Raw genomic sequence first — 57,671 nt, forward strand, 5'->3', positions numbered from 1 at the left:
TTGAACATCCACATATCGTGATTGCCCTTAAAAAAGTAAATTTTGATGCCCGAATCGCTTAACTCTGCTAACTTGCCCAGCAACCGGATATATCCCCTGGGTACCACAGTTTTATACTCGAACCAAAAGTCAAACAGATCGCCCATTAAAAAAACTTCCGCGGCATCGGTTTTTATCATATTCAGCCAACGCACTAAACGGTCTTCGCGTTCGCGGCTGCTTTCATAATTGCCCGACCCGAGGTGAACATCGGAAGCGAAATATAATTTAGTGCGATCTGGCATTTTTTAACAATGACGACTAATGAAAAAAGCCTGTTAATAATATTAACACAACCAATACAATTATTGGATTAGTAATGCTTTTAGGATAATAGTCATCCTCCGGGAAATATTTTTTAAAGAAGTAAAAGGTTAATACCAAGCCGCCTATCAAATTCGCAACGAGCGATAAACCGGCCAATAAAAATAGCTGAGGATCTAAATGCGTTGGGTCTATCACCTTAGGCATAGGAAAGAAATGATTGAGCACCAGATTTTCGGCTACAACAAATAGTATCGTAAATATTACTACGCCTAAAACTGCTTTTTTATAACCTGCAGCTATTAAATTTAATATTAACAGTATGCTGCCAAATATTGGTGTAGGGAATATTGAAAAACTCAGTATCGCATTTCTTGAGTATATCTCAACATAATCATCGTCCTGTACTTCAGGTACGTTGTTTTCATCCAATTCCATTGGGCAAATATAATATTAAAAACAGCATACGTATAAACGCTTTACATACAAAAAAGGCTCCCTTTTTTTAGGAAGCCCTTTGTACAATCAAATTGCATTAATATATTAATGGTCGTGGCCGTGGTCGCCATCATGGCCGTGGTCACCTCCATTTCCATGATCGCCATAACCACCGTGGCCCCAATCCCTGCGGCCATCATCGCCATGCCAGTGATTTGCATAGTGGTTATCGTGTGCGTCGCGAATAACGCCCTGGTCGTGACGACCCCTGAATCCTGCATAATGGTTACGGTAATATCCATCGCGTAACCATGGGTTACGGTTGTTATTAATTACCACTTTGTAACCGTGGTACATATCATAATTGTGATATCTGTCAGGCAAATAACCACGGTGTACCCATACATTATTTTCTAAATAAATATATTGGTGGGCGTTAATATCATAATATGCGCCAATATCAGGCATATAATAATAATCTGCATGGTCATAGCCAACAGGGCCCCATTCAGGTTGTGCGCCAATATTCACGCCTACACTAAAATGGAGCTGTGCACTGGCATTTTTAAAGGTAAAGCAGCTTAAAATAATTACTGCTGCAAGGATTAGCTTTTTCATAATTTTTGTTATTTGCAAGGTATGACAGTTACCGGCTCAAAAGGTTTAGAATATTTATAATGATATTATTAAATGCTTATTAAACGAATTATTATTTCTTGACAAATTAAAAAATATATTATTACAACATGTAAGGTTTGTTTCATCATAAAGCATGTACCTCGCTCTCGCTCTTTCCACTTTACCACAAATGCTTATCTTTATCCTCCTATAAATTAAATAAAATGACAAAAACTGCCCTTTTATTTGCATCAGCATTTTTAATTTGCAGCCAACTGCACGCGCAACAAATGACTACTATAAAAACATTACCCTATCCGAAAACTAAGAAAGTTGATACTATAAATACCTACTTCGGTACACAGGTGCCCGACCCATATCACTGGCTGGAAGACGACCTTGCCGATGATACAAAGGGATGGGTAAAGGAAGAAAATAAAGTAACTGAGAATTACCTGTCGCAAATCCCATACCGCGAAACTATTCGTAAGCGCCTGGAAACTTTGTGGAACTATGAGAAATATAGTGCCCCTTTTAAAGAAGGTAAATACACTTACTTTTATAAGAACGATGGCTTGCAAAGCCAGGCAGTTTTGTACCGCCAGTTAGGCGATGGCGCACCTGAAGTGTTTTTAGATCCGAATACTTTTTCAAAGGACGGAACCACATCCATGCAGGGCATCGATTTTACTAAGGATGGCAGCATGGCGGTTTACCAACTATCCGAGGGCGGCTCTGACTGGCGCAAGGTAATCATTATTAATACTGCGGATAAAAGCACAGTTGGCGATACGCTGATCGATGTAAAATTCAGCGGGATTGCCTGGCATGGCAACGATGGTTTTTATTACAGTAGCTATGAAAAACCAAAAGAAGGGAGCCAGCTTGCTGGAGTAACTGATCATCATAAACTGTTCTACCATAAACTGGGTACACCGCAAAGTACAGATAAGCTGATTTTTGGAGGTGAGGTTACACCTCGCCGTTACATTGGCGCTTACCTAACCGAAGATGAACGATTTTTAGTGATCACCACCGCCAATACCACTACCGGTAACGAGCTTTACATCCAGGATTTAAGCAAACCGGGCAGCCCGATTGTAAATGTGGTTGATAATTTTGATAATGAACATCATGTGCTTTGTAACGAGGGCAGCAAGCTGTATATCCTGACTAATTTATATTCGCCATATTTTAAACTGGTAACGGTTGATGCTTCATCGCCCAAACCTATTTACTGGAAGGATTTTATCCCGCAAACTAAAAATGTGCTGACTGCCTCAACAGGTGGTGGTAAAATATTCGCACAGTATTTAAAGGATGCGACTTCATTGGTCGAACAATACAGCATGGATGGTAAGCTGGAGCGTAATATTGCGCTGCCATCGGTTGGTACGGCAAGCGGTTTCAGTGCTAAGATTGAGGAGAAAGACATCTATTACACATTCACCAATTACGTTTATCCGTCTACTATTTTTAAGTATGATATAGCGAGCGGAAAATCGACCCTGTATAAAAAATCGGGTGTAAAGTTCGATCCGGAATTGTATCGATCAGAGCAGGTTTTCTACCCATCAAAAGATGGCACTAAGATCCCGATGATCATCACCTATAAAAAAGGAACGGTGATGAATGGCAAAAATCCGCTATTGCTGTACGCCTATGGTGGTTTCGGTGTAAGCTTAACCCCGGCGTTCAGTACATCAAACATTATCTTGCTGGAACATGGCGGTATCTACGCGGTAGCCAACCTGCGAGGCGGCGGCGAGTATGGTGAAAAATGGCATAAGCAAGGCATCAAGCTAAAAAAGCAAAATGTGTTTGACGATTTTATCGCCGCTGCCGAATACCTGATCAAGCATAAATATACCGCTAAGGAGTACCTGGCAATTTCAGGCGGATCAAACGGCGGTTTGCTGATCGGAGCGATGATTACCCAAAGGCCTGATCTGTTTAAAGTAGCGTTCCCCGCAGTAGGCGTACTGGATATATTGCGCTACAATAAATTTACTGCCGGGGCAGGGTGGAGCTATGATTACGGTACAGCCGAAGATTCACAGGAGATGTTTGAATACCTGTATAAATATTCGCCTTACCATGCGCTGAAACAGGAAGTTTATCCTGCCGTGATGATCACTACCGGCGACCACGACGATAGGGTAGTACCTGCGCACTCTTTCAAATTCGCGGCGAGATTGCAGGAATACCAGCAAGGCCCGGCGCCGGTACTGATCCGGATTGAAACTAAAGCAGGCCATGGTGCAGGTAAATCAACCGCACAGGTGATTAACGAGCAGGCTGATAAATGGGCATTTATGTTTGAGAATTTGGGGATCAATCCGCAGTAATTCTCCATCATGTCATTGCTTCTTCCCCGTAATGACATAGAGCACAAATCCCAATTTATTTTTAACTTTAAGCCAATGTTAACTAACCCATATATTACTCCTACTAATGAAAAACAAGATTTCTGTTTTGCTGCTTATTTTGCTTTCGGCTATGACTGCTAAGGCACAAAATTTACTTACTCCCGAACTGCTTTGGAAACTCGGCAGGGTAAGCGGCAAGGGAATTTCTAAAGACGGCAAATATGTGATCTATACCGTTGGTGTGCCTGATATTGCTGCAAATAAGGTTATTACCAAAACATATAGCCTGCCTATTGCAGGCGGTACGCCATTCCAGGTTACCGATTTGAGCGAGTGGATGGCTGATGACAAAATATCTCCGGACGGAAAATACAAGATCAGCAGCCTGGATATCAAAGTGAAAAAGGTTTCGGGGATTGATTATTATCCCGACCTGAAAAGAAGCAATGTTTTGATATATGATAGCCTTAATTATCGCCACTGGGATACCTGGTCGGATGGTAAGTTTGGACACGTTATGCTTGCACCGATGGTTAACGGCAAACCGGGTAAGGCCAAAGACCTGATGCCGGGTGAGCCGTATGATTGTCCGCTAAAACCGGATGGCGGCGAAGAAGACTACATTTGGAATGCCGATGGCACAAAGGTAGTTTATGTTTGTAAAAAGAAATTCGGTACGGCTTATGCCATCAGCACAAATACGGATATTTATGCCTATGATATCGCTACCGGTATAACTACCAACTTAACGGCTGATAACCCGGGTTACGACCTGCAGCCTACTTTCAACAAAAAGAACCAGATGGCCTGGCTGCAAATGAAACGCGATGGTTATGAAAGCGATAAGCAGGATTTGGTGGTTACCAATGGCACTACTAAAATTAATTTAACCGCCCAGCGTGACGATATTCATGTGGAAGGCTACAAGTGGGCCGAGGACGGCAAAAGCCTTTTCTTTACAGCGCCGATAAATGGTACTTCGCAGTTGTTTAATGTGGTTTACCCAACATCGGCCAAAGCAAAACCTGTAATTACCCAGGTGACAGCAGGGGATTTTGATGTGAATGAAATTGTTGGCCAGTCTGGTAAAACTTTGGTAGTTACCCGTGGCGATTTTAACCATGCCAACGAGCTTTACACAGTTGACGTTACCAGTGGCTTTATGAAGCAGCTGAGCCATGTAAATGATGATATTTACGGTGGCCTGGCGATGTGCAAAACTGAGAGGCGCTCTGTTAAAACTGTCGATGGTAAGGATATGCTGGTTTGGGTGATCTATCCGCCAAATTTTGATAAAAACAAAAAATATCCTGCTTTACTATATTGCGAAGGCGGACCGCAAAGTCCCTTAACGCAGTTTTATTCTTTCAGGTGGAATTTGCAGTTGATGGCCTCAAACGGATATATTATTGTAGCGCCAAACCGTCGCGGTATGCCGGGGCATGGTACCGAATGGAATGAGGAAATCAGCAAGGATCATGGTGGTTTAGCCATCAAAGATTACCTGAGCGCCATTGATAATATGAGTGCAGAGCCTTTTGTAGATAAAGACCGTTTGGGTTGCGTTGGCGCAAGTTATGGCGGTTATTCGGTTTATATGCTGGCGGGGGTACACAAAAAACGTTTTAAAACCTTTATCGCGCACGATGGAATCTTCGATTTCCGGAGTATGTATGGCACGACCGAAGAAATGTGGTTCCCGAACTGGGATTACGGAGGCCCGTACTGGGATAAAAATAATGCCGCTGCTCAAAAATCATATAAGGAATTCTCGCCAAGCAACTATGTAGCCAACTGGGATACCCCAATCCTGATCTTTCACGGTGAAAAGGATTTTCGTGTACCTTTGGAGCAAGGTTTACAGGCATTCCAGGCAGCGCAGTTACAAGGTATTAAGAGTCGCCTGATAGTAATGCAGGATGAGAACCACTGGGTGCTGCATCCGCAGAACGCGCTGGTATGGCAGCATGAGTTTTATAAGTGGTTGAAGGAGACATTGTAATGTTCAACCTTAAACAGACTCACGAAGTTTTTAAACTTCGTGATTCTAAAAAGGTCGCCATTATTTCTCACTCAACTGCCTGTTAACTGCCTCCAACTTCGCTATCACATCATTAAAGTGTTTTTGCCTTCTTTTTATGCTTATTGGCTTTAGGTACAACCAGGCAAAAGCCATGCATAAAAAGGTTATAGCATAAAAAGCTATCCCGCTTATGCGTGTCATGTGCGTAAAGGGCTGTACTAAAAATAGAAATAGCCCTGCGGACAATAGCACGAAATAAATATTAGTCATTACCGTATCTAAAAAGGCGCTTTTTCTGTTAATAGTGATTAGTTGGTTTAAATATTCCTGGTTGCTGATCTCGGGCTTAACCTTAAACAATAGTGGGATCATTTGATTATAGGCTATTAAGTATGATATATAGGCTAGTATCATCAATACTGCACCAATCTTGCTGATAAGCCACTCATTTGTAATTGTACTATTTGCATAAATTGTGATTGCAATAGTTAACAGCAATACCACGTTCAGAAATATCAGTTTAGTCCTGAACAGGTACTTTAATCTTTCAGCTTTAATAATTAGTTGTTTAATATCGGGTTGGGCATCAACAGGTTGTTTGTTCCACAATGCCTTAAGGTCTAATTCACTACTCATAATTTTCAAATTTTTTAGCTAAGCGTTCTTTGATTCGATAAATTTTTACCCGGGTGTTTGTTTCGCTTAAACCCACAATTTTGGCAATTTCAGCTTGTTTCAAATCTTCCAGCTCTAACGATATGATTAGCCTGTCAATCTCGGGTAATTCAGCAATGCACTTATATAGAAACTTTACCGCCGGCTCTGTGTCATGCGGAATGATTTCTTCTATCTGTTCAGGGAATTCAGTTTTTGGCATCCTGTTGCTTCGTTCTATCTGCCGCAGGCAATGGTTGGAAGCAATACGAAAGATCCAGGTACCGATGGCCGACTCATGCCTGAATTTGGGTAACTGCTGCCAAACGGTAATGAAGGTTTCCTGTGCTATATCTTTTGCCCAGTCATGGTCGTTCACATAACCCATGCAAATACGGAACACCTTGCTCCAATAGATTTTATAGATCTCCTCAAATTTCATCGAACTTTTTAATTGCCATATCGTTTGTTTTCTGTTAGATACGGGAAAATTTAAAATGCTACATAGCCAAGCTAATTATAATTATTATGTTTAGGAGTTAAATATCGCCATTGAAAAAAATACGCCCGATACAGCTTATCGCTGTTATTTTCTTTACAGTTTCAGGCGGCCCTTATGGGTTGGAGCTTTTATTAACCTATGCCGGGCAGCATGGCGCTATCCTTTTATTATTACTTACACCATTGCTGTGGGATGTCCCCGCGATATATACCGTACTTGAGCTTAACAGCATGATGCCCGTTACCGGCGGCTATTACAAATGGGTAAAATATGCATTAGGCACACGCCTGGGATTTTACGAAGGCTGGTGGACCTGGCTTTATACTTTTGTAGACCTGGCGATTTACCCGGTGCTGTTTGTGACTTATGCAGGTTACTTCTTCCCGGATACCGTAGCTTATAAAATCCCGATCTGCCTGATGTTTATCTGGGTTTCTGCCGGGTTAAATATATTGGGGATAGTCCCGGTAGGGAAAGTGTCGTTATTTTTAGGGGCTGTGGTTTTAACACCGTTTATCATTTTATTTGTGATGGCATTTACACACCATACCGGGAGCATTGCCTTGCCTGCACCATCCTTAAAAGGATTACCATTTCCATCATTAGGTATGGCATTGTATACCATTATGTGGAACTGTTTAGGCTGGGATAATACCACAACCTATGCCGAGGAAGTTGATAACCCGGTCCGTTCATATTTCACTTCAACTATTATTGCCTTTGCAATGGTTATCGTGGTTTATTTTTTGGTGATCTGGGTATCGCAATTCTCGGGCATCAGTCCGGCTGTTTTGGGCAATAGGGGTTTTCCTGCAGTTGGCGAAATTTTTGGCGGGCATTGGCTCGGTACCTTAATAGCCATCGGTGGTATGGCAAGTTGCCTGGGTATTTATGCCTCGGTTTTGTTATCAGTTTCCCGCGTGCCGATGGTTATGGCAGAGGATAAACTTTTGCCATTAATTCTCAATAAACAGCATAAACGGTTTAATACACCCTATATTTCCATTATCGTTTGTTCCATCGTAGTAAGCGCCATGATCAATTGGAATCTGGAGGCGCTGTTTATTATTGATGTAACTATTTATGGCGCTGGCTTATCATTGGAGTATATTTCGCTCATCAAGCTCCGTATAAAAGAGCCCGCTACCTATCGTCCATTCAAAATACCATTAGGTGTCCGCGGATTGTGTATTGCCGTCGCGTTCCCGGTGATCGTTTATTTTGTGGCATTTACAGGCGCATTGTCATCAACCAAGAATGGTGTTGCCGCTGCGCTGTTCGCCGCTATCCTGTTATGTAGCGCCGAGGGCTTATGGCAAATCGTAAAAAGGCGTGAGGCTTTTAAATTGAGTGATAATTAATTTCTGTGGATTTTGTTTTTGCTTCAGCCATAGCAATGCTTATTATTAAATTAATTTACTGAAGGGGATCAAATCAAATTGTAAAATATTCGATGTATTTCTAAATAAATGTCATTAATACAATTTAAGTTTATTAGTTTTATGTCACCAATTACAAAACCATGTTAAAAAACAAAATTTTAGGGATGCTTATCTTGTTGATAAGCATCGCGACAGCAGCTAACGCGCAAGGCAGGCGGATGCGGAAAATGCCGCCCCCGGGCCAGCCCACAGAAATTCAATTAACTCCTTACAAAACAACGATGTACGGCAACGGGAAAGATACCGCTGCTATCAGTATTAAAATAATCGACCGCGATGGCAAGGAAGTTGCTGATGCCCAAAAGCTCATCATTTTTACAATTAAGGGGGATGCTAAAATCATCAGCATCAGAAAATCTACCTTAAACATGCCGACAGACAGTACCTATACTGCTAACATCACAGGCGATTGCTGGATTACTTTACAAGCTGGCCCGTCACGTGGCATTATAAAAATCGAAGCCAAGGCGGATACGCTTTATGCGGGTTCAACCGAGATCCATACTGTGCAACCAGGCATGCCGCACAAGGTTACCGAGGCGGTTTACAAACCGCATGTGGTGAAGGATAAAATTTTAGGAGCAGATATTTCCTTCTTGCCTGAACTGGAAGCCCGTGGTATGAAATTTTCTGATAACGGTACACCCGGAGATGCTATTAAGATCATGAAGGCGCATGGGTTTAACTATATCCGCTTACGTTTGTTTGTGAACCCGGCTAATCCTAAAGGTTACTCGCCGGGCAAAGGTTTTTGCGATCTGGACCATACGCTTGCTATGGCAAAACGCATCAAGGCTGCCGGGATGAAGTTTTTGCTTGATTTTCATTACAGCGACTACTGGGCCGATCCGCAACAGCAAAACAAACCTGCTGCCTGGGTGGGTGAGGACTTCGCCGGTGTGAAAAAGTCGTTATATGATTTTACCGTTAAAGCAATGACCGCCCTGAAAGACCAGGGAACCACGCCCGACATGGTACAGGTGGGCAACGAGATAAACCACGGCATGGTTTGGCCCGATGGCGAGATCAATAACCTGGACACGCTGGCACAATTTATTTATGCAGGTGTGCAGGGTGTGCGGTCGGTTAGTCCGTCGACAATTATTATGCTGCACATTGCCCTGGGCGGACAAAATGCCGAGGCGCGTTTTTTTGTAGATAATATGCTGGCACGGAACGTTCCTTTTGATGTGATCGGTTTATCCTATTACCCAAAATGGCACGGAACACCTGAAGATTTAAAAAATAACATGGCTGATCTTTCATCCCGCTACAAACAACAAGTAATGGTGGCGGAATATTCTCAATTAAAGAAAGAAGTGAACGATATCGCCTTCACCGCGCCGGGTAAAAAAGCTATCGGCTCTTTTATCTGGGAGCCGCTCAGCACCTGGGAAGGTATTTTTGATAGGGATGGTAAGTCCAATTCCTACATGAATATTTATCCTGGGATTGCTAAGGAGTATGTGAAGTAAATCAATATTGTCTGAACTCGTATTTATAGAATTAATGAATTTTTAGAATTCTGATCATTCCTTAATTCTATAAATTCTAATTCGGGCAGTAATTTGCAATTGCTAATAAATTTAGCTACATTTGTATGTTTCTGATGATCATCAGACACCTGCTTGCCTATCCATTGTGATAGAATTATTCTAGCAAGCAAATCCTCCAAAAAACAAAAAGCGCCGTAAGATCCAGCGCTAAACCCGTTCTTTGAAATATTATTTATGCGCCTTTTTTAAGGCTTTGCATTAGTTTATCATAAAGGTCATCGCTGGTGGTTTTGGCTTGTGGTTTAAGCTTTTTAACCGAGGCGCGCTTACCTTTTGATTTATCCTTAATGATCTGCAACAACTGGCTGGTATACTCATCCTTAAATTTCGAGACGTCGAATTTTTCAGCATATTGGTTGATCAGCGTCATGCCCATATCCAGCTCTTTTTTGCTTACCTCAACTTTGTCAGGCACATTCAGGTCTTCGGTACTGCGGATCTCCTGCGCAAAACGAATGGTGGTAACCACCAAAACGTTTTTAACCGGGTGTACTATACAAAGGCTTTCTGTACTGCGCAAAACAAAACGTGCCAATCCCGCTTTTTTTGATTTGGTAAGCGCCTCTATCAAAAGCGCGTAGGCTTTGTTGGTTTTGGTATCCGGTTCGGTATAGTAGGATGTTTCGAAAAACATGGGGTCTACCTCGTCCATATCAACGAAGCTTTCTATTTCAATCACTTTGCTTTTCTCCGGCGCGGCATCAGCAAAGTCCTGGTCATCCATAATTACATAGTCGTCATCAAGCTTATACCCTTTTACAATCTTATCGTAAGGCACTTCCTTATGCGTTTGCTCGTTCACGCGCTGAAAGCGGATGCGATTATGGTCGCGGCCATCCAGCATATCAAAATCAAGTGAGCTTTTTTGCACTGCCGAGTATAGCTTTACGGGTATGCTTACCAGCCCAAACCCTAACGAACCTTTCCAGATAGATCTCATAACCAATTTATTATTGTGATTAATATAACCTGTTTAGTATGCAAACGGTTTTAACAGAATGTATGAAAAAACGAAAGGCGTTTCAAATGAATGAAACGCCTTATCCTGAATATGGTCAGCGATATTAAACCGCGGTTGGCCTGCGGATGATGCCTAAAATTAACGCAATAACCGCAATAATCAATAAGATGTGTATAATGCCCGTGGCAGAATATAAAAACACGCCTAATGCCCATCCAATGAGCAATATTACGGCAATGATATACAATAGTGAGTTCATAGTGATTTTATTAAATGATTTTCATAAGATATAATTACAACACTACCCTTTACAGGAATGTTTTAATTTTTATGAAACGAAAATTATATTAATTAATTACCATTATAATTAAGCCATTTGGTCCTCACTTTTAGCTGTTGTGCCGATGGATCATCCAGCGTTTCAATTTTATATTTAACTAAATCATTTCTAAGCAGTGTTATAGGCAATACCAACGGTAAACCATCTCTGTTTACGGTTATAGATAATTTATCGCCAACTTTTTTATCAGCCAAAATACTGTTTACATCGGTTACAGGTTTACCATCAACAGATACGATCTCGTCGTTCACGTTAATACCGTCAACCCAGGCGGTACCATCACGTAGCACACTCATCACTATAATTTTCCCATTGGTGGTTGCGGTCATCATTCCTAATGATGGATCGTCTGTTGCTGCTGCCGCATCGGTAATTTTATAACCTGCGTAGCCCAGGTATTTGTTGTAATCTACATCGTTAACACCATAAACATATTTCTTATAAAATTCATCCAGGTTCTTACCGGCGAATTTCTCAAGGCCCTGTTTAAATTCTTCGTCGGTATAACCGCGTTTTTTCAGTTTGTAATAAGTATTGTACATATACTTCATCACATCATCCAGCGAGTATTTGGTTTGGCTATCGTTAATGATCTCCAGATCAAGGAGCATAGCTATTGCAGAACCTTTGCTGTAGTAGGATATAGTGCTATTGTTTGAATTTTCATTCGGGCGATAAGCCTTTATCCAGGCATCAAAGCTGGCATCGGCAACACTTTGTATCTTTTTGCCGGGCGTGTTCTCTACCTGGTTTATATCGTTCGCCATTACGTTTAAATAATTATCAGCAGGTATTAAACCGGCATGCCTTAAAATTATATCCTGATAGTAAGCGGTAAAGCCTTCGGCTATCCACAGGTCGGTGGTGTAATTTTCGTTATCATAATCAAACGGACCTAAAACTATCGGGCGCAAGCGTTTTACATTCCACAGATGGAAATGCTCGTGTGCTACTAAACTTAAAAAATTCTGATAGCCACGTTCGGAGCCATACGCATCGCGCGAAGCGCCCAAAACACATGAGCTTAAATGCTCTAAACCACCGCCACCGCGAAAGTTATTATGCACAATGAATACGTAATGCTTGTTGGGGTTTTCGCCATAAACAGCGGTTTCCTGCTCAACAATTTTGGCCATATCTTTTTTCAGGCGCTCCTTATCATAATTTCCGCCGCCATACATGGCTACCTGGTATTTAACACCTGCGGCATCAAAACCGAATACATCCTGGTTGCCAACCTCGATAGGCGAATCAAACAGGATGTCGTAATTTGGGGCCTGTACGGTAAACGGATCATTGTTCACCATCTCTAAACTGGTTGATACTTTATCCCAGCCGCCAAAAGGCGCTATGTGTATGGTTGATGGGTTTTGCAACATCCCTTCAGGGTAAATAAATATTCCGGAGGTTGATAAAAACGCGTGCGAAAGATCAACCATTGCGGTACGCACCGAATTCTCAAAGCAATAAACTTTATATTTAATAGTGATGTGACTTAAACCTTGTGTATTAATGCTCCACCAGTTTTTGCGTGTTTTTTTAAAAGGAATTTCTTTGCCGTTGGCGCTAATAGTAAAACCCTCTATGTTTTTGGCGAATTCCCTAACCAGGTATGAGCCGGGCGTCCAAACCGGCATTTTTAGCACTAAGGTATTTTGAGTTAAGTGCTCAATATTCATTTCAATATCAGTGTAATGGGCCTGCACTTCAGGAAAAGTTACATTGTATGAAATTTTTACAGCAGTTGCAGCGTTACTGGTATTCACATTCATAAAAAGGAGTATTAAAAAAAATAGTATAGCTATAAGGGGTTTTCTCATCGGGAGCAGTTGTTAAATATTTGTAATTGTACTTAAAGTAATTTTATTAACAGTAATATTATCAAAACACAGGGGTGTAAAAATACTTAGTAGCTGCATCATTTAATAATTAATATCCATTAAATACACGCTATATTTACACATATCAAAAAAATTACATAAATTACCACGCTAAACTATATCTTTTAATAACAACCTTACGTATAAAGCCTAATATCAATTAAGAAAATACTTTTTTAAAATTAGTTTTAAGGAGAGAATGACCCAACACCGCTACAAAACTTGTTTACTCATTGACGATAATTACATCGATAATTTCGTTACGAGAAAAATTTTGCAAAGCGGCAACTTTGTTGAGGACATTATTGTGAGACAATCGCCTGATGAGGCTATCGAATCATTACTTACAGGTACTATTCAACCCGATGTGATCTTCCTGGACATCAGGATGCCATTAATGAGTGGTTTTGAATTTCTGGAAGAATATGATAAACTTGTATTCCCAAATAAGGAGAATATTAAGATATTTATGCTGTCATCGTCACTCGATCCTACCGACATTAAAAGGTCGGAGCTTAGTAAACATGTAACTAATTTTATTCATAAGCCTGTTACCCAAAAGGCGCTCGAAGAAGTATTTGCAAATGATTTTAGTTGCTGATAGCGGTTCCTCAAAAACAGACTGGCTGCTCGCCATCCCCGAACAGGAAACAAAACAATATAGAACATCCGGTTTAAATCCTTACTTTTTAACCGAGAAGGAAATTACAAAAGTTTTGCAGGAGCAAATTGCTGAGTTGATTGCCTATGGCAGCGAGATCAGCGAGATCTATTTTTTTGGTGCTGGCTGTTCAAGCCCCGACAGGCACGAGATCGTTTCAAATGCCTTAAGCCAATTTTTCCCCAAAGCGTTTATTAGTGTTGATAGCGACCTGTATGGATCTGCCTACGCAACATGTGGCCACGAAAAGGGCATATGCTGTGTTTTAGGCACCGGATCAAATATTTCTTTTTTTGATGGCGAGGAAATTCATGCGGGCAAGCACGGCTTAGGTTATGTTTTGGGCGATGAAGGTTCAGGAACCTGGTTCGGTAAGCAGCTGGTTACAGGGTTTTTGTACGGTGTTATGCCTGACGAGATCAGCGACAAATTTAACACTAATTTTCACCTTACCCGCGAAGATGTAATAAAAAATGTTTATCAAAAACCGGGTGGTAATTCATACCTGGCATCGTTCTCTAAGTTTCTATCCGAAATAAGAACAACCGATTATGCGCAAAAAATATTAAGCGATGGTTTTGAGGAATTTATTGAAACCAATATTAAATCATTCCCGGAGTATCATCAATATAAATCCCACTTTGTAGGTTCAATAGCCCACGTATTTGCTGATGAATTAACCGCGGTGTGCAAAGCCAATGGCGTTCACATTGGCAAGATAATACGCCAACCCATATATGATTTGATGGATTTCATATTGACCAGGGCGGAGGCGTAGGTCACTTTGCTTTTTTTAAAAGCTCATCTATTCTTGGGTCGGGCATTAACGGAGTTATCTTCAATAGTTTTACTTCTGAAAAATCAGGATGCAAAGTATTTATCACATAATTACTGCATATGCTTAATGCTGCTGATGGTACTTTTAAGGCTAAACTTTTGCCTGCTTCATACCACGGATTAGCCAATCGCTGGCATTTAGAATAATCATAAGAATTATCCCATCCTTTGTCTAAATCTTTAACCTGAATTTCGGTTATTGGAATGCTATCGGGTATTTCGATATGCGCAATTTGGAAGTCACTATTAAAGCCAACCCCCTGCCGCCTGATCATACTCTCCATAAAAGCTAAAGGAATTGATTCGCTGCAATACAATACTTTTTTACCATAGCTGTTCCAACGGCCTTCGATGCCGGGAGCAAAAAGAGGGTCGCCGTATTTTTTATGAAGTATCCTGAAGACGATCATTATACAGGATAGCCGTAAGCCATACGATCAAGTTCCTGCATTACCAGGTCAATCCCGCCGGGCGTAACCAACCAGTCAACAGGTTTTTCTTCAGTATTCCAAAAGGGTTTGTTTAACCAATAATTTAGTTCATCTATCGAACCAAATACTTCAATGCCCTTGTCATACAAAGCAATCAGTTTTAATAAATGTTCACCCTGAACAGGGTCAAGTGTTTGTTTATTTTGATGGTAATTGCTTATGGTTCGTGATGACAGGTGAAGTATACCGGCAAGTGCTTTGTTACCCATTTTAATTACTTCGGCAAAAGAGTAAAACAGGTCAGTATTCACGCCAATCATGGCATGCTTAAATATCTGCACATCGCTTTCTATCCAGTCATTATTAAAATGAGGCATTGAAATGCGTGAATGGGTTGCTGTTAGAAATGTCATTACGGTTTTTGTTTAAACAAAACTAGTGAAAAAATTCTACTTTTAAAGTGAAATATTTCAATAGTTTAAACAGTTTATATACCAGAATGTTTAAACTGCTTTCTTCTTGTGATACGCGTACCGACCATCACCCAAGCCATTCCCAAAACAGCCAATACACATCCTGTTTTAGCAATATAATCGCCGTGCAGAACATAAAAGGTAAGATCGGAGTTTAGGTTGATGTCCTGCTTTATGGCAGTGCGAGTCCACCAGTGGGTTTGCTGCACAATATCGCCTCGCTGATTAATGAATGCTGAAATGCCGGTATTTGCCGACCGGCATACCCAACGGCGTGTTTCAATAGCTCTTAGCTTGGCGTAATCCAAGTGCTGGTCCTTGCCTGATGTGTTTTCCCACCAGCCATCGTTCGTAATAACGGCGATGAATTGCGCGCCCATGTGTACCGACGTCGCCACATATTCTCCCCAAATAGATTCATAACAAATAACAGGGTCTGCACCGATTCCACTTTGTGAATAAAACACCCCTGGTTCAGGCTGGCTACCATAGCTACCTGTTGCCCCACCTAATTGCGCAAAGGCGGGTTTCATAAAAGCTAATGCGCTGCCAAAAGGAAGCGATTCAGCGCCCGGGACCAGCTTTGATTTGTGGTAGAATTGCACCTCGGCCGAGTTTTCAATATTCAGCGCGGCATTAAAATTATCAACGTATTCGTTCGGGTTTTGAGTAGGGGTCGCCGTACCCGTCGCCGGTGAATTATACAACTTATAAGTTTCGGCACCTGTTATAACATTGCCATTTTTGTATTTGCTTAAAAAATGCTGGATCTGTAAAAAGTATGGGTTGTTGCGGATGTGGTTCTCGTCAATATAATCGGCAATCGCGGTTTCGGGCCATATGAAAAATTCGGTATTTGCCTGTCCTAAAGAATCTGAAATGTGCGTTAAAATGTCTATCTGCTCATGTGCAGGGATGTCAGTTTCCTTGGCATAAGGATCAATATTAGGTTGGGCTACTACAATGTTTGACGGGTCAAGTTGTTCTTTGTAAGTAGAATATCGGTATAGTGAAAATCCAAAAGGTATAATCAATGCAAATACAAGTCCGGTAAGTAAACGTAAGCGAATATTTTTTGCCTGTTGCTCACCTAAACCAATGTAGATTAAAAATATGAGGATGTTCACCAGCCAGATCCAAAATGTACCGCCGTAAACACCGGTGTATTCGTACCACTGTATCCAGCTATGGCTTACTGCAAAGCCGTTGCCCAAAGTCATCCACGGGAATGCGAGATCCCAGCTTTGATGCAGGTATTCGTAGGCAATCCAAAAACAAACCAGGCCAACCAAACTTAAGGCGCGACTTGTCGACAACCGCATGCGGTAATACAACCAGCACGCAAATGACATCAGTAATGGCCCCAGCGAATAAGGTATCAAGCTAATTGGCACAGCCACTAACGGACCAATAGTTTTAAGTGAATTATAAACCCAATAAATGCAAAGCGTGTTCCAGATAAAAAAGCCGAGGAATGTAATATTGAATATCTTCTTCCCTTTTTTTGAGGTGCTTGACTGGATGATGTTTTCTATAGCAAGCAGCATCGGTACAAAACCAACAAACAACAACCATGTAGTATAGGGGGTAGGTGGCCAGGCTATCCAAAGTAATAAGCCTGAAAATATGGAAAGTAAAATGCTTTTTTTCATTAGTGTGTAAATGCGTCATTGCGGGGAACGAAGCAATCTTTCTGCTTTATATAGCAGCCTTGCTTAATCTAGATATTGCTTCGTTCCTTGCAATGACGTGGGTGTTTTTTATTTTTTACTCATCGTCCTCATCGTGAGAACCTTTTTTATTTGATACCACTTGTTTAGGTGCAACGCATAGTACGAATTCGCCTTTTACCGGGTGGGTTTCATAATAAGTTTTAACGTCGGCAACTGTTCCTCGGACGGTTTCCTCAAATAATTTTGTCAGCTCGCGCGATACAGAGATCAGGCGGTCTTCACCAAAATAGGTGATCATTTCATCCAGTGTTTTTAACAAACGATGCGGAGATTCGTAAAGTATAATGGTGCGCTCTTCCAGCGCTAAAAACTTGTAGCGTGTTTGGCGGCCTTTCTTCAGCGGCAAAAATCCTTCAAAGCAAAACTTATCCGTCGGGAAACCGGAGTTCACTAATGCCGGCACAAAAGCCGTAGCGCCCGGCAAGCATTCCACAGGCAAATCGTTTTTTAAGGCTTCGCGCACCAGGAAAAATCCCGGATCGGATATGGCGGGTGTACCGGCATCCGATATCAATGCCACATTTTTCCCTTCTTTTAGAAACTTGATCACCTCCAAAGAAGATTGATGCTCATTATGCTGATGGTGCGAAAATACTTTTTGATGGATATCGAAATGTTTAAGCAATGGGGCAGAAGTACGCGTATCCTCAGCCAGGATCAGATCGGCTTCCTTTAAAATACGGATGGCTCGGAAGGTCATGTCCTCCAGGTTGCCTATGGGTGTGGGTACTAAATAAAGTTTACCGCTCATTTTTAATTTTTATCATTGCGAGGTACGAAGCAATCTCTTAGCTGTGTATTTCGCTAAATATATCTACGAGATTGCCTCAAACGTTCGCAATGACAATCAAGTTTATATCTTTGCCTAAAAAAATAAAATAATGCTGCAAGTTAGTTATATCCGCGATAACAGGGAACAGGTTTTAGAACGTTTAGCTGTAAAAAATTTTAAACAGCCCCAATTGGTTGATGAGATCATCGAATTGGATGAAAAACGCCGTCAAACTCAAAACCAGATGGATAGTGTTTCGGCACAAGCTAACGCTGCTGCTAAACAAATAGGCGAGTTGATGCGCAACGGTAAAAAGCATGAAGCCGAAGCTGTAAAAGCAAACACGGGTGCCTGGAAGGAAGAGATAAAAACTTTAGGCGAATCCCTTGCTGCTACCGAAGATGAATTGCAGCAAAAAATAGTTTTACTACCTAACTTGCCCCATAGCTCAGTACCCAAAGGTACCACGCCTGAGGAAAATGTAATTGTTTTGGAGCATGGTGAAAAACCTAATCTATATGAAGGTGCATTGCCGCACTGGGAGCTTGCCACTAAATATAATTTGATAGATTTTGAGTTGGGTGTTAAAATAACGGGTGCCGGTTTCCCGGTATATAAAGGCAAGGGTGCTAAATTGCAACGGGCCTTGATTGCTTATTTTTTGGATGAAGCTGAAAAAGCAGGTTACAGCGAAGTGATGCTGCCTTTGCTGGTTAACGAAGCATCGGGTTTTGGAACAGGACAGTTGCCGGATAAAGAGGGCCAGATGTATTTTGTGGGATTGGATAACTTATTCCTGATCCCGACTGCCGAAGTGCCAATCACTAATCTTTACCGAGATGTGATCTTAAAGGCGGATGAACTGCCGGTTAAAAATTGTGGCTACACACCGTGTTTTCGCCGAGAGGCTGGTTCGTACGGCGCGCATGTGCGTGGACTGAACCGTTTGCATCAGTTTGATAAAGTGGAAATAGTGCAGGTGGTGCATCCGGATACTTCATACGATGTTTTAGAAGGCATGAGCACGCATGTACAAAGCTTGTTAAAAGGTTTAGGATTACCTTATCGTGTATTGCGCCTTTGCGGTGGTGATATGGGTTTCACCGCAGCCTTAACCTATGATATGGAAACCTGGAGCGCGGCGCAACAACGCTGGTTAGAAGTATCATCTGTGTCAAATTTTGAAACCTTCCAGGCTAATCGCTTAAAGTTGCGTTTCCGTAATGCCGAGGGTAAAACGCAGTTAGCACATACCTTAAATGGAAGTGCTTTAGCCTTACCTCGTATTGTAGCTACTTTGCTGGAGAATAATCAGACTGAAAATGGAATTAAAATACCTGAGGTATTAGTGCCTTACACGAAGTTTGAGTGGATAGATTAAGATGGCAGGCTTTTGAAAAAAAAGAAATGCTTTTGGGTGATAAACCCGGAAGCATTTTTTAGTTTGATACGTTACTTAACATACCAATAACGGTTCTGTCAAGCATCTCGGTAAATACGGAGCTGATAGTTTTGCTTTTCTGGATAGCCCTTAACTCTTCTTCATAAACAAAAAAATCAACGCCAATGGCTTTTAACAAGCTGTCTGCCTTAGGCTCAACCTTTAATTTGTAGCAGCAGATCTTGATCTTACTATAAAAATTGTTGGTGCGGATCCTGCGTACAATTTTTTCCATGTCCTTACTGATGAAACTGTAATCAAGCACAATAAGGTTGGGGTTTAACTCATAAATAGACGGGAATATATTGTTTAACGCATGTATATGCCTCACGTTCTCAGAATCAGCAGATAGCTGGTAAGAAGAGGTCTCAGGCGCAACTACAAGCACCTTTTTAAAACGGGTACGGATCATGCTTTAAACAATTAGGGTGCTTAAATATATAACGTAAAAGTCACATTGTCAAATACTTGTTGGCTATATTGTAAAAAATAAAATTTTATTAATAATTTTTTAACAAACAGGCAAAAAATGGCATCAGAACAAAATGAAAAACATGTTTAATAATCCGTGTACGAATAATGTTATTCAGAAGTTACTCAAATTCAAATATTTATCTATTTAACTATTTCAAACACTGCATTTATCTGAAAACTGAGTTTAATAGTTTTAAAATCGATGTCAGATTGAGGTACGGAATCAGTATTAACCGACATTGTTTTTGCCATAAATACCCTTGGCTGCGGGAAACTACTATTATCAACCTCCGTAATATCTATAGCGTCGCCTAACTTGTCACCTATCCCGTTTAGTAAGTAAGTGGCTTTATCCTTTGCGGTAATTAAAGCCTTTAGTTTTAGCTGGTTCTTTAACTCGGCCATTTTTGAGTAGTCGTAACTCTCTATATTAGTTGATTGTATGCCTTTAGGATCAACAGCACTTAGTATTTGATCAAATTTATTTAAATCGCTAAGCTTTAAATTATATTGTTTACTTGCTAAAAAATCAGGAGATTTTTTCTTTTGATAGTTATTATTCCAGGCTGATACGTTGTTGATGGTGAAATTTTCTTTTGGGATACCGGCGTTTTTAACAGCATCCTCCAGTTGTTTTTCCAACCGGTCAATAGTGATCCGGTTTTTACCATCCATGTATTCCTGTAAGGATATGTTCACATAAATAATATCGGGAGTAACTTCCTGCTCTGCTGTTCCGCTTACTTCAATTTTACGGCGTAAATCAACACTTTGGGCAAACGAGGTGTATGTAAGGATGATAAATGCGATCAGGCTGATTATTTTTCTCATAGTGATTATTTTTAAGGTAGACAATATAAAGCGAACTAAGGTTTAATGCGTGTTAGTTTGTTGTTATAAATAATCAACCAGGACGGATTTTAAAATATTGATCAGTTCAGGATTATTGAAATGGTAGTTGTCTTCAATGTATAATAAAATAAGTGATTTATGAACAAGTTCAACAGGGAAGAGCATTTTTAATCGCTGCTGATGTTTTCGTTCCATCACAAAACAACGTCAGCCCAATTAATCATTTTTGCATTAACCTTTATACGGGCTTTATTACTTATACCGGCTGACCTTGCAGCGTGCTGAAGATGATTTTTAAACAATAGTTCGGCTGTTGGGCTTCGCTATTGGTTTTTACTGCAAATAAAAAGTAGATGAGGCAAGAAAGACTAATAAAAACCTTCTACGTCAATAGTAAAGTCTAATACCGAATTAGCGGGAATAGAAGATTGCTCAGCACTGCCATAAGCCAGCGCCGACGGTATGATCATACGGATACGGCCATATGGAGTACTGCCATTAACGCCAACAAATGGCAACGCTATTTGCCAGCCTTTGATTGCATCAGGCAAACCTACAATTGTAGCACTTTCTGTATCAAACACGGTGCCGTTCAATAGTCTGCCGGTATAAGATACCTGAACAGTATCTGTAGCTGTAGGATGGGGTCCCGGGTTTGAAGTTTCAATTTTATAATATATTCCTGAAGGATCTTTAGTTAAACCTGTAATATTATTAGCAGTTATAAACTTTTGGATCTTTTCATCGTCAATAGTAGCTTGTAATGAATTATTAAAACTTTGCTTTTTACAAGCCGAGAACAGAACAGTAAGGAAACCAAAAAGTAAAAATATTTTCTTCATATTGTTGTTTAACGCTATAACTGATTTTTTAATTGAAAATTATATAATACCTTAATTTTAACATTTATAATGAGCGGGCAAGTTAATAAAAAACATTTTATACCTCGCTACTCAATTTTGCCCTATACTGTAAATTTATTGTGAAAGAACCTAAATTAATTTATAAAGCTAATAAAGTGGTAGTATGGTTCTGTCTATGCAAACCCAATTGTCAATGCCTCAAATAAATTAAAAGGTATTTTTTACTATTAAGGTGTTACTGTAGTTTTTATTTTCAATTCATTTAATTGCAGGTCGGATATGGTTGATGGCGTATCGATCATCACATCGCGGCCTGAGTTGTTTTTTGGGAAGGCGATCACATCACGTATCGAATCCAATCCGGCAAATATCGCACATAACCTATCGAAACCGAAGGCCAAACCACCATGCGGCGGCGCGCCATATTCAAAGGCATCCATTAAAAAGCCAAATTGTTTTTGTGCTTCTTCCGGCGAAAAGCCTAAATGCTTAAACATTAAAGCTTGCAAGGTTCTGTCGTGGATACGGATAGAACCACCGCCAATTTCAGTCCCATTGATCACCAAATCATAAGCATTGGCACGTACTTCACCGGGTTCGGTGTCCAGCATAGCTATATCTTCCGGTTTTGGTGAGGTGAATGGGTGGTGCATGGCGTGGTAACGTTCGCTTTCTTCGTCCCACTCCAACAGCGGGAAATCTAAAACCCATAAGGGGGCGAAATCATTTTTATTACGCAAACCTAAACGCGAGCCCATCTCTAAACGAAGTTCATTCATTTGCTTGCGTACTTTTTGGCTGTGCCCGGCTAATATCAGGATCAAATCGCCCGGTTCAGAATTTAATGCCGCGGCAAGATTGGTCAGGTCATCTTCACCATAAAATTTATCTACAGATGATTTCAAGGTGCCGTCAGCACCATAACGGCAATAGATCAGTCCTGTAGCACCAATTTGAGGGCGTTTTAACCAATCGGTTAGTTCATCCAGTTGTTTTCGGGTATATTCGGCGCAACCTTTTGCGTTAATGCCAACAATCAGTTCAGCATTATCAAATACGCTGAAGTTTTTGCCTTTCATGATCCCGTTCAGCTCAACAAACTCCATCCCGAAACGGATGTCCGGTTTATCAGAACCATACAAACGCATTGCATCGGCATATTGCATTCGGGGGAAAGACTGAAGATCGATACCCTTAACTGTTTTAAACAGGTGGCGGGTAAGGCCTTCAAATATATTTAAGATGTCTTCCTGCGTGATGAATGAAAGTTCGCAATCTATCTGGGTGAATTCAGGCTGGCGGTCAGCACGCAGATCCTCATCCCTGAAACATTTAACGATCTGGAAGTAGCGGTCAAAACCGCTCACCATCAGCAATTGCTTAAATGTTTGTGGTGATTGTGGCAAGGCGTAAAATTCGCCCGGGTTCATTCGGCTTGGTACCACAAAATCGCGCGCGCCTTCGGGGGTTGATTTGATCAGCACCGGTGTTTCCACTTCGATGAAATCCAATGCGTCCAAATATTTGCGTATCTCTTGCGACATGCGGTGGCGCAATTGCAGGTTATTACGGATCGGGTTACGGCGAAGGTCCAGGTAACGGTATTTAGCGCGAAGCTCTTCGCCGCCATCAGTTTCATCCTCGATCATGAACGGAGGAATCTTGGAACCGTTTAATATTTCTATATCTTCAACAGCTATCTCGATATCGCCGGTTGAGATCTTTGCATTTTTGCTGGTACGCTCAATTACCTTACCGGTAACCTTAATTACAAACTCGCGGCCTAAACCTTTTGCCGTTTCGCGTAAGGTGGCATCATTATCAGTATTTAAAACCAATTGGGTTAAACCATAACGGTCGCGCACATCAATAAATGTGGTAGCACCCAAATCGCGCGATTTTTGTACCCATCCGCATAAAGTAACGGTTTCGCCTAAATTACTGAGGGTTAATTCGCCGCAGGTATGTGTTCTTAGCATAGTACGTATTTGTAAAGTTTGCAAAAGTAGTTTTTTTGAATGAAGTGCGAAAGACGGAAAGATAGAAAGTATGAAACAGATGAGGCCGGAAGCCGAAAGTAGGAAAGATTTATAAATAATGTTTATTTTTGTTTAAAACGAAAGTGTTTTTTAATATGAAAAATTTAGAGCGCATAACTCTTAATACCGATGTAATGGGAGGAAAACCTTGTATTCGCGGTTTGAGAATGACTGTAGGAACTGTTATAGGATTATAGCGTCCGGATTATCTACAGATGAAATTCTTAAAATGTATCCTTATTTGCAACATGAAGTCTTAATTGCAGCTTTATCTTATGCCGCTTGGCGCTCAGAAGAAATAGAGGTTCCACTTGCTACGGCGTGAAAATATTAATAGATATGAATTTATGTCCTGAATGGGTGCAGGAGTTTGATCAACATACTTAAAGCAAAACATTGGTCGGAAGTTGGACGATTCGATGCGCCGATTCTGCCTTAATCGATTGGGCGAGACAAAATAGCTATGTTATTTTTACCCACGATCTTGATTTTGGGACGACTTTGGCACTTACAAAAGCGGAGTCGCCAAGTGTTATACAAGTCAGAACCCAAAACATCACTGTAGACCATCTTAGTAAGATGGTAATTTCGACCCTGAAAACTTACACTGAATTATTAGAAAAAGGTGCGCTGATTGTTTTGGATGAAGATAAAAAGCGTATTAGAATACTACCGTTATAATCCACATTTAAATCCGAAATCTCACATTCAAAGTCCGAAATTATAATATTCCGAAATCATTTCTATATTTGCGGCATAATTCTCAAGGGGTGCCTTGCTTTGAGCAATCAAACTGAAAGACAGGCTGAGATCAAACCCATTGTTAGTTGCAAGTTATAAGTTGAATGTTGCGGGTGAAACCGGCAACTGAAAATCGACAACCGGCAATTTAACATGCACCTGATCCGGGTAATGCCGGCGTAGGGAGAGGTAATAAGTTAAGTGTACTGCATATTCAACCCTGGTGTGCAGATGGTTTAACAAGTTTTATTTATTCACGTTGAAAAAAAAATTACTCGTAGCGTTTATCGCTATGCTGCTGCCTGTCCTGGCATCGGCCCAATTCTCTGTATCCGGTAAAGTTACCGACCAGCAAACCGGCGAACCGTTAAGCGGCGCTACCATCAGCATTCAAAATGCCAATATCAGTACCAGTTCCGGTACGGATGGCAGGTATACTTTTCACGATCTGAAGGCGGCTAATTACAATTTTAAGATCACTTACGTTGGTTATCAGGCCACTATTAAAACCATCAATCTAAAAAGTAGTTCTACCATTGATTTCTCGCTTAATATGGAGAGCATTATGAACGATGAGGTTACGGTAAACGCTACCCGCGCTGCCATTAATGCACCTATCGCATTCACCAATTTAAGCGCTAAGGATATCCAAAAAAATAACCTCGGGCAGGATCTGCCTTATCTGCTGGATCAAACGCCGTCTGTAGTTACCACATCTGATGGTGGTACAGGCATCGGCTATACCTATATCCATATCCGTGGTTCTGATGCTACACGTATCAACGTTACCATTAACGGTATCCCGTATAACGATTCTGAAGAGGAGGGTGTATATTTTGTGGATATCCCGGATATTGCTTCCTCGGTTAATGATATCCAGATCCAGCGCGGCGTGGGTACATCAACCAATGGCGCCGGCGCTTTTGGAGCGAGTATCAATATACAAACTACTACCAGAAGGGATACCGGTTATTTAGAACTGAATAACTCGGCAGGTTCATATGGTACACTTAAAAATACCTTGAACATTGGCACAGGTTTGTTAGGCGGCAAATTCACCTTTGACGGACGCTTATCAAGTATTACCTCTAACGGATATATTGACAGGGCTTCGGCTAACCTGAAATCTTATTTCTTTAATGGTGCTTACTATGGCAAAAACACCATCATCAGGCTGGTTACTTTTGGCGGTACCGAGCATACCTACCAGGCATGGGACGGCGTGCCTGAAGATAGTATTAAAGCGGGTAACCGTACTTATAATCCGCTTGGTTTAGAATCAAACGGTTCATACTATCCCAATCAGACCGATAACTATACCCAGATCCATTACCAGTTATTGATTGATCAAAAAATATCCGACAAATTATCATTCAGCGGCGCATTGCACTACACGCATGGCTACGGCTATTATGAGGAATATGTCGACAACGATTCCGTTAAAAATTACGGTTTAAAGCCGGCAATTGTTGGCGGCGATACTATTAAATCAACTGATTTAACCCGCAGGTTATGGTTAAATAATAAGTTTTACGGCGTTACCTATAATTTAAAATACCGAGCTCAAAAAAATCTTGATTTTAATTTAGGCGGTGCTTATAACGAGTATCGCGGCGGGCATTATGATGATATTGAGTGGACGCAGCAAACCACCAATATAACCCCGAATTATCAGTACGAGCAAGACAATGCCTTTAAAACAGACTTTAATATTTACGGTAAAGCCGATTATAAACTCGGACAATTTACACTTTATGCCGATATGCAGTACCGGCATATTTACTACTCATTTTTAGGTTATAACGACCAATTGCAGAACGAACAGGAACAGGTTAGGCTAAACTTTTTTAATCCGAAGGCAGGCATCACTTACCAGATCGACCCTAAAAGCAATGTATACCTGTCATTCGGTATAGGTAACCATGAGCCTGACCGTGATGATTATGTTCAATCGACGCCTGACAGTCGCCCAAAACCTGAAAACCTGAAAGATTGGGAATTAGGCTACCGTACCAACCAGGGCATATTTGTAGGCGGTATAAACGCGTTTTACATGCTATACTATAACCAGTTAGTTGTAACCGGCGCGCTGAATGATGTAGGCGACCAGATACAAAGCAATGTTAAAAACAGTTTCCGCGAAGGGTTAGAGTTTGATGGTAAGTTAAGGCCAAATAAATGGTTTGTATGGTCGGCAACTGCATCCTTAAGCGAAAATAAGGTTAAAAATTTCAACCAGTATTTGTTTGATTATGATAACAACACTACTGTTGATTATCAATATAAAGAAACCAATATTGCTTTCTCACCCGACTTTATCGCCTCCAGCGAAATAGGATTTATGCCGTTTGAAAACAGTGAGATCGCTTTTATTAGCAAATATGTGAGTCGGCAATATTTGGATAATACCTCAAACCTGAATCCGGCGGGCTACTTGGCATCTGATCCTACATCAAACCGCTACCTGAATAGTTATTTTGTAAACGGTGTGAGGTTGAATTATAATTTCAGCATCAAATCTGTTAAAAATATTGGAATCACTTTGCTGGTAAATAATATCTTCAGTGAAAAGTATGAATCGAATGGTGCTACCTATCCGGATATTGAAAGCGGTAAAGTGGTAAACTATAATTATTTCTATCCGCAGGCGCCAATTAACTTTTTAGTTGGGTTGAATTTGAAGTTTTAACGCCCCATTATACAACTATGTTATTGCGAGGAGCATAATGTCCCGGGGCTTTGGCTGCGAAGCAAACTTGTAGCCGTGCATATTTACTTTGCATAGCTACAAGTTTGCCGCGCTATCGCTCGCAGTGACATGGTTTTAAGCATTTGATGATTAATTTAAACTTCTCCTAACATAAACATCACACCAAATTTTCATAACATTACTGATATTTGCGCATTAACCCAAATCAATGAAAACTAAACAATTACTTTTTGTAGCGTTCGCCTTTATAACTGTTAGTGCATCGGCACAAATAAAAAAGAAAAAAATGGTAGTAGCCGCTCCGGCTCCGGTTGCAGCATCAACAGGAATCCCCCGCCCTAAACTGGTAGTGGGCATTGTGGTTGACCAAATGCGCTGGGATTATCTGTACCGTTATTATGATCGTTATCAAAGCAATGGTTTTAAACGTTTGCTGAATGAAGGGTTTAGCTGCGAAAATACACAGCTAAATTATATACCAACCTTTACAGGCCCTGGTCACAGCTGTATTTATACAGGTTCGGTGCCTGCTATCCACGGTATTGCGGGTAATGATTACATTATCCAGGCAACCGGCAAGCCCATGTATTGCGCACAGGATACCAGTGTGCAAACTGTGGGAAGTGATTCAAAAGCCGGACAAATGTCACCGCGCAATCTCTTAGTTACCACCGTTACTGATGAATTGAAGCTGGCTACAAATTTCCGCTCGAAAGTGATTGGTATTGCTTTAAAAGATCGTGGTGGTATTTTACCTGCCGGTCACAGCGCTAATGCTGCTTATTGGTTTGATGATAAAACCGGAAACTGGATCACCAGTACTTATTACATGAAAGAACTGCCGCAATGGGCAAAGGATTTTAATGATCAGAAAATGGCCGAGACCTATTTAAAACTGGATTGGAACTCACTATACCCGATTGATACTTATTTACAAAGCACACCTGACGATAGTAAGTATGAAGGTAAATTTAAAGGCACCGACGCGCCAACTCTACCGGTTAAAACATCGGCACTGTATAAAAAATTGGGCTTAGGCCTGATCCGGTCAACACCTTATGGTAGTACCTTTACAATTGATATGGCTGTTGCGGCAATTAACGGCGAGGAATTAGGCCAGCATGACCAAACCGACTTTTTGGCGATGAGCTTATCATCACCGGATTATCTTGGTCATCAGTTTGGTATAAACGCGGTGGAGATTGAGGATACTTATTTACGCCTGGATCGGGATATCGCTAATTTCCTCACTTTTTTAGATGCTAAAGTAGGTAAGGGCAATTACACCGTATTTTTAACTGCCGACCATGGCGCTGCGCACAACACCGCTTTTTTGAATGACCATGATATTCCTGCAGGTGTATGGGATGAAGCAAGCGTATTAAAAGGAATTAACAAAGTATTGATTGATAAATACAAAGTTGATTCTTTGGTTTTGAGTTTGGATAATTACCAGGTGAATTTGAACTATCGCATTATTAAATACCTGCACCTTGATGAATCGGATGTTAAAAAAGAGTGTATCAAATATCTGCAAGCGCAACCCAATATCCAGTTTGCGGTTGATATGACTAAAATATCAGAATCGAGTATCCCTGAACCTTTAAAATCGCGTATTATTAATGGTTACAATGCCAAGAACAGTGGCGAGATACAAATTATACTCAATCCGGCTTGGTTTACCGGCCATGGCTCGGGCGATGGAGGCCCAACAGGCACTACACATGGCACCTGGAACCCTTACGATAACCATATTCCGCTCGTGTTTATGGGATGGGGCATACAACATGGCAGCGCGGTTCGCGAAGTTAACATGACGGATATTGCACCAACTATTGCCGCATTATTGCACATACAGGCACCAAACGGTTGTATAGGCGTGCCGATACCGGAGGTGTTGAAGAAATAGAAAATTGTCTGAACCATGATTCGCATGATTAATGGATTTACAGGATAATTTAAGAATATAAAATCAAGGGAATCATTTATCTCAAAAATCAAGGTTCAGACAAAAATGAAAAAATACATATCAAAATTCCACTACCTAACACAAGATCTACCAAACCGCAGCCATGTTGAACAGGCAGAAATAGCTTGCTCTGCCGGTGCTAACTGGTTGCAATACCGTTGCTTAACAAAGACAGACGAAGAATTGGTGGAGGAAATAAATCAAATAGCCGAGATCTGCGATGAGTGGGGGATGACATTGATTGTTACTAACCACTATCATTTGCTGGATCAGGTTGACGCGCAAGGCGTACACATTGAAGATTTTGATGCTGACTTGAAAGCCGTTCGTAAGCATATCGGCGGGGATAAAACCTTGGGTACATCAGCGACGAATATCGAAAGTTTATTAAGAGTACAGTCAACTGGTGTGGTTGATTACTGCGGATATGGCCCGTTTGCGCATACAGATACTAAACCGAACAATAAGCCGCTGCTTGGTTTTGAGGGTTATCGCCAGGTAGCTAAAGAGGCTATCGATATCCCGGTAATAGCTGTTGGCGGCATTACTTTAAATGATGTTGATCCATTGATAGAAACTGGTGGTATTTACGGCATAGCGGTATCTGCCGCGGTTAATAAAGCTATCGACCCGGGCAAGGCGGTTAAGGAATTTTATAAAAAGTTATATTAGGATCATGTTACCCGTTTAAGCATCTTACTTAATTTATCGTAAGCGTGTATGCTTGCAATTGTTTAGGTTAGGAATCGTTAATATTTCAATACTCATCAGGAATTTTGAGGTTGACTATTGAATAAGCTGCTTTAATGGATACTTTGTTTCTATTATTTTCATCCACAATATATTCATTCACGATTTTGCCGTTTAAAACAGGCAAAGTGAAACAGCTTTCATCGGGCATGTTAGCAAAATCATTCACATAATCAATTAAGTAATCTTGTTTATTTAGTTTTTCAAGAATTTCCGAAACTGGTTTCAGACCAGGAAGTGTTGCAGCAATTACATTATAGCTTGTTTTGCATGTTGCCAACATATCCAGCATTTCCCAAAAGTCGCTATCAAATGTGTAACAATAAAAATCAAGATATTTGCAAAATGAAATATCTTCAGATACTACAATTAATTCTTTAGTGCTTATCGTAGTGTAACTTGACATTGTAAACTTTTAAATACCATTAAAGATAAATTTTATTTATTTAAAAATTTATCAAAATTTTTAAATTTCATAGACATATTCTTTCGTACATAAAAACAACATTTATTTATAAAACGTTTATTGCTTATAAACTGTCACACTTAGAACTTACAACAACAGTTTGTTTTGCCAACCTCTGATAATACATACCATGGACTTCTGGCTCGTTGCAAACATATTGCAAGCTTAAACTTCCTCGATCAATAAAGTCACCCATCCGCCATACTTCAAACTTTATTATCTTATTCAATAAAGGCTATGTAAATTTGCCTCTCATTGAGGAATCAGCTACAAGAAACAATCTTGCTACTTGATACTATATACTTAATACTAATATGAGAGTTGCAATAAACGGTTTCGGGCGGATAGGACGGATATTTTTAAGAAATGTATTAAGCAAACCCAACATCCAGGTAGTTGCTATAAACGACCTGACCGACACCCATACGCTCGCTCATTTATTTAAGTATGATTCCGTTCATCGTGGTTTTAAAGGTACAGTAACTGCAGATGAGGAATACCTGTATATTAACGATCAAAAAATAAAAGTACTTTCAGAGCGCGAGCCATCAAACCTGCCCTGGAAGGAAATGGATATAGACCTGGTTATTGAATCAACGGGAAAATTTGTAACGCGACAAGGGGCAGAGCAGCATTTATCGGCAGGAGCGAAGCAGGTTATAATCTCAGCACCATCCGGAACTAAGGATGTACCTACCGTAGTTTTAGGCGTTAATGATGGTTTGGTCGATCTGCGTTCGCCGGTATTATCAAACGCATCTTGCACTACCAATAATGTTGCTGTGATGGTTAAGATTTTGGATGAAAACTGGGGGATTATTGATGGTTACATCACCACCGTACATTCCATGACAGGCGATCAAAGTCTGCACGATGCTCCCCATAAGGATTTACGCAGGGCAAGGGCGGCTTCGGCTTCTATTATTCCAACTACAACAGGGGCAGCAAAGGCTATAACTGCTATATTTCCTCATTTAAATGGTAAACTTGGTGGTGCGGGTATAAGAGTCCCGGTTTTGAATGGATCGTTGACAGATTTTACTTGCAGCCTTAAAAAACTACCGACTGTTGAAGAAATTAACGCGGCATTTAAAGCGCAGGCACATGGCCCAATGGAAAATATTCTGGAATATACCGAAGATCCAATTGTATCAACCGACATTTTAGGCAATCCGCATAGCTGTATATTCGATGCGCAATTAACCTCGGTAGTTGGCGGACTGGTAAAAGTAGTTGGCTGGTATGATAATGAAATGGGCTACTCAAGCCGCCTGGTTGATCTTGCCCAAAAGATCAGCATGCTTAACTAACTTATTGCTGTTTTACGTAATAAAGATTTGTTCCTTGTGACGTTGCTGGGTATGTCTTTTCAAAATATACGTAGGAGTGAAAATTCATATTCTGAGTGGTCACTGCATCTATTGAATCTTGCCCCATAACCGCGGCCTGATTGGTTGCATAATGCTTTTTAAATATAAATGGCCTTTGTACAGTAATTATCTTTGATGCAACGCCTGCTATTGTGGTATCTTTTATTGATTTCGCACTTACATCATTCAGGTTATCATCTACATAATCGTAATTGATATTGCCCGCCTGATCATAAGTAATATAATTAACCTTATAGAGGGATGTATTGCTGAAATCCTCGATTAAATGTATCGCATAGGAATATGTAAATCCTGCATCAGAAATAGACAGTCTTACATTTTCGTAATAGATCATTTCCAATGTATCGCCAACAACGCTGGTTGATACATATTGAGGTGGCGACATTAATTTTACAGAATGTAAGATCGCATCCGTATCTACCTTGCTGGCAGTGGAAGGTGCAACGCCTTTTTTATGGCAGCTGCTAATTACAAAGAATAAGATCGTAACTATAAGGACGTATTTAATATTTCGCATAATGATTATATACGCAAAAATCGTGCATTAAGTTCAATTAAACGTACGTAAGCCTTTATAATATACCGCAACGTTTATATTTTATATAAATATACTAAAAAAGTACTTACTATAAATTTATTATACTTGCTATTCGATTTTTTTAATGCCCACATCGTGGAATTTTTTACCACAAAATAATGATAAAATTCATAACACCAACTGATCTGCTGCCTGTTCGTAATGTTGTTTTGCGCGAGGGAAAGCTTACAAATGAAGAATGCCGTTTTCCTACGGATGAGACTGAAGGCGCATTCCATTTAGGTTACTTTCAAGATAATATACTGGCAACCGTCGTATCGCTGCATCCTCAAAATTATGGTGAAATTAAAGGCGTCGGTTACCAATTGCGTGGCATGGCTACCCTGGCTGATTATCGCGGCAAAGGTTTGGGTAAACTAATTGTTGATCATGCAATAGTTATTCTTCGACAAAAGGGTGCCAATTACATCTGGTGTAATGCCCGTAAGATAGCTTCAAAATTTTATGGCGATTGTGGTTTTGAAGCAATATCCGATGAATTTGAAATAAAAGGTATTGGTCCGCATTATGTTATGTGCCGCATGCTGAAAGGTAACATTTAGTTAAAACACCTTTTTTACTTTTACGTTGAGGATTTAAAATTAAAATGCTGAATTTGGCAGCCGATTACACCATGACTAAAAACTAATATGAAAACTATAGATCAAATAAGCTTCGCAGGTAAACATGCACTTATCCGCGTGGATTTTAATGTTCCTTTAGACGAGCATTTTAACATTACCGACGATAACCGCATGACGGCTGCCCTGCCAACCATCAAAAAAATATTGAATGATGGCGGCGCTGTAATTTTAATGTCGCACTTAGGCCGGCCAAAAGGCGGTCCTGAAGATAAATTTTCTTTAAAACATTTGGTGCCTCATTTATCTGATCTTTTAGGTCAGCAGGTAGAGTTTGCCAATGACTGCATTGGCGCCGAGGCGATTGAAAAATCAAAGAAACTGGCCAAAGGCGAAGTGCTCTTGTTAGAGAATCTTCGCTTTTACAAAGAAGAAGAAAAAGGCGATATTGAATTCGCTAAAAAGTTAGCCGCATTAGGCGATGTTTATGTAAACGATGCCTTTGGTACCGCTCACCGTGCGCATGCTTCAACCGCGGTTATCGCGCAGTTCTTCCCTGATGCCAAATACTTTGGTTACCTGATGGCCGGTGAATTGGCTAATGCTGAGAAAATATTAAATGGTGCCGAAAAACCATTTACTGCTATTATGGGCGGCTCAAAGGTATCCGACAAGATAGAGCTGATAGAAAAACTATTGGATAAAGTTGATAATCTGATCATTGGCGGTGGTATGGCTTATACTTTTGCCAAGGCTGATGGTGGTAACATCGGCACTTCATTAGTTGAGGCTGATAAATTGGACCTGGCGCTAAGCCTTCGCCAAAAGGCAAAAGAAAAAGGGGTGAACTTGTTGCTTCCCGTTGATAACATCACAGCAGATGCTTTCTCTAATGATGCAAATACCGGCATAGCCAAAACAGGCGAAATACCTGATGGCTGGATGGGTTTAGATATCGGCCCTGAAACTGTTAAATTATTCAGTAAAGTTGTTGAAGAATCGAAAACCATTTTATGGAACGGACCAATGGGCGTTTTCGAAATGGAAAAATTCCTGGGTGGTACTAAAGCTATTGCCGAGGCAGTGGCTAAAGCTACTGAGAACGGCGCTTTTTCATTAATTGGTGGTGGCGATTCTGCTGCTGCAGTTGCTAAATTCGGTATAACAGACGAAGTTAGCTACGTATCTACCGGTGGCGGTGCTTTATTAGAATATATGGAAGGCAAGGAATTGCCGGGAGTAAAGGCGATAAACGAATAATTTACAGGTAATTATAACAAAAAAGCCCCTTAATAGGGGTTTTTTTGTTTGCCAGATTTAACGTAGGTAATTGGTTATTAATAATTTAGTAATAAAATTGTTATTTGTGTTGCGTTATCGGCAACATATTAATTTATTTTATACTTTTGCCCGCTGTTAACTGCACCTCATGAAAATATTGTACTGTGTTACAAGCCTTTTGCTTGTAGCTTTTTCTTCTTTCGCGCAAATCCCTCAAGGGTCTGATGCCGACTATATTAAGGCGAACTATACCAAATACGAATACCAGATCCCGATGCGCGATGGTAAAAAACTGTTTACTGCAGTTTATGTGCCTAAGGATCAGTCTAAAACCTATCCGATTATGATGGACCGTACCTGTTACAGCGTAGCGCCATACGGGCCGGATAAATATAAAGGCAGCATGGGGCCATCTTCTCTTTTTGTGCATGATGGTTACATTTTCGTTTACCAGGATGTACGCGGTCGCTTTATGAGTGAGGGTGTTTTTCGTGAAATGACCCCGGAACTGGAGAATCATAAAACCAAAAACGATGTTGATGAAGGTACAGATACTTACGACACAATCGATTGGTTATTAAAAAACATTCCCAATAATAATGGCAAGGTAGGTGTGTGGGGAATATCGTATCCCGGTTTCTACACAACTACTTCACTGTTAAGCCGTCACCCGGCGCTGGTTGCTGCATCGCCGCAAGCGCCAATTGCTGATTTGTATCGTGATGATGCATTTCACAACGGTGCATTTATGCTGATAGCTAATTTTAGTTTTTATCCGTTCTTTACCAACAGGCAGGATGATAAACCAACTCAAGGCAAAGGTTTTAGCATAGATTACGGCACACCCGACGGGTATAAATACTTTCTAAACATGGGTTCTGTTAAACATACTACCGATATTTACTACAAAAATTATAAAGATACCGTTCGCCTTTGGCAGGAAATGCTTGATCATCCAAACTACGACCAGCATTGGAAAGACCGCAATGTGCTAACTCACTTACACGATATTAAAACCGCGGTACTGGTTACCGGCGGCTGGTATGATGCCGAAGACTTATACGGAGCTATTAACACCTACAAAACTTTGGTAAAGGATAACCCGACAACGCCAATCTATTTCGCTATGGGGCCATGGGTACACGGTGGCTGGTCGCGCGGGCCTGGTGATCATTTAGGTGATGTTGATTTTGGCGGTGCGCAAGGCACTTACTATCGTGAAAAAATAGAATTTGCATTTTTTAGCCATTATTTAAAAGGTACTGATACCGATATCCCAAAAGTATCAACTTTTGAAACCGGTAAAAATGAATGGAAAACCTACAAAGCATGGCCTCCGAAGGATGCTGAAGAGAAAAACCTATACTTCCTGCCGGGAGGCAAGTTGTCTTTCAACGCGCCAACAAACGCCGGTTATGGTGAAGATGATTTTATCTCTGATCCGAACAAACCTGTTCCGTTTTATAACTCGATAGTTAACGATATGCAGCGTGAATACATGACCGCAGATCAGCGCTTTGCGTCTCGCAGGCCAGACGTATTAACTTACGAAACTGATGTGCTGGATAAGGATGTAACGCTTGCTGGGAACATTTGGGCTAACCTGAAAGTATCAACCACAGGCACTGATGCGGACTGGGTTATTAAAGTGATCGATGTTTATCCTGACTCTACCCGGAATAATAAATTTACTACACCCGGTACATTTATGTCGGGCTATGAGCAAATGGTGCGCAGTGAGGCTATGCGCGGTAAATTCCGCAATGGATTTGATAAACCTTCGCCTTTTGTACCAAACCAGGTTACCCCGGTAAATTTTGAATTGCAGGATGTGCTGCATACATTTAAAAAAGGCCACCGTATAATGGTGCAAGTACAAAGTACCTGGTTCCCGCTTATAGACCGTAACCCGCAGGTTTTCGAAAACATCATGAAAGCTAAAGATAGCGACTTTAAAAAGGCTACCAATAAGTTATATAGCTCAAGGGAACATCCGAGTTATTTGAAGGTGAGGGTTTTGAATTAAATAGTCCTTAAACAGAAAAAACGACAGGAAATTTCTTGTCGCTTTTTCTGTTTATTTAACTAATCTTAATTCGCGCTTGTGCTCGCAGGCTTATTTTTCAAAAAGCGATTGGTAATCACCGCTATTTGTTCACCGGTTAATTTTGATGATGAACTTAGCAGGCTGGCAAAATAAGCTACCTCATCAGCTTCTGCAGGGCAGCCTACATTATCTTTGGCTGTTGCAGCTCCGCCACCTACTGGTGGCTTGTAGGAGTTGCCAATTGCTTTTCCGTTAGCATCTATAACTACCCAAAAAGGTATGCCGCCATTTGGGTCGCCATTAAAGCTTTTCATTACGTCAATACCACCGGGATTTTCCAGGTTTTCTTTACCGGGGCGCTCTAAAATATCCAGGTAAACAATCACGTAGTTGTCATCAAAAAGCTTTTTGCATTCCGGGTCATTGATGGATGCTTCCATCTTTTTGCACCAGCCGCACCATGAGGCATGAAACATTAATATCACGTTTTTATTTTCACGTTTAGCTTTTGCATAAGCTGCGTTTAGCACAGTGCTGGAAGATTCGGGCTTGCTTTGCGCAAAGCTTGTGAAGCCCATCAATACAAATAATAAAACAAATGCAGATTTCATATCAGGTAGAGTTTAACTTACAGGTAAACATACATTAATCCTTTTAAATTATAATCTTCTAAACAAAACTTTTACATCGTAGTTATTTATGAATTATGGCGAAAATTGAAAACTCGGTTAAAAAGATGCATTTTTTGGAGATCATGTTTCTCCTGTCGGTACTGGTGGCAACAATGGTTAGGTATGTGTTTAGTTACCAGCCTACTTTCTTTTTAGAAGCATTTACATTCGGACTTGCCATAATCTATTTCCCATTCGGCTTTTACTTTATAGGGAAACCATCTGAGGCATTTACCAACACTACATCCATTATACTGGGATTTATCTATGCACTTGGCGTAATGAGCATCTTTATGAGCGAAGTAAATGTAGATAGTTACCGCTATCCGCTGATCGCGGATTTCTTTGTTTTAGTGGCAGTTGTGGTTTATATGCTCTTTAAAATGCGCTCCGAAGAATACCCTCAAACCTATGTAAATGCCCAATTTATACGTGTAGCGTTTTTGATCGTAACCAGCTTAATTATACTCCTGGCTTAAATTTAGCCTGTTTTTGTAAATAATTCCCACTCTTCAGGCATTCTGGTCTACGGCTTTATTGTTTCATAAACTTATGCACCTTTAACTAACATTCCGGTGCTGGTTTTTCGCGCGAAATGGTTTCGTGAACATCCTTATATCCAATTGTTTCGGGCTGAAAATCAAAAAAATAGCCATGCCAAAAATTGTTGAAAACTTTTGGTGTTTCAAAGTGGTAGAAAGTGGGAAAAGTATTTACTTTTACAATAGAAAATTTGTCATAAATAGCTAATGTCGTATTTGACCGGAGAATTTGAATGTAAATTGGATCCTAAATCAAGGATGATGATTCCCTCTGGCCTCAAGAAAAAACTTCCTGAGGTAGAAACAGAAGGGTTAGTCATCAACCGTGGATTTGGCGCCAAAAAGCATTTAGTGATTTTCACAAAGTCGCAATGGGACAAAAAACTGGATGAACTGAGCAAACTTAACGAATACGAAGAAGATAACATCAAAGTGATTCGTTATTTCACCCGTGGTGCTACAGAACTTACGCCTGATGCTGCCGGCCGTGTTTTGCTACCGAAGTTTTTATTGGAGTATGCCGGTATTCAAAATGATATTGTTTTGGCTTGCCTGATCAACAAGATAGAGGTGTGGGATGCGAAGATCCATGCGGAAATGATGGATGAGGAGCCGGATAACTTCGGGCCGCTGATGCAAAAAGTATTAGGTAATAATAAAGCAGGAGGAAAAGATGAGTGACATTTACCATGTTCCTGTAATGCTTAAACAATGTATCGAGGGTTTAAATATTAAACCGGATGGTACTTATATAGATGTAACTTTTGGCGGCGGCGGCCATTCCCGCGAGATCATGAAGCATTTGGGTGAAGATGGCCGGTTATTGGCTTTCGACCAGGATGCTGATGCGCAGCAGAATATCATTGCTGATGATCGTTTTACTTTTATTGATCAAAACTTCCGTTACATCAAAAATTTTACCCGTTTACATGGCGCTATTCCGGTTGATGGAGTATTGGCTGATCTGGGTGTGTCATCCTATCAGTTTGACCAGCCAGAGCGTGGTTTTTCGATCCGCTTTGATGCGGAATTGGATATGCGCATGAATCAGGCATCAGGCATCAGTGCTAAAGAGGTTGTAAACACTTATTCCGAGGCTGATCTGCATCGTATCTTCGGTGTTTATGGCGAGATCCAGAACGCGAAATCATTAGCTAACACAATCGTAGTTGCCCGTTTAAGTGCACCAATTGTCACTGTAGCTGATTTGAAAAATGCCATCTCGGCCCGCATCCCGAAAGGAAAAGAAAATAAATATCTGGCGCAGGTTTTCCAGGCTTTGCGCATTGAAGTTAACCAGGAGCTGGAAGCTTTAAAAGATTTTTTGGTACAGTCTGCTGATATTTTGATATCGGGTGGCCGTTTGGTTGTGATGTCCTATCACTCGTTGGAAGACAGGCTGGTAAAGAATTTCATCGCCAAAGGCAAATTTAGCGGTGAAGTTGAAAAAGATTTTTTTGGAAATGATCAAAAGCCTTTGGAGGCGGTTAGTCGCGGCGCGATAACAGCATCCGAGGAAGAGATAAAATTAAATAACAGGGCACGTAGCGCGAAATTAAGAATAGCTGTAAAAAAATGACCAATCGTTTACGTACAGAAATTCAGGAAGAGGTAGAAGCTGAGAAAAAGCTTATTGTGGAGGAAAAGCCTAAAAAGGAGATTCCCGATAACTTTTTAACGCAGTTTTTTACCAAGGGCTTTATCACTACAGATGATGCCACTAAAGCGTTGCCTTTTGTGTTGTATGTTGCCATGTTGGGTATGATCTATATCGGCAACCGTCATTTAGCCGAAAAAAATATCCGCGATATTGATAAATTAACCAAAGAAGTAAAAGAACTAAGCTGGGATTATAAATCAACCAAAGCCGACCTGGCTTTTAAAAGTACATTGACAGAGGTTGAAAAGCGCACGGATACTTTAGGTATTAAAACATCTATGCAGCCGCCACAAAAGATAACTGTAAAGGGGGATGAGCAATGAGTATAAGAAGTAACATATTGCTCCGGGTTTACCTCGCTTTCGGGTTGATCTTGCTTTTTGCGGGTGCAGTAATGGTGCAGGTAGTTCGTTTGCAATTTGTGCAGGGTAAAAAATGGAAGGATATGTCGGTTAAGATATCCACCCATTATGAAGCGGTTGAAGCAGCTCGTGGTAATATTTTGGCGGTTGATGGTAGCTTGTTAGCTACGTCGGTACCAAGCTATGAGTTGCATATGGATATGTTTGCCGGCGGTATTGCCGAGGATAAAGTGTTTTATGCCAAGGTAGATTCACTGGCGATTAGGCTTTCGCAGTTATTCCCGGATATGACTGAACGTGATTTTTCGCGTTTACTGCGCGATGCCCGTAAGGACAGTGCACGTTATGTAATGATCAGGCATGATGTAACTTACCAGCAATTAAAGCAAATACGTACTTTCCCATTATTTAATCTGGGTAAGTACAAAGGTGGTTTAATTGTGCTGGAGAAAAATACACGCATAAAGCCTTTTCGCTCATTGGCTGCGCGTACAATTGGTTACAAAAATGAAAATGTTAAAAACGGTGTAGGGCTTGAGGGTGCTTATGTTAATTATATTAATGGCGAAAACGGTAAGCGTTTGATGCAGCGTACCGCGGGTGGCACCTGGATTCCGGTGAATGATGATGATGATGAGGTGCCTGCGGTGCAAGGTGCGGATATTTTGTCGACCATTGATGTTAACTTTCAGGATGTGGCACAAAAGGCTTTAAAAGATCAGTTGATGAAGAGCCAGGCCGATCACGGTTGTGTTATTTTAATGGAAGTTGCTACCGGCGAAATTCGTGCTATAGCCAACTTTACCCGCACAAAAGAAGGGGAGTATCAAGAGAAGTTAAATTATGCAATAAGTGATGCTACAGAGCCGGGTTCAACCTTTAAGCTGGCAACTTACATGACCTTGCTCGATCAGCATAAAATAGATACGAGTACCAAAATTGATGGTGAAGGCGGAAAGAGCCATGTGATACCCGGGAATAATAAATATACCGTAACAGATGTAGAGCACAGCGGTATCATGTCGGCAAAAGAGGCTTTTGAATTTTCGTCGAACGTAGCTGCTGCTAAATTTGTTTATCAGCATTATAATGCTGATCCTTCAGAATTCACTGATAAGTTATACAGCTATCATTTGAATGAAAAATTGGGTTTACAAATTCCGGGCGAAGGGCAGCCTTTGATCAAGACGCCAAAATCGCGCTCGTGGAGTAAGCTAACCCTGCCACAAATGGCTTATGGTTACGAGGAAAAACTTACACCGCTGCAATTGCTTACATTTTATAATTCGGTTGCTAACAACGGTAAAATGATAGCGCCAATTTTTGTACGCGAAATACAGCGCATGGGTAATACTGTTGAGCAGTTCCAGGCAAGGGTGATCAATCCGCAAGTATGTTCACCTGAAACCTTAGGCAAAGTTAAAGGCATGCTGGAAGGTGTGGTAACTGATGGCAACGTAAGGAAGATCATTAGAAACCCATTATATACAGTAGCAGGTAAAACCGGCACAGCGCAAATAGCTAACGGTTCGTCGGGTTATGGGGTTAACAAATTACACCAGGCATCATTCTGCGGTTATTTCCCTGCAGATCATCCTAAGTATTCAATGATTGTAGTGATCAACAATCCGACGTCAGGCTCATATTTAGCTGCGTTGGTTGCAGGTCCGGTTTTCAGGCAAATTGCTGACAGGGTTTACGCCAGCGACTTGGATATTAACCAGGCGCCGCAAACAAAATTTGTAGGTAATACCACCTTGCCATCGGTTAAGCAAGGTAATACCAAAGCATTGCACACGGTTTATAATTCACTAAATGTTAAGCCACTTTATGCATCTAACACGCCATCGATTGATACGAGCAATGGCATAGCTTACCACGAGAATACCTATAAAAACGGAACAGTACCATCAGTTGTTGGTATGGATTTAAGCGATGCTTTATACAGGTTAGGTAATGCCGGTTACAAGGTTGTAGCCCGTGGTAGCGGTATAGTTAGCACACAGTCTGTTACAGGCGGAAGTGAAATACCAAAAGGATCAAAAATAACTATTGAATTGCAATGAAGTATTTGAGCGAAATAATTGAGGGGCTTGCATTCACTGAACTACAGGGAAGTGCCGATGTGGAAATTACTGCCGTGGTATTCGACTCCCGTACAGTTATACCGGGTTCATTATTTGTTGCGGTGAAAGGTACTGTTGTTGATGGCCACGATTATATAGATACAGCGATAAAAGATGGCGCCATAGCTGTTATTTGCGAAGATCTGCCTGCGCACACTGCGGCAGAGGTAGACTTTTTAATGGTTGCCAACTCGGCTATTGCATTGGGGATCGTATCAGCAAACTTTTACGATAATCCATCCAAAAAATTAAAGCTGGTTGGCGTTACCGGTACAAACGGTAAAACTACTGTTGCTACTTTACTATACCAATTATTTCGTGACCTGGGTTATAAATGTGGCTTGTTATCTACTGTAGAAAATCAGATCAATGGCAAGGTCATTCCATCAACCCATACAACTCCTGATCCTGTTGAGTTAAATAGTTTGATAAGTGATATGGTTGAAGCCGGTTGCGATTATTGTTTTATGGAAGTAAGCTCGCATGCTATTGCGCAGCACCGCATCCAGGGGCTTGTTTTTGTTGGAGCGATATTCACTAACATAACACATGATCATTTAGACTACCACAAAACCTTCGCCGAATACCTGAAAGCTAAAAAGGCCTTTTTTGATGGCTTGCCAAAAAGTGCTTTCGCATTGACTAATGTTGATGATAAGAATGGCAATGTGATGCTGCAAAATACCATCGCGTATAAAAAATCATACGGATTAAAAAATATGGCCGATTATAAGGCCCGCATTTTAGAGAACCAATTCGGCGGTTTGCTGCTCCATATTGATAGTGAAGATGTGTGGTTTAAAATGGTAGGAACGTTCAACGCATATAATTTATTAGCTGTGTATGCTGCCGCGATGTTGCTGGATCAGGATAAGGCGAAAGTATTAACTGTATTAAGCAAGTTAAAAGGTGCCGAGGGCCGGTTTGAGTACATCGTATCTGCAAACAAAGTTATTGGTATTGTAGATTATGCGCATACACCTGATGCAGTGCAAAATGTGTTGAGCACTATTCATGATATCCGCAAAGGAAATGAAAAAGTGATCACCGTGATCGGTTGTGGCGGGGATCGTGACAAAACTAAACGCCCGGTTATGGCTAAGGTTGCCTGTGAGTGGAGCGATAAAGTGATCCTAACATCAGATAATCCGCGTACAGAAGATCCTGCACAAATCATCAAAGATATGGAAGAAGGCGTTGATCCGGCATTCAAAAGAAACACGCTGAGCATAGCCGACAGGAGAGAAGCGATCAAAACAGCTTGTCATTTAGCGCGTCCCGGTGATATTATTTTATTAGCCGGTAAGGGACACGAGAAATACCAGGATATAAATGGCGTAAAAAGCCATTTCGACGACATGGAGGAGTTAGTTAACCAGTTTAAATTAATGGATTTATAGGCCAGTAAATATTAGAAGATGCTATACTACCTGTTCAATTATTTAAATAAAAATTACAGCATTCCGGGAGGTGGGGTGTTTCAGTACATCACATTCCGTACGGCTATGGCTGTGATCGTATCGCTGATCGTTACCACGGTTTATGGCCGTAGACTGATTGATTATTTGCGCTACAAACAGGTTGGTGAAAGCGTGCGTAATTTGGGTTTAGAAGGCCAGATGCAAAAAGCGGGCACTCCGACAATGGGTGGTTTGATCATCATCCTGGGCATATTGGTTCCAACCTTATTATTCGCCAAACTGGATAACATCTACATCATCATGATGATAGTAACTACCGTTTGGTTAGGCGCTATCGGATTTTTAGATGATTACATTAAAGTATTTAAAAAAAATAAAGAAGGTTTAGCAGGCAGGTTTAAATTACAGGTCAGGTTGGTTTAGCCTTGTTTATTGGTTTTACCATGTATTTCAATACGGATATTATCATCCGCCAGGAAGTGAAATTGCCGGTAAAATACGATTCACCAGTTGGATTTCATTTGAAAGGTAATACCCCGGTTTATACACAGGATATCAAGTCGACTAAAACAACGATGCCGTTCTATAAGAACAATGAGTTTGATTACGGCAAGGTGTTGAAGTTTATTGGTAATGGCTATGATCATTATTCGCTGGTAGTGTTTCTGTTTTTTGTGATCGTGATCATTACGGCGGTTTCCAATGGAGCCAACATAACGGATGGAATTGATGGGCTGGCAACAGGAACATCAGCCATAATAGGCATTACACTGGCCATATTGGCTTATGTGTCGGGTAACACAGTGATTGCCGATTACCTGAATATCATGTATATACCGAACTCGGGCGAGCTGGTGATTTTCGCTGGTGCATTTGTAGGTGCATGTGTTGGCTTTTTATGGTATAACTCATACCCTGCACAGGTTTTTATGGGTGATACAGGAAGTTTGGCAATCGGTGGTATTATAGCCGTTTTCGCTATCATGATCCGCAAGGAACTGATGGTGCCTTTGCTTTGCGGGGTGTTCTTGATAGAGAATGTATCCGTTATCATGCAAGTATCCTGGTTTAAATTCACCAAGAAAAGATTTGGCGAGGGTAGAAGGATCTTCCTGATGGCGCCGCTGCATCATCATTATCAAAAGAAAGGTTTCCATGAAGCTAAAATTGTAACACGTTTCTGGATCATAAGTATACTGCTGGCCATATTAACTATTATAACATTAAAGTTGAGATAGGAATTTAGAGGTTGGAGAATAGAGGTTAGAGATTAGTAAAAACAAGAAATGAGCAACAACAAAAACATAGATCAGGCTCCTAAGGGACAAAGAATTGCCATCCTGGGCGCCGGCGAAAGCGGTGTGGGTGCGGCATATCTTGCCCAACAGCAGGGCTATGATGTTTTTGTATCGGATTTTGGTGCAATCGCTGATAAATACAAAACTCAGCTTATTAGTTGGAAAATACCTTTTGAGGAAAAACAACACACCGAAGCTGAGATCTTGAAAGCTGTTGAAGTGATCAAGAGTCCGGGTATTCCTGAAAAAGCACCTATCGTTAAAAAGATAAAAGAAAAAGATATCCCGGTAATATCCGAAATTGAATTTGCAGGCAGATATACCGGTGCTAAGATCATCGGAATAACAGGATCAAACGGAAAAACTACAACAACAAGTTTAGTTTATCATATTCTGAAAAATGCCGGTTTGAGTGTAGGCCTGGCAGGTAACATCGGGCAAAGTTTTGCCTACCAGGTGGCAACTGAAAAATTCGAGTATTATGCATTGGAATTGAGCAGCTTTATGCTGGATGACATGTATGAGTTTAAGGTTGATATAGCCATCCTGTTAAATATTACTCCGGACCATTTGGACCGTTACGATTACAAGATGGAGAATTATGTAGCATCAAAATTCCGCATCACCCGAAATCAAACTGCTGCGGATTATTTTATTTTCTGTGCCGATGATCCTGAAACGATAAAGGGTATGGAGAGCCGCACTTTCGCAGCGCAACAATTACCATTTTCAATAGAAAAACACATTGAACCGGGAGCATATCTCGATAAGGACAATATTGTCATAAACACACACCAACAACATTTTCAAATGTCAATCAACGAACTGGCTTTACAAGGCAAGCACAACATCTACAATTCAATGGCTTCAGGTATTGTAGCAAAAGTGCTGGAATTACGCAACGAAACCCTAAGGGAGAGCATGGGTAATTTTAAAAACATTGAGCACAGGTTAGAGTCTGTTGGGAAGATCTCCGGCATTAGCTTTATCAATGATTCAAAAGCTACCAACGTTAACTCAACATGGTATGCCCTGGAAAGCATGACTACCGATGTGGTGTTGATTTTAGGTGGTGTTGACAAAGGCAACGATTACAATATGCTTAAGGACCTGGTTAAGCAAAAAGTAAAAGCCATCGTTTGCCTGGGTAAAGATAACAGCCGTATACATGCAGCATTTGAAGATGTAGTCGACATCATAGTTAACACATCATCAGCAGCCGAAGCAGCGCAAACAGCTTATCATTTGGCAACAAAAGGTGATACAGTGTTATTGTCGCCGGCCTGTGCAAGCTTTGATCTATTCAAAAATTATGAGGATAGAGGCAGGCAATTTAAGGAAGCTGTAAAGGAGTTGTAGTGGATCGGTGTAATCTAACATAATCGGTGAAATCAAAAGATGAACAAGATACTTAACAATACAAAAGGCGACAGGTGGATCTGGCTGATAGTGATTTTACTATCGGTTATTTCCTTATTGTCAGTTTATAGTGCTATAGGTAGCCTTGCTTACAAGAGGGGTGTTGGCGCCGAAGCTATTTTGATGAAGCACGTAGCCATGATGGTTGCCGGTTTGGCGCTCATGTATATTTGTCACCGTTTGGATTACAGATATTATGCCGGTATCTCAAAATTGCTGATGTACATCACTATCCCATTGTTGATCTATACATTGCTTTTTGGCAGCCACGTGAATGATGCAAGTAGATGGATAGCTATTCCAGGTACAGGATTGAGCTTCCAGACATCGGATTTAGCGAAGCTCGCGCTCATCACTTATTTGGCGCGTACATTATCCAAAAAGCAGGAGAATATCAAGAATGTAAAGGAATCTTTTGTGCCGATAATGGGCGCAGTTTGCGTAGTTTTTATTTTGATCGCATGGGCTAACCTTTCAACTGCTTTAATGTTATTTGGTGTAAGTATCTTATTGCTGATAATGGGGCGCATAAGCGTTAAACAAATAGCCATAACCTGCCTTGCCGGTGCTATTTTATTAGGCGCGGTTGTTATGCTTGGTCCCCGCAGGCACGTGTATATGGCACGTATAGATACTTTCCTGCATCCTGAAAAAGCTAATCCCGATAAATCATACCAGGCAGATCATGCCAAGATCGCGATTGCAACTGGTGGTATCTTCGGTAAAGGCCCGGGACAAAGCAGCGAGATCAATTACCTGCCGGAGGCTTATTCGGATGAGATCTACGCTATCATAATTGAAGAATATGGTTTAGTAGGTGGTTTTTTATTAATAGGTATCTATTTGTTCTTGCTATATCGTTGTATAAAGATAGCAACCAAAGCGCCAAAAGCCTTCGGCACTTTATTAGCAGCAGGATTAAGCTTTAGTTTAACTATACAGGCATTTGCCAATATGGCTGTTGCAGTAGGTTTAGGTCCTGTAACGGGTGTGCCGCTGCCGTTTGTAAGTATGGGTGGTACATCTATACTGTTTACAAGTATAGCATTTGGAATTATCCTCTCTGTTAGTCGCGATAATGACGAAACAGAAAAAGTTGTAGTAGGTGAAATAAGAGAAGTTAGTGTAGCAGTTTAATGTGTAAATCTGCTGATATGCAAATGTGGGAATTAGAAAAAAATGGAATCATTGCAATCAAATAATAGTTAGGTGGAATCAAAAAAAATAATCATAAGTGGTGGCGGAACAGGAGGACATATCTTCCCGGCGATTGCTATTGCCAATGCATTAAAAAAGCTTGACCCTAATACCGAGATATTATTTGTTGGCGCCTTGGGCCGTATGGAAATGGAAAAGGTTCCTGCTGCTGGCTATGAAATTATTGGTTTAGATATACAGGGAATACAGAGAGGTTCAATAGTTAAAAACTTAAAATTTCCTTTCAAGCTGATCGGCAGTGTATTCAAGTCGCTAAAAATTATTAAGGATTTTAAACCTAATGCAGTTGTTGGTGTTGGCGGATATGCTTCGGCGCCATTATTGTATGCAGCATCCATAAAAGGGATTCCATACCTGATACAAGAGCAAAACTCTTATGCAGGTATCACTAATAAATGGTTAGGTAAAAAGGCAGCCAAAATATGTGTGGCTTTTGATGGTATGGATAAATTCTTCCCTGCAAAAAACATCATCAAAACAGGTAACCCCATCCGCAGGGAGTCGGTTGATATTGCCGGTAAAAGAACAGTGGCTTTAGAGTCGTTTAAATTATCAAACGATAAAAAAACAATATTAGTAACTGGAGGAAGTTTAGGTGCTCGTACTTTAAATAATAGTGTGTTGGGTAGTTTAGATAAAATAATTGCTGCCGACGTGCAATTAATATGGCAAACCGGTAAGTTCTATTATAAACCCATCATTGAAAAATTAGGTGAAGATTATAACCCTAATATCCGCATAATGGAGTTTGTAACACACATGGATATGGCTTATGCGGCTGCCGATTTGATTGTATCACGTGCTGGTGCAGGTACAATCGCTGAATTATGTGTGGTGAAAAAGCCGGTGATCCTGGTGCCTTCGCCAAATGTGGCAGAGGACCATCAAACTAAAAACGCGCTGGCATTGGTAAATGATAAGGCTGCAATTTTTATTGCAGATAAGGATGCTGAAGCCACATTGATATATAAGGCAATACAGCTTTTAAATGATACTGACGAGAAAAAAATATTAAGTGATAATATTAGTAAACTGGCCCTGCCGGATGCTGATGAGGTTATCGCGAAAGAAGTTATGAAAATAACAATTAACAATTAGTTTAATCTTAACCTTATCCTCTGCTATTGGCAGGGGAAAGGTTTTTTTGGAAAAAAGAACAGAATATCGGTGCAATCAATAAACATCGATGTAAACAAAACATATGGAACTGCAAAATATAAAACGAGTTTATTTGGTAGGCATAGGCGGCATAGGCATGAGCGGCCTTGCACGTTATTTTCATCATTTAGGCTGTGTGGTTTGTGGTTACGATAAAACTTCGACAGAGTTAACCAACGAGTTAAAAAACGAAGGTATCCAGATCATTTTTGATGATAATGAGGAATGGATCCCGATGAGTTTTCGCCAACCGGATGAGAGCACGTTAATTATTTTTACCCCGGCTATACCCAAGGATTCGGCGATTGTGAATTTTTTCCAAAAAAGAGGGTTTGAGTTGTTCAAACGTTCACAGGTACTTGGTTTGATCAGTAAAGGAAAATATACTGTTGCTATTGCCGGTACACATGGTAAAACCACAACCTCAACAATGGTTGCCCATATCCTGAAAGATTCAGGTAAGGATTGCTCTGCATTTTTGGGTGGAATCGCGTCAAACTATAACAGCAACGTGCTTTATGGTAAAAACGATATTGTGGTTGTTGAGGCAGATGAATATGACCGTTCATTCCTGACCCTGTACCCGGATATCGCCGTCATCACTTCGATGGATGCAGATCACCTGGATATTTATGGTGACCATTCGCATTTAACTGATTCTTTCAAATTGTTCGCCTCACAGATAAAAGCGGGCGGCGTATTGATACATAAACAAGGCTTGCCTTTATATACCGGTTATACTTACAGCATTAAAGATGCCGCTGATGCGATTGCGCTCAATATTAGAATTGAGAATGGCAGCTTTTATTTTGATTTCAGGAATGTAAATACGGATATCAAAAATATTCAATTAGGTATCCCTGGTTTTCATAATGTTGAAAATGCTACCGCGGCTATCGAAGCTTGCTTACGTTTAGGCGTTAAACCTGCAGCGATAAAAAGCGCTTTAGCTTCGTTCCGTGGGGTTCACCGCAGGTTCGAATACATTGTGAAATCGCCTGAGCATATTTATATTGATGATTATGCGCATCACCCGGAGGAATTGCGTGCTGCTATCAACTCGGTTAAAAAATTATATCCGGGCAAAAAGCTGGTAACTATCTTCCAGCCGCATTTATTTACACGTACACGTGATTTTGCAGATGGTTTTGCTGAGGTGTTGGATATGACAGATGAATTAATTCTGTTAGATATATACCCGGCCCGTGAGTTGCCAATTGAAGGGGTAAACTCCGAGATGATATTAAATAAAATGCAGCTTATCAATAAACGTAAATTAAGCAAGCAGGAAGCCATAGATGCTATAAGGAATGAAAAGCCTGAGTTATTGTTAACCGTTGGTGCAGGCGATATTGATCAGTTAGTTGAACCGTTGAAAAATGCTTTAAAATAATGTTTAAGAAACCCATAGTTAAGTACATTCTCATAAGCTTTTGCTGGTTGATCAGCATTGGCGGCGTGGTTGTGCTTATGAGTTTCATCAATATTAAAAAATCGCAGCTTATTTGTAAGGATGTTAAGGTTTATATACCCGGCAATCAATATTTTATTGATATGAAGGAGATTGACAATATTCTAAATATAAAAAGTCATGCGTTGATAGGGCGCCCTATCGAGGATATCAATATACAGGCTTTGGAAAGCAAATTGAAGGCAAATCCGTTTATTGAATCTGCAAAAGTTTATATAGATATGGATGACGTGATTAGGGTTGAGATTACCCAGCGCCAACCCATATTGCGTATCATCAACCAAAACGACCAGGATTTCTATGTGGATTCGCATGGTTTAAAAATGCCATTATCCGAAAACTTTACCGCGAGAGTATTGGTAGCCAACGGATTTATAGACGAGCCTTTTGCAAACAAAGTTGATACCATGCATACTGAACTGGCAACGGAGATCTATAAAACCGCTGATTACATCAGGAAGGATTCGTTATGGGATGCACAAATCGCGCAGATCTACGTAAACCAGGCGCATGAGATTGAGCTGATCCCGCGTGTGGGCAGCCAACGGATATTATTGGGAAACGCGGATTCGCTGGATACAAAGTTTCACAACCTGCTGATCTTTTATAAGAAGGCATTGCCACAGGTAGGGTGGGGCGCTTATAAAATTATTAATATAAAATATGCCAACCAGGTTATCGGTGTAAAAAACCAGATGACCAAACAGGATTCTATCGCCGCTGTAACCGCCAAAAGGGACAGCGTGATCAAGAATACAATTGAATTAAGTAAAGACACATCTCAAACAAAGGAATAATATGGACAAAATTTTAAGCCAGGAAAAGAGTTCACCAATCGTGGTAGGGTTGGATATTGGAACTACTAAAATATGCGTCATAGTTGGCCGCCGAAGCAAAAATGGCAAGATTGAAGTACTGGGAATCGGTAAGGCTGAGTCGGCAGGTGTAACACGCGGCATGGTTTCCAATATCGATAAAACTGTACAAGGCATTATACAGGCAGTTGATATTGCGGGAACACAATCAAACGTAGAAATACGCGTAGTAAACGTGGGTATTGCCGGGCAGCACATTAAAAGTTTACAACACCGCGGCCTGATAACCCGCCGGGATCTGAACACAGAAATAGGCCGTAAGGACATAGATAAGCTGATTGAGGATATGTACAACCTGGTTATGCCTCCGGGTGAAGAGATCATACATGTATTACCGCAGGAATTTACAGTTGACAGCGAGCCGGGTGTGAGAGACCCGATTGGTATGGCTGGTGTGCGCTTGGAAGCTAACTTCCACATTATATCAGGCCAGGTTACTGCTATTAAGAATATTGTGAAATGTGTTAACAAAGCTAGCTTGGAAAGCCAGGAATTGATCCTTGAACCATTGGCTTCATCGGAGTCGGTTTTAAGCGATGAGGAAAAGGAAGCAGGTGTTGTTTTAGTTGACGTTGGTGGTGGAACTACCGATGTGGCCATCTTTCACGAAGGAATTATCCGGCATACCGCTGTGATCCCTTTTGGTGGTAACAGCATCACAGAAGATATTCGCGAAGGATGTTCCGTAATGCGCAATATCGCGGAACAACTGAAGATCAGGTTCGGATCGGCTTTAGCTGAAGAAAATAAAGAAAACGAGATTGTTTGTGTACCGGGATTACGCGGCCGCGAGCCAAAAGAAATATCTGTTAAAAATCTGGCATTTGTTATCCAAGCCCGTATGGAGGAGATTGTTGAGCATGTGTATTATGAGATCAAATCCTCCGGCTATGAGAAAAAACTAATCGCAGGCATTGTAATTACAGGCGGCGGCGCTCAGCTTAAACATTTACCACAGTTGGTTGAGTATGTTACCGGGTTGGATTGCCGTGTTGGTTACCCTAATGAGCATTTGGCTAAAAATGAGGTACTGCCAAAAAATACTTATGAGGAATTGCAAAGCCCAATGTTTGCAACCGGTATCGGCCTGCTAATAAAAGGTATACAGAAGATGGAGTATAACGGTCAGATACAGGCTCCGGCTGAATTGAAAGTCGACAAAATAAAAGCTACAGAAGAGCGAAAGACCGGTGGTTTATTCGCTAAAATATTAGAAGGAAGTAAAAAGTTTATTAAGGATGACATTAAAGACGAGGACTTTTTAAAGTAGTTATTCACATCCGGCAAATTTTCCACAATGTTAACGTTTGTGGAAAACGTTTGTGGAAAAAGCCTTATTATTACATTAGTGAAATCTAATTATTTGTCACAACAGATATAGCTGAAACAAAGTATTATGCAGTTTGAGATGTTAAAAGAAAAGTCGTCTATCATCAAGGTAATTGGTGTTGGCGGCGGCGGTGGTAACGCAGTTAACCATATGTACAAGCAAGGAATTACAGGTGTTGATTTCATTATTTGTAATACCGATGCTCAGGCTTTGGAATTAAGCCCTATACCAAACAAGGTACAGTTAGGCGCAAGCCTAACCGAAGGTATGGGGGCAGGCTCGATACCCGAAGTGGGAAAAAACTCAGCTATCGAAAACATTGACGATATAAAACAGATGCTTGGCTCTAATACCAAAATGTTATTTATAACAGCGGGTATGGGCGGTGGTACAGGTACAGGCGCAAGCCCTATAATTGCCAAAGCAGCACGTGAATTGGATATATTGACCGTAGGTATCATCACTACGCCATTCTCTTTTGAAGGCAAACGCCGTAAAATGCAGGCTGACGCGGGAATGGAAGAATTGAAAAAATATGTTGATTCGTTCCTGGTGATCTCAAACGACAGGCTCCGCCAGATATTTGGTAACCTTACTTTAGGTTCTGCATTTGCACAGGCTGATGATATTTTAACAACAGCAGCGAAAGGTATCGCTGAAATAATCACTTTACCGGGTTATATAAACGTCGACTTTAAAGATGTGCGCACGGTAATGAAAGATAGCGGTGTATCTATCATGGGCAGTTCATCTGCCGAAGGGGAAAATCGTGCTTTAAAAGCAGTTGAAGGTGCTTTATCATCGCCATTATTAAAAGATAATGAGATTGAGGGCGCGCGTTACATCTTATTAAATATCAGTTCAGGTACCAAAGAGGTTACCATGGACGAGGTGAGTATTATTACCGATTACATACAAGAAGAAGCAGGTTTAGCTGCTGATCTGATCTGGGGTAATTGTGTTGATGAGAATTTAGGTGAGAAAATTTCGGTAACTATTATAGCTACAGGCTTTCAAACCAAAGACGAACGCGAAAAAGAAAACAGCAGCAAGAAAGTCGTTTCGATGCTTGTTCCTGAAAACGAGCCGTTGGTTAAACCGGTAAACGAATTTATCAATCATGTTAAGGAAAATGCACCTGCAGAACCTTACATGAAACATGCTGTTCCCAAAGAAGAAGCAAAACAAACAGGTTTGTTCGATCTTTTTGCAGCATCAAAAAACGAAGATGCAAGTATCGTAAAATACAATCTTGCTGAAGAACCGGTTGGTGAAGCTCCTGAAACAGATATGAGTGAGTTTACTTTTAAAGTTGCTGAGCCCATCAGTTATGAACCGGTTGCAGAAGTACAATTGCCGGAACCAACACCTGAGCCGGAGCCGGTTGCAGGTGCTGATGACCATAAGACAGAGGAAACTATGGAAGAGCAGTTGCGAAAATCCCGCGAACGTATTATGCGTTTAAAGGATCTGAGTATGAAACTGCGCACTGGTAACATCCAGGAAATGGAAAACGTACCTGCCTATAAACGCAAGGAAATAGCTTTGCAGGAACCGCCGGCATCAAGCGAAAGCCAGGTGTCGCGATTCTCTTTGCTTCCGGATAGCGAGGGTAAGATAGAATTAAGGAATAACAACTCATTCCTGCATGATAATGTTGACTAATTAGTTTAAATATGTGTTTAAAGCCTTTGTATGTAACGTGCAAAGGCTTTTTTACATTTTGCGGATTGGCTTGAGTGTATAAAACGGTTATATTTGTACAAATTTTAATTAATAAAAGATACCATTTTGGATTTATTTGACAAGATTTTAAAGAGTATGGGAGGCCCGTTGGGTCAACACCAAAAATGGTCGCATGGTTATTTTTCATATCCTAAACTGGAAGGTGAGATAGGCCCGCATATGATGTTTAACGGTAAAGAACATTTGGTTTGGAGCCTAAATAATTATCTGGGATTGGCTAATCATCCTGAAGTTCGTGAAGCTGACGCACAGGCTGCCGCAGATTACGGTTTGGCTTACCCTATGGGTGCGCGTATGATGTCGGGTAATTCTATCCATCATGAAGAATTAGAAAATGATTTGGCTGCATTTGTAGGCAAGCAAGCCGCATATTTATTAAATTATGGCTACCAGGGAATGTTATCTATTATTGATGCATTGGTTGACCGTAATGATGTTATAGTTTATGACGCTGAATCACATGCTTGTATTATCGACGGTTTGCGTATGCACATGGGCAAACGTTTTGTATACCAGCATAATGATTTGGAAAGTTGCGAAAAGCAATTAGAGCGTGCTACAAAATTAACCGAACAATCAGGCGGTGGTATATTGCTGATTACCGAAGGCGTTTTCGGCATGTCGGGAGCACAAGGTAAGTTAAAAGAGATAAGTGAATTAAAAAAGAAATTTAATTTCCGTTTATTGGTTGACGACGCGCATGGTTTTGGTACCATGGGCCCAACCGGAGCCGGTACACACGAAGAGCAGGATTGTATTGATGAGGTTGATGTTTACTTCGGTACGTTTGCTAAATCAATGGCTGGTATAGGTGGCTTTGTTGCTGCAAAACGCGAGATTATTGAATATCTGCGTTATAATATGCGTTCACAAACCTTTGCCAAAGCTTTGCCTATGCCAATGGTTATCGGTTTAAAAAAACGTTTCGAGTTATTAAAATCTCAACCGCAATTACGCGAGAAGTTATGGTTGATCGCTAAAACATTACAAGCTGGCTTAAAAGAGCGGGGCTTTAATATCGGCGTGAGTAATACAATGGTTACCCCGGTAATGTTAGAGGGTGACTTATATGAAGCCACTGCCTTAACCCGTGATCTGCGTGAGAACTATGGCATATTTTGCTCAATAGTAATTTATCCGGTTATTCCTAGAGGCATAATTTTGTTAAGGTTGATACCAACTGCAGCGCATAGTTTAGAAGATGTACAGCGCACATTAGACGCTTATACCGCAATGGGCGAAAAGCTAAAAGCAGGTGTTTATAAAGAAAACAACGTTCCGGTTGTTTAAAATGATGTAGAAACATTTACATTAGCCTTTCAGTTAGCTGAAAGGCTTTTTTGTTTAATACTCTTATGATTACACGTCGCGATTTTATAAAAGTTAACGGCATTACTACTGCCGGTTTAGGTTTAGGCTTAAGGCCAACATGGTTTAGTCCTGAAAAGTTCGAAAGCCTTCGCCCAAAAGCAGGTGAGCGCAAATTTACAAGTATTGCTGTTGAAGAAAAGATCAAATCAATCAAAACCACTATAAAAAATCCTGAGCTGGCCTGGTTGTTTGAAAACTGCTATCCCAATACTTTAGATACTACCGTTAACTATACCGATGCAAATGGAAGGCCGGATACCTTTGTTATAACAGGCGACATAAACGCCATGTGGATGCGCGATTCCTCGGCACAGGTTTGGCCTTACTTGCCACTCATTAAAACAGATGCAAAGCTTAAAAACCTGATAAAAGGGGTACTGAACCGCCAGGCTAAGTATATAAATATTGATCCTTACGCTAATGCCTTTAACTTCGGACCAACAGGAAGCGAGTGGGATTCAGATAATACTACCATGAAGCCTGAATTGCACGAACGTAAATTCGAGATTGATTCCCTTTGTTACCCGGTACGCCTGGCTTATAACTATTGGAAGATAAGCGGCGATAGTAGTTTTTTTGATGAGCAATGGCAAAAAGCAGGTAAACTAATTGTACAAACGTTTAAACAACAGCAACGCAAGCATAATTTGGGGCCATATCACTTCCAGCGTAACACGCAGGTATCTACTGATACAGCACCACTTGGTGGCTACGGAAACCCGGTTAAACCTGTTGGCCTGATATGTTCAGTTTTCCGTCCATCTGATGATGCTACTATTTATCCATTCTTGATACCGTCAAATTACTTTGCTGTTACCAGCTTAAATCAAATGGCTGAAATGTACCAGGTTATCGGAATGGACGATGCCTTCTCTAATGAATGTTTGGCATTAGCTGCTGAAGTTCACGCTGCTCTGGAGAAATATGCCACAGCAGAACATCCCATATTCGGCAAGGTATTAGCTTACGAGGTTGATGGCTTCGGTAATCAATTATTTATGGACGACGCCAATGTGCCAAGTCTTTTGGCCTTGCCCTATTTAGGGGCGATGTCTGAACATGATCCATTATATCAAAACACGCGTAGACTAGTGTTAAGCCATACCAATCCGTACTTTTTTAAAGGCAAAGCTGCCGAAGGTATAGGTGGACCACATGTGGGTTTAAATTATATTTGGCCAATGAGTATCATAATACGTGCGATTACTTCGACAGATAAAGCTGAGATAGCATCCTGCATAAAAACATTAAGATCGACGCATGCGGGTACAGGTTTTATGCATGAATCATTTAATAAAGATAATGCAGCTGACTTTACACGTAAGTGGTTTGCCTGGGCAAATACCCTATTTGGCGAGCTTATTATTAAAACACATCAATATCATCCTGAACTATTATCTGCTATTTATTAGTTAGTTGACAATATCCATTTAATATTAAGCTGGTGTAAAGTGAATGTAATATCAATATAATTAAGCTGCATAATTATATTGAATTAATAATTTATCCATTTTTTGTTTACGTCCCCAATTATTTTGATAGGCGTATTTAGTTATTATTTAGGTTTTGTAAGCTGATATAAAATATTATACTTATAATATCACTTTTTATTTTAAAATGTTGATAAAAACCACTTTAAAGGAAGTATTTTTTCATTTTAAAGTTTTTTTTTAAGTAAAAAGATTTTTAGATTAGCTTTAGATAAAAACAATAAACCTCATTATTTAAAAAGAGCAATCACACAATGAAAAAATTTACTGAAGTAAAAGAACTGGTGGCGTCGCTGGAAGCGGATGCGGACAAGTTTTACAACAAAGGCAACAGTGCAGCAGGAACCCGCGTTCGCAAAGGTATGCAAGACCTTAAAAACCTGGCTCAATCAATAAGGCTTGAAGTCCAGGAATCCAAAAACACAAAATAAAGGAGGCTTTCTGAAAGATCTTTACATGATGTAAAAAACCTGGTTTAACCGGGTTTTTTTATTTTACTAATTTCTCAGTTTCTCGTATTATTCGTTCAGCAATATTATCGCTTACCTGTACAAGGGGCAACCTAAGCGTATCTCCACAAATATTTAAGTGTTTTAATGCAGTTTTAACACCAGCAGGGCTACCTTCAATAAACATTAACCGGGTAAATTCAATAGCATCTAAATGCGGCTTTCGTGCAGCTTTATAATTACCGTTTAAGCATAACTTTATCATATCTGAAAAATGGCGTGGTATAGCATTGGCAACTACCGATATTACACCAACAGCACCTAAAGCGATCATCGGTAAAGTAATGGGATCATCACCTGATATAACCATAAAATCTTCAGGCTTATCACGCATAATTTGGTTAAGCTGGTCAAAATTGCCCGAAGCTTCCTTTGTGCCGATAATATTCTTAAAATCTTTAGCGAGTCTTACCGTAGTTTCAGCGTTTACATTACTTCCTGTACGGCTCGGAACATTATATAAGATTACAGGTAACTTCGATACCTCTGCTATTGCTTTATAATGCTGATATATCCCCTCTTGTGTTGGTTTATTGTAGGCTGGGCTGGCGGATAAAATGGCATCATAGCCTGTTGTATTAAATTGCTTTATTTGCTCAACTACATCAAGTGTATTGTTGCTTGCAATGCCGGCCACAAGCCCAACACGGCCCGCAACAATTTTAGCGGTATGAGCCCATATCTGCTTCTTTTCATCCGGGCTTAATGTGGCATTTTCGCCGGTAGTGCCTAATGATACAAGATAATCAATCCCATTATCAATTAAATAATTTACCAGGTTCGTAAGTCCGTCGTAGTCAACTTGCCCAAGTACCTGAAAAGGAGTTAC

Annotated in this window: 51 protein-coding genes and 2 pseudogenes (2 of these 53 only partly in view); 33 read left to right on the forward strand and 20 right to left on the reverse strand. The window is 40.6% G+C overall.

The annotated features are described in order from the left end of the window. The 3 genes from ACYZ0U_RS06185 to ACYZ0U_RS06195 form a co-directional block, all read right to left on the reverse strand. Nucleotides 1-284, reverse strand: partial view of a UDP-2,3-diacylglucosamine diphosphatase gene (locus ACYZ0U_RS06185; RefSeq protein ID WP_461450930.1) — the 5' end (the start) only. Its footprint begins 463 nt before the window's first position; 284 of the gene's 747 nt are visible here — the first part of the coding sequence; it begins with the start codon at nucleotides 282-284; its stop codon lies beyond the left edge, outside the window. A gap of 16 nt (nucleotides 285-300) precedes the next feature. Then, the gene (locus ACYZ0U_RS06190) at nucleotides 301-741 is read right to left on the reverse strand and encodes a hypothetical protein (RefSeq protein ID WP_461450932.1); all 441 of its coding nucleotides are present in this window, start codon (nucleotides 739-741) and stop codon (nucleotides 301-303) included. A gap of 105 nt (nucleotides 742-846) precedes the next feature. Beyond that, nucleotides 847-1,359, reverse strand: a complete 513-nt coding sequence (locus tag ACYZ0U_RS06195; protein ID WP_461450934.1) for a hypothetical protein — start codon at nucleotides 1,357-1,359, stop codon at nucleotides 847-849. 224 nt (nucleotides 1,360-1,583) lie between these two features. Here ACYZ0U_RS06195 and ACYZ0U_RS06200 point away from each other — a divergent pair, with 224 nt between their 5' ends. Together ACYZ0U_RS06200 and ACYZ0U_RS06205 are read left to right on the forward strand one after the other, a co-directional pair. Then, nucleotides 1,584-3,707, forward strand: a complete 2,124-nt coding sequence (locus ACYZ0U_RS06200) for a prolyl oligopeptidase family serine peptidase (RefSeq protein ID WP_461450936.1) — start codon at nucleotides 1,584-1,586, stop codon at nucleotides 3,705-3,707. A gap of 106 nt (nucleotides 3,708-3,813) precedes the next feature. Continuing rightward, nucleotides 3,814-5,730: a S9 family peptidase gene (locus ACYZ0U_RS06205; RefSeq protein ID WP_461450938.1), complete on the forward strand. Its 1,917-nt coding sequence runs from the start codon at nucleotides 3,814-3,816 to the stop codon at nucleotides 5,728-5,730. Nucleotides 5,731-5,790: 60 nt separating this feature from the next. Here the strand turns inward: ACYZ0U_RS06205 and ACYZ0U_RS06210 are convergent, their stop codons facing one another. Both ACYZ0U_RS06210 and ACYZ0U_RS06215 read right to left on the reverse strand, forming a co-directional pair. Further along, complete coding sequence (locus tag ACYZ0U_RS06210; protein ID WP_461450940.1) at nucleotides 5,791-6,387, reverse strand: hypothetical protein; 597 nt, start codon at nucleotides 6,385-6,387, stop codon at nucleotides 5,791-5,793. After that, the gene (locus ACYZ0U_RS06215) at nucleotides 6,380-6,847 is read right to left on the reverse strand and encodes an RNA polymerase sigma factor (RefSeq protein ID WP_461450942.1); all 468 of its coding nucleotides are present in this window, start codon (nucleotides 6,845-6,847) and stop codon (nucleotides 6,380-6,382) included. The genes ACYZ0U_RS06210 and ACYZ0U_RS06215 overlap by 8 nt, the downstream gene beginning before the upstream one ends. Before the next feature lie 110 nt (nucleotides 6,848-6,957). Between ACYZ0U_RS06215 and ACYZ0U_RS06220 the strand changes: the two genes are divergently transcribed. Both ACYZ0U_RS06220 and ACYZ0U_RS06225 read left to right on the forward strand, forming a co-directional pair. After that, nucleotides 6,958-8,268 carry an APC family permease gene (locus ACYZ0U_RS06220; RefSeq protein ID WP_461450944.1) on the forward strand — a complete coding sequence of 437 codons (1,311 nt, stop codon included), beginning with the start codon at nucleotides 6,958-6,960 and terminating at the stop codon, nucleotides 8,266-8,268. A gap of 161 nt (nucleotides 8,269-8,429) precedes the next feature. Next, nucleotides 8,430-9,824 carry a glycosyl hydrolase 53 family protein gene (locus ACYZ0U_RS06225; RefSeq protein WP_461450947.1) on the forward strand — a complete coding sequence of 465 codons (1,395 nt, stop codon included), beginning with the start codon at nucleotides 8,430-8,432 and terminating at the stop codon, nucleotides 9,822-9,824. 253 nt (nucleotides 9,825-10,077) lie between these two features. Here ACYZ0U_RS06225 and ku read toward each other — a convergent pair whose 3' ends face one another. The 3 genes from ku to ACYZ0U_RS06240 form a co-directional block, all read right to left on the reverse strand. Continuing rightward, on the reverse strand, nucleotides 10,078-10,845 hold the full coding sequence (gene ku / locus ACYZ0U_RS06230; RefSeq protein WP_461450949.1) for a non-homologous end joining protein Ku: 768 nt from the start codon (nucleotides 10,843-10,845) through the stop codon (nucleotides 10,078-10,080). A gap of 124 nt (nucleotides 10,846-10,969) precedes the next feature. Continuing rightward, the gene (locus tag ACYZ0U_RS06235) at nucleotides 10,970-11,125 is read right to left on the reverse strand and encodes a lmo0937 family membrane protein (protein ID WP_461450951.1); all 156 of its coding nucleotides are present in this window, start codon (nucleotides 11,123-11,125) and stop codon (nucleotides 10,970-10,972) included. 92 nt (nucleotides 11,126-11,217) lie between these two features. Further along, on the reverse strand, nucleotides 11,218-13,026 hold the full coding sequence (locus tag ACYZ0U_RS06240) for a M61 family metallopeptidase (protein WP_461450953.1): 1,809 nt from the start codon (nucleotides 13,024-13,026) through the stop codon (nucleotides 11,218-11,220). A 259-nt stretch (nucleotides 13,027-13,285) separates the two neighbouring features. On the opposite strand from ACYZ0U_RS06240, the gene ACYZ0U_RS06245 reads away from it, so the two are divergent. Continuing rightward, on the forward strand, nucleotides 13,286-13,687 hold the full coding sequence (locus ACYZ0U_RS06245; RefSeq protein ID WP_461450955.1) for a response regulator: 402 nt from the start codon (nucleotides 13,286-13,288) through the stop codon (nucleotides 13,685-13,687). Further along, the gene (locus ACYZ0U_RS06250; RefSeq protein WP_461450957.1) at nucleotides 13,671-14,525 is read left to right on the forward strand and encodes an N-acetylglucosamine kinase; all 855 of its coding nucleotides are present in this window, start codon (nucleotides 13,671-13,673) and stop codon (nucleotides 14,523-14,525) included. Before ACYZ0U_RS06245 ends, ACYZ0U_RS06250 begins: the two co-directional genes overlap by 17 nt. 1 nt (nucleotide 14,526) lies before the next feature. Here ACYZ0U_RS06250 and ACYZ0U_RS06255 read toward each other — a convergent pair whose 3' ends face one another. The 4 genes from ACYZ0U_RS06255 to rsmI all read right to left on the reverse strand — a co-directional run bounded on the left by ACYZ0U_RS06255 (nucleotide 14,527) and on the right by rsmI (nucleotide 17,972). Next, nucleotides 14,527-14,994: an RES family NAD+ phosphorylase gene (locus tag ACYZ0U_RS06255; RefSeq protein WP_461450959.1), complete on the reverse strand. Its 468-nt coding sequence runs from the start codon at nucleotides 14,992-14,994 to the stop codon at nucleotides 14,527-14,529. After that, nucleotides 14,994-15,428, reverse strand: coding sequence for an antitoxin Xre/MbcA/ParS toxin-binding domain-containing protein (locus ACYZ0U_RS06260; protein ID WP_461450961.1), 435 nt, complete (start codon nucleotides 15,426-15,428; stop codon nucleotides 14,994-14,996). The genes ACYZ0U_RS06255 and ACYZ0U_RS06260 overlap by 1 nt, the downstream gene beginning before the upstream one ends. A gap of 74 nt (nucleotides 15,429-15,502) precedes the next feature. Beyond that, nucleotides 15,503-17,140 carry an apolipoprotein N-acyltransferase gene (gene lnt / locus ACYZ0U_RS06265; RefSeq protein WP_461450963.1) on the reverse strand — a complete coding sequence of 546 codons (1,638 nt, stop codon included), beginning with the start codon at nucleotides 17,138-17,140 and terminating at the stop codon, nucleotides 15,503-15,505. 115 nt (nucleotides 17,141-17,255) lie between these two features. Beyond that, a complete protein-coding gene (rsmI, locus tag ACYZ0U_RS06270; RefSeq protein ID WP_461450965.1) occupies nucleotides 17,256-17,972 on the reverse strand; it encodes a 16S rRNA (cytidine(1402)-2'-O)-methyltransferase in 717 nt (238 codons plus the stop codon). 130 nt (nucleotides 17,973-18,102) lie between these two features. Here rsmI and serS point away from each other — a divergent pair, with 130 nt between their 5' ends. Next, nucleotides 18,103-19,374 (forward strand): serine--tRNA ligase, encoded by a 1,272-nt coding sequence (serS, locus tag ACYZ0U_RS06275; RefSeq protein WP_461450967.1) that lies wholly within the window; start codon nucleotides 18,103-18,105, stop codon nucleotides 19,372-19,374. A gap of 58 nt (nucleotides 19,375-19,432) precedes the next feature. Here serS and ACYZ0U_RS06280 read toward each other — a convergent pair whose 3' ends face one another. The 4 genes from ACYZ0U_RS06280 to aspS form a co-directional block, all read right to left on the reverse strand. Further along, nucleotides 19,433-19,846 carry a hypothetical protein gene (locus ACYZ0U_RS06280; protein ID WP_461450969.1) on the reverse strand — a complete coding sequence of 138 codons (414 nt, stop codon included), beginning with the start codon at nucleotides 19,844-19,846 and terminating at the stop codon, nucleotides 19,433-19,435. Between the two features lie 203 nt (nucleotides 19,847-20,049). Further along, entirely contained in the window at nucleotides 20,050-20,739 is a 690-nt protein-coding gene (locus tag ACYZ0U_RS06285; RefSeq protein WP_461450971.1) for an SIMPL domain-containing protein, read from the reverse strand. Nucleotides 20,740-21,128: 389 nt separating this feature from the next. Then, entirely contained in the window at nucleotides 21,129-21,602 is a 474-nt protein-coding gene (locus ACYZ0U_RS06290) for an FKBP-type peptidyl-prolyl cis-trans isomerase (protein ID WP_461450973.1), read from the reverse strand. A gap of 248 nt (nucleotides 21,603-21,850) precedes the next feature. Then, a complete protein-coding gene (gene aspS / locus ACYZ0U_RS06295; protein WP_461450975.1) occupies nucleotides 21,851-23,602 on the reverse strand; it encodes an aspartate--tRNA ligase in 1,752 nt (583 codons plus the stop codon). A gap of 155 nt (nucleotides 23,603-23,757) precedes the next feature. Between aspS and ACYZ0U_RS06300 the strand changes: the two are divergent. From ACYZ0U_RS06300 to ACYZ0U_RS06320, 5 genes and pseudogenes are all read left to right on the forward strand, one after another. Beyond that, nucleotides 23,758-23,987: pseudogene (locus ACYZ0U_RS06300) on the forward strand (DUF433 domain-containing protein). A 71-nt stretch (nucleotides 23,988-24,058) separates the two neighbouring features. Beyond that, the gene (locus tag ACYZ0U_RS06305) at nucleotides 24,059-24,343 is read left to right on the forward strand and encodes a DUF5615 family PIN-like protein (protein ID WP_461450977.1); all 285 of its coding nucleotides are present in this window, start codon (nucleotides 24,059-24,061) and stop codon (nucleotides 24,341-24,343) included. 319 nt (nucleotides 24,344-24,662) lie between these two features. Beyond that, nucleotides 24,663-27,092: a TonB-dependent receptor gene (locus ACYZ0U_RS06310; protein ID WP_461450979.1), complete on the forward strand. Its 2,430-nt coding sequence runs from the start codon at nucleotides 24,663-24,665 to the stop codon at nucleotides 27,090-27,092. Between the two features lie 229 nt (nucleotides 27,093-27,321). After that, complete coding sequence (gene pafA / locus ACYZ0U_RS06315) at nucleotides 27,322-29,022, forward strand: alkaline phosphatase PafA (protein ID WP_461450981.1); 1,701 nt, start codon at nucleotides 27,322-27,324, stop codon at nucleotides 29,020-29,022. 105 nt (nucleotides 29,023-29,127) lie between these two features. Then, nucleotides 29,128-29,754: a thiamine phosphate synthase gene (locus ACYZ0U_RS06320; protein WP_461450983.1), complete on the forward strand. Its 627-nt coding sequence runs from the start codon at nucleotides 29,128-29,130 to the stop codon at nucleotides 29,752-29,754. 85 nt (nucleotides 29,755-29,839) lie between these two features. Here ACYZ0U_RS06320 and ACYZ0U_RS06325 read toward each other — a convergent pair whose 3' ends face one another. After that, entirely contained in the window at nucleotides 29,840-30,238 is a 399-nt protein-coding gene (locus ACYZ0U_RS06325) for a hypothetical protein (RefSeq protein WP_461450985.1), read from the reverse strand. 374 nt (nucleotides 30,239-30,612) lie between these two features. Between ACYZ0U_RS06325 and gap the strand changes: the two genes are divergently transcribed. Further along, nucleotides 30,613-31,608 (forward strand): type I glyceraldehyde-3-phosphate dehydrogenase, encoded by a 996-nt coding sequence (gene gap / locus ACYZ0U_RS06330; protein WP_461450987.1) that lies wholly within the window; start codon nucleotides 30,613-30,615, stop codon nucleotides 31,606-31,608. Between the two features lies 1 nt (nucleotide 31,609). On the opposite strand, the gene ACYZ0U_RS06335 is transcribed toward gap, so the two are convergent. Then, nucleotides 31,610-32,206 (reverse strand): hypothetical protein, encoded by a 597-nt coding sequence (locus ACYZ0U_RS06335; RefSeq protein ID WP_461450989.1) that lies wholly within the window; start codon nucleotides 32,204-32,206, stop codon nucleotides 31,610-31,612. Nucleotides 32,207-32,385: 179 nt separating this feature from the next. On the opposite strand from ACYZ0U_RS06335, the gene ACYZ0U_RS06340 reads away from it, so the two are divergent. From ACYZ0U_RS06340 to ACYZ0U_RS06350, 3 genes are all read left to right on the forward strand, one after another. Continuing rightward, nucleotides 32,386-32,829 (forward strand): GNAT family N-acetyltransferase, encoded by a 444-nt coding sequence (locus ACYZ0U_RS06340; RefSeq protein ID WP_461450991.1) that lies wholly within the window; start codon nucleotides 32,386-32,388, stop codon nucleotides 32,827-32,829. Between the two features lie 87 nt (nucleotides 32,830-32,916). Next, nucleotides 32,917-34,107 (forward strand): phosphoglycerate kinase, encoded by a 1,191-nt coding sequence (locus ACYZ0U_RS06345; RefSeq protein ID WP_461450993.1) that lies wholly within the window; start codon nucleotides 32,917-32,919, stop codon nucleotides 34,105-34,107. Between the two features lie 169 nt (nucleotides 34,108-34,276). Continuing rightward, on the forward strand, nucleotides 34,277-36,154 hold the full coding sequence (locus ACYZ0U_RS06350) for a CocE/NonD family hydrolase (protein ID WP_461450996.1): 1,878 nt from the start codon (nucleotides 34,277-34,279) through the stop codon (nucleotides 36,152-36,154). A gap of 65 nt (nucleotides 36,155-36,219) precedes the next feature. Here the strand turns inward: ACYZ0U_RS06350 and ACYZ0U_RS06355 are convergent, their stop codons facing one another. Next, nucleotides 36,220-36,786: a thioredoxin family protein gene (locus ACYZ0U_RS06355; RefSeq protein ID WP_461450998.1), complete on the reverse strand. Its 567-nt coding sequence runs from the start codon at nucleotides 36,784-36,786 to the stop codon at nucleotides 36,220-36,222. Nucleotides 36,787-36,881: 95 nt separating this feature from the next. Between ACYZ0U_RS06355 and ACYZ0U_RS06360 the strand changes: the two genes are divergently transcribed. From ACYZ0U_RS06360 to ACYZ0U_RS06440, 17 genes and pseudogenes are all read left to right on the forward strand, one after another. Beyond that, entirely contained in the window at nucleotides 36,882-37,325 is a 444-nt protein-coding gene (locus tag ACYZ0U_RS06360; protein WP_461451000.1) for a hypothetical protein, read from the forward strand. Between the two features lie 270 nt (nucleotides 37,326-37,595). Beyond that, nucleotides 37,596-38,069: a division/cell wall cluster transcriptional repressor MraZ gene (locus tag ACYZ0U_RS06365; RefSeq protein WP_461451002.1), complete on the forward strand. Its 474-nt coding sequence runs from the start codon at nucleotides 37,596-37,598 to the stop codon at nucleotides 38,067-38,069. Further along, a complete protein-coding gene (rsmH, locus tag ACYZ0U_RS06370; protein ID WP_461451004.1) occupies nucleotides 38,062-38,967 on the forward strand; it encodes a 16S rRNA (cytosine(1402)-N(4))-methyltransferase RsmH in 906 nt (301 codons plus the stop codon). Before ACYZ0U_RS06365 ends, rsmH begins: the two co-directional genes overlap by 8 nt. Beyond that, entirely contained in the window at nucleotides 38,964-39,371 is a 408-nt protein-coding gene (locus tag ACYZ0U_RS06375; RefSeq protein WP_461451006.1) for an FtsL-like putative cell division protein, read from the forward strand. The genes rsmH and ACYZ0U_RS06375 overlap by 4 nt, the downstream gene beginning before the upstream one ends. Next, nucleotides 39,368-41,476 (forward strand): penicillin-binding protein, encoded by a 2,109-nt coding sequence (locus ACYZ0U_RS06380; protein ID WP_461451008.1) that lies wholly within the window; start codon nucleotides 39,368-39,370, stop codon nucleotides 41,474-41,476. The genes ACYZ0U_RS06375 and ACYZ0U_RS06380 overlap by 4 nt, the downstream gene beginning before the upstream one ends. Next, nucleotides 41,473-42,936, forward strand: coding sequence for a UDP-N-acetylmuramoyl-L-alanyl-D-glutamate--2,6-diaminopimelate ligase (locus ACYZ0U_RS06385; RefSeq protein WP_461451010.1), 1,464 nt, complete (start codon nucleotides 41,473-41,475; stop codon nucleotides 42,934-42,936). The genes ACYZ0U_RS06380 and ACYZ0U_RS06385 overlap by 4 nt, the downstream gene beginning before the upstream one ends. An 18-nt stretch (nucleotides 42,937-42,954) precedes the next feature. Beyond that, nucleotides 42,955-44,195: pseudogene (gene mraY, locus ACYZ0U_RS06390) on the forward strand (phospho-N-acetylmuramoyl-pentapeptide-transferase). 48 nt (nucleotides 44,196-44,243) lie between these two features. Further along, a complete protein-coding gene (murD, locus tag ACYZ0U_RS06395) occupies nucleotides 44,244-45,614 on the forward strand; it encodes a UDP-N-acetylmuramoyl-L-alanine--D-glutamate ligase (RefSeq protein WP_461451012.1) in 1,371 nt (456 codons plus the stop codon). 39 nt (nucleotides 45,615-45,653) lie between these two features. Continuing rightward, a complete protein-coding gene (locus ACYZ0U_RS06400; protein ID WP_461451014.1) occupies nucleotides 45,654-46,811 on the forward strand; it encodes an FtsW/RodA/SpoVE family cell cycle protein in 1,158 nt (385 codons plus the stop codon). A 72-nt stretch (nucleotides 46,812-46,883) separates the two neighbouring features. Further along, nucleotides 46,884-47,990: an undecaprenyldiphospho-muramoylpentapeptide beta-N-acetylglucosaminyltransferase gene (gene murG / locus ACYZ0U_RS06405; protein WP_461451016.1), complete on the forward strand. Its 1,107-nt coding sequence runs from the start codon at nucleotides 46,884-46,886 to the stop codon at nucleotides 47,988-47,990. A 103-nt stretch (nucleotides 47,991-48,093) separates the two neighbouring features. Further along, nucleotides 48,094-49,443, forward strand: a complete 1,350-nt coding sequence (gene murC / locus ACYZ0U_RS06410; protein WP_461451018.1) for a UDP-N-acetylmuramate--L-alanine ligase — start codon at nucleotides 48,094-48,096, stop codon at nucleotides 49,441-49,443. Beyond that, complete coding sequence (locus ACYZ0U_RS06415; protein ID WP_461451020.1) at nucleotides 49,443-50,318, forward strand: cell division protein FtsQ/DivIB; 876 nt, start codon at nucleotides 49,443-49,445, stop codon at nucleotides 50,316-50,318. Before murC ends, ACYZ0U_RS06415 begins: the two co-directional genes overlap by 1 nt. A gap of 1 nt (nucleotide 50,319) precedes the next feature. Further along, a complete protein-coding gene (gene ftsA / locus ACYZ0U_RS06420; protein ID WP_461451022.1) occupies nucleotides 50,320-51,666 on the forward strand; it encodes a cell division protein FtsA in 1,347 nt (448 codons plus the stop codon). A gap of 126 nt (nucleotides 51,667-51,792) precedes the next feature. Beyond that, complete coding sequence (gene ftsZ, locus ACYZ0U_RS06425) at nucleotides 51,793-53,391, forward strand: cell division protein FtsZ (protein ID WP_461451024.1); 1,599 nt, start codon at nucleotides 51,793-51,795, stop codon at nucleotides 53,389-53,391. Nucleotides 53,392-53,517: 126 nt separating this feature from the next. Then, complete coding sequence (locus ACYZ0U_RS06430) at nucleotides 53,518-54,762, forward strand: aminotransferase class I/II-fold pyridoxal phosphate-dependent enzyme (protein ID WP_461451026.1); 1,245 nt, start codon at nucleotides 53,518-53,520, stop codon at nucleotides 54,760-54,762. Between the two features lie 65 nt (nucleotides 54,763-54,827). Next, nucleotides 54,828-56,255: a glycoside hydrolase family 125 protein gene (locus ACYZ0U_RS06435; protein WP_461451028.1), complete on the forward strand. Its 1,428-nt coding sequence runs from the start codon at nucleotides 54,828-54,830 to the stop codon at nucleotides 56,253-56,255. A gap of 332 nt (nucleotides 56,256-56,587) precedes the next feature. Beyond that, the gene (locus tag ACYZ0U_RS06440; protein WP_461451030.1) at nucleotides 56,588-56,764 is read left to right on the forward strand and encodes a histone H1; all 177 of its coding nucleotides are present in this window, start codon (nucleotides 56,588-56,590) and stop codon (nucleotides 56,762-56,764) included. Between the two features lie 58 nt (nucleotides 56,765-56,822). Here ACYZ0U_RS06440 and dapA read toward each other — a convergent pair whose 3' ends face one another. Then, nucleotides 56,823-57,671: the 3' portion of a 4-hydroxy-tetrahydrodipicolinate synthase gene (dapA, locus tag ACYZ0U_RS06445; protein ID WP_461451032.1), read on the reverse strand. It continues 33 nt past the right edge of the window; the window shows 849 of its 882 coding nt (coding positions 34-882); its start codon lies off the right edge, out of view — the gene reads right to left on this strand; its stop codon occupies nucleotides 56,823-56,825.

Source organism: Mucilaginibacter sp. (assembly GCF_965225845.1).
In the GTDB taxonomy this organism is placed as follows: domain Bacteria; phylum Bacteroidota; class Bacteroidia; order Sphingobacteriales; family Sphingobacteriaceae; genus Mucilaginibacter.

Bases quoted from the DNA above. Each gene is read 5' to 3' on its own strand.
- ACYZ0U_RS06260 (WP_461450961.1), bottom strand. From the start codon at position 15,428: ATGACATTTCTAACAGCAACCCATTCACGCATTTCAATGCCTCATTTT.
- ACYZ0U_RS06200 (WP_461450936.1), top strand. From the start codon at position 1,584: ATGACAAAAACTGCCCTTTTATTTGCATCAGCATTTTTAATTTGCAGC.
- gap (WP_461450987.1), top strand. From the start codon at position 30,613: ATGAGAGTTGCAATAAACGGTTTCGGGCGGATAGGACGGATATTTTTA.
- ACYZ0U_RS06380 (WP_461451008.1), top strand. From the start codon at position 39,368: ATGAGTATAAGAAGTAACATATTGCTCCGGGTTTACCTCGCTTTCGGG.
- rsmI (WP_461450965.1), bottom strand. From the start codon at position 17,972: ATGAGCGGTAAACTTTATTTAGTACCCACACCCATAGGCAACCTGGAG.
- ACYZ0U_RS06240 (WP_461450953.1), bottom strand. From the start codon at position 13,026: ATGAGAAAACCCCTTATAGCTATACTATTTTTTTTAATACTCCTTTTT.
- ACYZ0U_RS06245 (WP_461450955.1), top strand. From the start codon at position 13,286: ATGACCCAACACCGCTACAAAACTTGTTTACTCATTGACGATAATTAC.
- ACYZ0U_RS06415 (WP_461451020.1), top strand. From the start codon at position 49,443: ATGTTTAAGAAACCCATAGTTAAGTACATTCTCATAAGCTTTTGCTGG.
- ftsA (WP_461451022.1), top strand. From the start codon at position 50,320: ATGGACAAAATTTTAAGCCAGGAAAAGAGTTCACCAATCGTGGTAGGG.
- ACYZ0U_RS06280 (WP_461450969.1), bottom strand. From the start codon at position 19,846: ATGATCCGTACCCGTTTTAAAAAGGTGCTTGTAGTTGCGCCTGAGACC.
- ACYZ0U_RS06225 (WP_461450947.1), top strand. From the start codon at position 8,430: ATGTTAAAAAACAAAATTTTAGGGATGCTTATCTTGTTGATAAGCATC.
- ACYZ0U_RS06325 (WP_461450985.1), bottom strand. From the start codon at position 30,238: ATGTCAAGTTACACTACGATAAGCACTAAAGAATTAATTGTAGTATCT.
- lnt (WP_461450963.1), bottom strand. From the start codon at position 17,140: ATGAAAAAAAGCATTTTACTTTCCATATTTTCAGGCTTATTACTTTGG.
- ACYZ0U_RS06345 (WP_461450993.1), top strand. From the start codon at position 32,917: ATGAAAACTATAGATCAAATAAGCTTCGCAGGTAAACATGCACTTATC.
- aspS (WP_461450975.1), bottom strand. From the start codon at position 23,602: ATGCTAAGAACACATACCTGCGGCGAATTAACCCTCAGTAATTTAGGC.
- ACYZ0U_RS06320 (WP_461450983.1), top strand. From the start codon at position 29,128: ATGAAAAAATACATATCAAAATTCCACTACCTAACACAAGATCTACCA.
- ACYZ0U_RS06205 (WP_461450938.1), top strand. From the start codon at position 3,814: ATGAAAAACAAGATTTCTGTTTTGCTGCTTATTTTGCTTTCGGCTATG.
- rsmH (WP_461451004.1), top strand. From the start codon at position 38,062: ATGAGTGACATTTACCATGTTCCTGTAATGCTTAAACAATGTATCGAG.
- ACYZ0U_RS06215 (WP_461450942.1), bottom strand. From the start codon at position 6,847: ATGAAATTTGAGGAGATCTATAAAATCTATTGGAGCAAGGTGTTCCGT.
- serS (WP_461450967.1), top strand. From the start codon at position 18,103: ATGCTGCAAGTTAGTTATATCCGCGATAACAGGGAACAGGTTTTAGAA.
- ACYZ0U_RS06375 (WP_461451006.1), top strand. From the start codon at position 38,964: ATGACCAATCGTTTACGTACAGAAATTCAGGAAGAGGTAGAAGCTGAG.
- ACYZ0U_RS06285 (WP_461450971.1), bottom strand. From the start codon at position 20,739: ATGAGAAAAATAATCAGCCTGATCGCATTTATCATCCTTACATACACC.
- ACYZ0U_RS06335 (WP_461450989.1), bottom strand. From the start codon at position 32,206: ATGCGAAATATTAAATACGTCCTTATAGTTACGATCTTATTCTTTGTA.
- pafA (WP_461450981.1), top strand. From the start codon at position 27,322: ATGAAAACTAAACAATTACTTTTTGTAGCGTTCGCCTTTATAACTGTT.
- ACYZ0U_RS06350 (WP_461450996.1), top strand. From the start codon at position 34,277: ATGAAAATATTGTACTGTGTTACAAGCCTTTTGCTTGTAGCTTTTTCT.
- ACYZ0U_RS06190 (WP_461450932.1), bottom strand. From the start codon at position 741: ATGGAATTGGATGAAAACAACGTACCTGAAGTACAGGACGATGATTAT.
- ACYZ0U_RS06400 (WP_461451014.1), top strand. From the start codon at position 45,654: ATGAACAAGATACTTAACAATACAAAAGGCGACAGGTGGATCTGGCTG.
- ACYZ0U_RS06195 (WP_461450934.1), bottom strand. From the start codon at position 1,359: ATGAAAAAGCTAATCCTTGCAGCAGTAATTATTTTAAGCTGCTTTACC.
- ACYZ0U_RS06355 (WP_461450998.1), bottom strand. From the start codon at position 36,786: ATGAAATCTGCATTTGTTTTATTATTTGTATTGATGGGCTTCACAAGC.
- ACYZ0U_RS06235 (WP_461450951.1), bottom strand. From the start codon at position 11,125: ATGAACTCACTATTGTATATCATTGCCGTAATATTGCTCATTGGATGG.
- ACYZ0U_RS06210 (WP_461450940.1), bottom strand. From the start codon at position 6,387: ATGAGTAGTGAATTAGACCTTAAGGCATTGTGGAACAAACAACCTGTT.
- ku (WP_461450949.1), bottom strand. From the start codon at position 10,845: ATGAGATCTATCTGGAAAGGTTCGTTAGGGTTTGGGCTGGTAAGCATA.
- murD (WP_461451012.1), top strand. From the start codon at position 44,244: ATGAGCAACAACAAAAACATAGATCAGGCTCCTAAGGGACAAAGAATT.
- ACYZ0U_RS06385 (WP_461451010.1), top strand. From the start codon at position 41,473: ATGAAGTATTTGAGCGAAATAATTGAGGGGCTTGCATTCACTGAACTA.
- murC (WP_461451018.1), top strand. From the start codon at position 48,094: ATGGAACTGCAAAATATAAAACGAGTTTATTTGGTAGGCATAGGCGGC.
- ACYZ0U_RS06435 (WP_461451028.1), top strand. From the start codon at position 54,828: ATGATTACACGTCGCGATTTTATAAAAGTTAACGGCATTACTACTGCC.
- ACYZ0U_RS06340 (WP_461450991.1), top strand. From the start codon at position 32,386: ATGATAAAATTCATAACACCAACTGATCTGCTGCCTGTTCGTAATGTT.
- ACYZ0U_RS06250 (WP_461450957.1), top strand. From the start codon at position 13,671: ATGATTTTAGTTGCTGATAGCGGTTCCTCAAAAACAGACTGGCTGCTC.
- ftsZ (WP_461451024.1), top strand. From the start codon at position 51,793: ATGCAGTTTGAGATGTTAAAAGAAAAGTCGTCTATCATCAAGGTAATT.
- ACYZ0U_RS06360 (WP_461451000.1), top strand. From the start codon at position 36,882: ATGGCGAAAATTGAAAACTCGGTTAAAAAGATGCATTTTTTGGAGATC.
- ACYZ0U_RS06365 (WP_461451002.1), top strand. From the start codon at position 37,596: ATGTCGTATTTGACCGGAGAATTTGAATGTAAATTGGATCCTAAATCA.
- ACYZ0U_RS06255 (WP_461450959.1), bottom strand. From the start codon at position 14,994: ATGATCGTCTTCAGGATACTTCATAAAAAATACGGCGACCCTCTTTTT.
- ACYZ0U_RS06440 (WP_461451030.1), top strand. From the start codon at position 56,588: ATGAAAAAATTTACTGAAGTAAAAGAACTGGTGGCGTCGCTGGAAGCG.
- ACYZ0U_RS06290 (WP_461450973.1), bottom strand. From the start codon at position 21,602: ATGAAGAAAATATTTTTACTTTTTGGTTTCCTTACTGTTCTGTTCTCG.